This is a genomic window from Streptomyces sp. NPDC007162 (genome assembly GCF_040634175.1).
Classification (GTDB): domain Bacteria; phylum Actinomycetota; class Actinomycetes; order Streptomycetales; family Streptomycetaceae; genus Streptomyces.
The window spans coordinates 1-44,251 of sequence record NZ_JBEYFC010000011.1; the positions used below are offsets into that span (position 1 = coordinate 1).

Genomic DNA, 44,251 nt, shown 5'->3' on the forward strand with positions numbered 1-44,251 from the left:
AGCTCAGGTCGCGCGTCAGGTCACAGCAGCCCGAGTTGGGTGACCAGCATGGCGATGACCACGACCAGGGTCCAGCCCATGACATGTTCCAGAACCTTCGGGCCGTCGTCCTTCGGGCCGCCGGTACGGGCGCGGGCAGCGGTGGCGGAGTGCGTGGTCATGGCGTCCACCATGCCACCGATTGCGGCTTTTGCGGCCGAGAGCTCGGTCACAGGAGGCCGGGTCAGCGCACGCCGACCGCCGCGAGCGCCCTGGTCTGCTCCGGCGTCGGGAAGGCCGGGAAGTACAGGTAGCAGACCCCACCGGTGCCGGAGGTCACCTTGCCGTCGGCGTTGTAGCGCCTGGTGCGCAGCCAGATGTTCTCGAACTCCCGCCGCCGGTAGACCCGCCGGACCGCGTCGTCGGTGGGCGAGCACGGGTCGTTGGCGATCACGTCGCCGTCCGCGGTGAAGCCGATCACCGTCATCAGATGCCCCGAGGTACCGTAACCGGCGCCCGTCAGCTCGCTCGCCAGGAACGACTGCGAGGTCATGGCCGGGATGCCGGCCGCGATCAGGGTCTCCAGGTCGGTCAGCGAACCGAGCCGCGTCACCACGCCCTGGAGGTCCTTGTACGTGGCCGCGTAGGCCGCGTTGAACGGCCAGTTGCCACAGCCCCCGTACTGGTAGTCGTAGGTGTGACGGGCCGCGTGGCAGACCTGCGGGTCGGCGTAGGACGGGTCGACCCAGGCCAGCTGCGCGGGGGTGGGCCGGCCGCCCCAGTACTCGACGATCATCTGCGAGGACGTGGGGCTGCACCAGGCCTCGCCGCCGTTGTCGTACTCCGGGTACTGGCCCTTGTGGATCTCCTGCGAATACCGCGGGACCTGCAGTTCCCGGGCGAGACCGGGCGTGGAGGCCGGCACGGTGAAGCGGTCCGGGACGTCGGAGCCCATGGCGCCGAGCCGCCAGACCGTCGGGGTGAGGTTGGTACCGGGCCGCCGGTAGAGGGTCAGGCGCAGCTGGTACGACGCGAGACGCAGGCCGCCGCCGGGATCGGCGACGGCGAAGGTGTCCGTCGAGATGCTGCTCCTGCCGTCGCCCTGGCCGTCGACCGAGGTCCGCTTGATGTCCTGGTCGCCGGCCGCCCAGCGGCCCATCACGTACCAGGGGGTGTCGGTGCCGTCGGAGTAGGTGCCGTGCAGTTCGACCTGGATCCAGGTGCCGGCCGGGGTGTCCGCGTTCCAGGAGGCGACGGCCTCGGTGGCGGGGACGGCGAGCCGGTGCACCGGGCCGGTCCAGGTGGCGTACTCCCAGGTGGCGCTCTTGCCGGTGTGGGGGTCGGCGTAGGTGGTGGTCCCGGCCGGGGTGGCGACGACCACACCGGGGCGGTCGCCGGCGACGGCCTCGGCTCCCCTGGCGGTGCCGGTCCGCCAGTCGTCGCAGGTGGTCCAGGAGCAGTGGTCGACGGGGGTGTCCCCGGCCCGGCCGGTGGGCTCCGCGTCGGCGTCGGCGTCGGTCAGTGGTGTCGCGGCCGCGGGGGCGGCGACGACCGCTCCTTGGGCCACGGCAGCCGCGGCGACGCGGGCGGCGGCTGCCAGCACGGTTCTGCGGGACGGCTGTTCGGCTCTGCTCATGGGTGGAAGACCCCCAGGGGTGCACGACGCGGCTGGTCCGGGTGCGGGACTGTGCGCCCACTATGGAACAGGCGCCCTGCCCCTACCAGCACCTGCGCCCGTGCCACGCCCACCGATATTGGTCCTGTCCGCTGAAAGCCCCCGGCGCCGGCCCGGGGACGGGCGCCGGGGCGTTCGGCCGAGGGGTCAGACGAGGTCCATCGCGGCGACCTCGTCGGGGCCGCCGTAGCTGACCGGGCCCTGGAAGCGGCGGCGGGCGGTGGCGAACCACCAGGCCGTGGCCACGACCAGGACGACGGCGAGTGCGATCGGCGCGTAGTTGAAGGAATCGGCCGTGATCGGCGAGGCCTGCGGCAGCATGAACAGGACGCTGCTGAGCAGGATCCACACCACCGCGAGCCAGCCGACCGGCCTGCTCCAGCGGCCCAGGTTCCACGGCCCCGGCTGGAACTCGTCACCGAGGCGCAGCCGCAGGAACACCGGCACGGCGTAGGCGAGGAACAGACCGACGACGTTGACGCTGACGATCGCGGTGAACGCCGTGTGCGACCACCAGCCCGGCGCCACCAGGGCGAGCGAGCAGGCCACCGCGAGCCATACGGCCTTGACGGGCGTCCGGGTGCGGGGGGACACCGAGTGCCAGAGCCGGGAGCCGGGCATGGCACCGTCCCGGGAGAAGGCGAAGATCTGCCTGGTGTTGCTGGTGAGGTTGGCGAGGCCGCAGAAGAGCATGGCGCCGATGACGACGAGCAGCATCGCCTTGGCCCAGCCCATGCCGAGCCCGTCGATGAGAATCTGGACGGGCGGCGCGGAGGAGCTCGCCACCTTGGCGTAGTCACCGATGCTGTAGACGAGGGCGAGCATCAGGACCAGACCGGTGATCGCCGAATAGCCGATGGAACGGATGATGCCCTTGGGGGCGTTGACGGTCGCCTGGACGGTTTCCTCGGACATGTGGAAGCTGCCGTCGAAGCCGGTGAAGGTCCAGCTGGTGACCAGCAGACCGAGCATGCCGCCGTAAAGGCCGTCGGTGAAGCCGGTGTTGTTCACGAAATGCGTCACGAAGGATGCCGACCGGTGATGGTCGGGCAGCACGGTCAGTGTGCTCACGATCACCACGAGTCCGATCAGCAGCCACCACACGGATATCCGGTTCAGTACGGCGACGAGCTGGACGGTGTAGGTGTTGGCGAGTCCCTGGAGCACGATGATCAGGGCCGTGATCAGCACCGTCTGGTGGGCGGTCGGCGTGTACGAGGTCCACTGGAGGGCGACGAACGCCTGGACGAAGGTGGCCGCCGCGTATCCGGTGGCGGCCGTACCGCCGATCTGGCCCACGAAGTTGAGCCAGCCCGTGTACCAGGACCAGGCACCCTTGTGCCGTTTGGCGAGTTTGCCCGCGGAGAAATACAGCGCACCGCTCGTCGGATAGGCGGAGGCGACCTCCGCCATGGCGGCACCGATGCACAGCACCAGTACGCAGACGCCGATCCAGCCGAACACGAGAACACGGGGGCCACCCGCGTTCATACCGAATCCGAAGGACGAGAAGATTCCTGAAAGAATATTGATGATGGTGAAGGAGATCGCGAAATTGTCGAACGCCTTGAATCGGCGGGTGAGTTTCCGTGGATAGCCCATCGCGTGCAGGGTCGCGTCGTCGTCGAGCACGATCGGATCCGCTGTGCGTTCTGACACTTGCCGACCTTTCGCCAGGAGGGACCGGGAGGGACTAGGAGGGGACGGACAGGCCGCAGGCGCGGCGGGACCGGGAGAGCTGTTCGGCGGGCTCGCCGAAGACGCTCCAGGGCATCCGGGAGGCGTACGGCCCCATGGCCGCGAAGACCGCCCGGGCCTCGAACTCGCACTGGGCCATGACCAGGGCGTGCGCGAGGTAGGCCAGGTCGAGCACCGGGGTGAAGCGGTAGCCGGCCACGGCGGGCAGCCAGTTGCGGTAGATGGACAGCGCCGTGGCGCGCCACTGGGGCTGCTCCCAGACCCGCTCGGCGAGCAGTTGGGTGGGGTTGTGGCTCTCCACCAGCGCGACCAGGGGCAGCAGCCGTAACGCCGAGTCGGCGGGGGCCCGCTGGCCGAGGAAGGCGGCGACGTCCCAGGCCGCGGTCACCGAGCCGCCGTGTCGGGCGAAGAAGAAGGAGAGGAAGCGGTGGTGCGCCTCGCGGTGCCAGGGGTCGAGGCCGAGGGTGTGCGCGAACAGCCGCCAGGGCCCCGGCGGCGAGGTCAGCAGGCCACCGGGGGCGGCATCGTGCGGGCGGTGCAGCCGGGCCATGGCCAGCTTGGCGGCCCAGGGCGTGGGGTCGGCGGGGTTCATGGCGGCGGCGCGCTCGCAGGCGGTGAGGGCGATCCGCTCCAGCGCCTCGGCCCGCTCGTCGTGGGCGTCGGCCGCCCGGATGGCGCGCTGCACGGCGACCCGGGCCCACATCAGCGTCGACTCGGGTCCCGGTTCCTCGGCGAGCCAGCGTTCGACCAGGTCGGTGCCGGCCGCCTCGGAGGCCAGGACCAGGGAGCGGTGGGCGCGCAGGGCGAAGTCGGAACGCGTCTCGGCCAGCGCCTCGCGCGCGTTCAGATATCTTCCGGCGCGCACGTCCACGCATACACTCGCCAGGAAGCGGTCATCGGCCGCCGGATGCCATACGTACTGCCCCTCGAATAACTCCGCGGCCATCTTCCCCTGTCCGTCCCCGTGCGACGCGTGCACGCCTGAAGGCACCCTACTCACGGCCGGGGAGGGCGGGAACATCCGAATTCGACATATCGGTCAGCCGGTCGGAAATATTGACGGCCGTTGCTGGAGACCGACGCGAAATTAGTTCAAACCTCGACTTCCCCGGGGTCGCAAACGCCCGCTATGCGCCGCACTACTAGAATGTTTCCGGAAAACACCCCACACCGCGGCACACCTCGGGAATCGTCATTCACCACCTCGCCTCCGCACTCCAGAAGCTGTCCCCTTCCTGCGGGCCGGTCCGGCTCGTCGCCGTCGACGGGCACGCCGGCTCGGGGAAGACCACGTTCGCCGGACGACTGGCCGACGCACTGGGCGGGGCGCCGGTGCTGCACCTCGACGACATCGCCAGCCACGAGGAGCTGTTCGGCTGGACCGGCCGCCTGCTGACCCAGGTGATCGAGCCGCTCGGCCGGGGCGCGACGGCGCACTACTCCCCCTACGACTGGCGGGCCCGCCGCTTCGGCCCGTCCCGCCCGCTGCCACCCGCCCCCGTGGTCCTCGTCGAGGGGGTGGGCGCCGGCCGCCGGGCGCTGCGCCCCCATCTGGCGCGGCTGCTGTGGATGGAGCTGCCGCACGAGCAGTCCTGGACCCGGGGCAGGGCACGGGACGGCGCGGAACAACGGGACTTCTGGGCCCGGTGGGTCGAGGAGGAACGTGAACACTTCGCCGCAGACCCCTCACGGTCCTGCGCCGATCTTCTGGTGACACAGTCGCAGCAGGGGTACGAGGTACTGCCGGGACCCGCGAAGCCGCTTGGACCGGACCAAGACGTCACCCACCGTGACGGTCCGTCGGCGGTGTGCTGAACTTGTGAAGACGCGCCTCGAATAAGTTGCCCGAGTACCTCAACTCTGCTTGACCCAAAGGCCATACAGGTCTTACGTTCTCAAGAAGCGGCTCTCGGAAGCCGCCCCACAGACGCGAAGCCCCCGGTTGTTCCCCCGTGATCGGGGGCTTCGTTCTGCCCTTTGCCCCTTTTGCGTGCGCCGCGCGCGCCCTCGCGCTCACCCTCGGTCACCGACCGGTGTGCGCCCCGTCTGCTCCCGCCTCGCCAAACGGCCTGTGCGGCACCCTTCGGCGGGCGCCGGAACCGCAGGTACGATGCCCTCGGTGCGACCTTCGAACGGCTGCTTCGCGCACCTGCAACTCCGGTCCGCGGCACAGCGGTTCGACCAACGGCGGCCATCGGGGGGAGCCCGGGGGCCAACCACGGGGGCACGGTTTGTGGGGGACGTGATGGAATTCGGCACGCAGGGCCTCGAGGCCCCGGCCGACCTCGCCTGGCTGCGAGGCGTGGACGCCTACACGATGGGCGCCTATCCGCAGGCCGAGGAGGAATTCCGCACCGCGGTGCGGATGGATCCCGGGATGGCCGACGCCTGGCTCGGCCTGCACGCGCTGCGGGTCGACACGACCACCGCGCTGCTGCGGATGTTCCGGCACCGGGACCGCTTCGGCGAACAGCGCGGGCGGCACCGCCGTACGCTCAACTCCTGGTACTGGCTGGGCTGGTGGGTGCAGCCGGTCCTGGAGAGCCCGCGTGATCTGCTGCTCGCCCACGCCTCCCACTGGCTGGACGGCAGACACGTCCCGGAACTCGACCGGGCCCTCGCCGGACTGCCGCCCGTCGACGCCGACCACCACGTCCGCTTCCTGCACTCCTGCCGGGCCTATCTGGTCAAGGACTGGGAGCAGCTGGTACGGCACACCGACCCGCTCCTCGACGATCCCATGCTCGGCATCGAGGCGGGCCTCTTCGGCGGCATGGCCCGCGTCCGTCTCGAAATGTACGGACAGGCCGAACCCCTGCTCTCCGCGGCGCTGATGCGGTGCCGCAGTGAGCAGCCGCAGCGCAAGGAGCTGCGCTACTGGCTGGCCCGGGCACACGAGGGCACCGGCCGCAGCGCCGCCGCGCTCCCCCTGTACCGGGCCGTGCACCGGGTCGACCCCGCCTTCATGGACACCTCCGCCCGGCTGGCCGCGATAGCCGAGGGCGACGGGTACGACGACACCGCCGACCTCGCGTCGATCACCCTCACCGGCGCCGGGCAGGACGTGGTGGACGGGCCCGACCTGCTCGACCCGCTGTTCGGCATGGAGGGACGCGACCTGCGGTTCGGGGAGGCGGAGCCGCCGGCCGGGGCGATGCCGTCGGTGATCGACCCGGCGGTGCGCGAGAAGGTGGTGGCGGCGCCTCCGCTGCCGGCCGGGCCGACCGACCCCGCGTTACTCGAGGAGGCGCTCGCCGAACTGGAGCGCATGGTCGGACTGGAGCCCGTGAAGCGGCAGGTCAAGGCGCTGTCCGCGCAGTTGAACATGGCTCGGTTGCGGGCCGGGCAGGGGCTGCCGGTGCAGCCGCCGAAACGCCACTTCGTCTTCTCCGGGCCGTCCGGTACCGGGAAGACCACTGTCGCCCGGATTCTCGGCCGGGTCTTCTACGCGCTGGGGCTGCTGGGCGGGGACCATCTGGTGGAGGCCCAGCGGGCCGATCTCGTCGGCGAGTACCTCGGCCAGACCGCGGTGAAGGCCAACGAACTGATCGACTCCGCGATCGGCGGTGTCCTGTTCGTCGACGAGGCCTACTCCCTGTCCAACTCGGGGTACGGCAAGGGCGACGCGTACGGCGACGAGGCCCTCCAGGTGCTGCTGAAGCGGGCCGAGGACAACCGCGACCACCTGGTGGTGATCCTGGCGGGCTACCCGGAGGGCATGGACCGTCTGCTGGCCGCCAACCCCGGGCTCTCCTCCCGTTTCACCACCCGCGTCGACTTCCCGTCCTACCGTCCGCTGGAGCTGACCTCCATCGGGGAGGTGCTGGCCGCGGAGAACGGTGACGCGTGGGACGAGGAGGCCCTGGAGGAGCTGCGCTCCATCGCCGGACACGTGGTCGACCAGGGCTGGATCGACGAACTGGGCAACGGCAGGTTCCTGCGCACGCTGTACGAGAAGAGCTGCGCGTACCGGGATCTGCGGCTGTCCGTCTACCCGGGTGCGCTGTCGCGGGACGACCTGGCGACGTTGCGGCTGCCGGACCTGATGCAGGCGTACGGGGAGGTGCTGTCGGGACGGGGGCCGCAGGACCCGGCGGCCGGGATGTAGCTGCGGGTGGGGCGGGCGCTGGGGGAGGAACTGCGCGACCAGCCCCCACGCACCCGCAGCCTGACTACGGCCTCACCGGGCCATGACCTCCTCCGGCTCCCCACTCCCCCGCGGCTCCGGAGCCCGTGGCGGCGTCGGCTGTTCCCGGTGCGCCGGGTCCGTCACCTCGCCGACGAGCAGTTCGAGTACGTCCTCCAGGGCGACCAGGCCGAGCACCTTGCCCTTCGCGTCGGCCACCTGGGCCAGGTGGGTGGCGGCCCGGCGCATCACCGTGAGGGCGTCGTCGAGAGGCAGCTCCGCCCTCAGGGTCGTCATCGGCCGCCATATCTGCTGCGGCACCGCCCGCTCCGAGTCCTCCAGGTCGAGTACGTCCTTCACGTGCACGTAGCCCATGAAGGCACCGGACTCGGCCGCCACCGGGAAGCGGGAGTACCCGGTGCGGGCGGTGAGCTCGACGATCTGGCCCGGGGTGACCGACGGCGGGACCGTGATCAGGGACTCGCGTCGCAGGAGGACGTCCGTCACCGGGCGGGAACCCAGTTCCAGCGCGTCCTCCAGGCGCTCCCGCTCCTCGGGGCCGAGAAGCCCCGCCTGGCCGGAGTCCTCCAGGAGCCGGTTCAGCTGCTCGCTGGTGACGACGGCCTCGACCTCGTCCTTCGGCTCCACCCGGAAGAGCTTGAGGATGCCCTGGGCGCAGGCGCCGAGCGCGACCGTGATCGGCCGGCACACCCGGGCGAAGGCCACCAGGCCGGGACTCAGCCAGAGCGCCGCCTTCTCCGGTGCCGCCATCGCCAGGTTCTTCGGCACCATCTCACCGATGACCAGGTGGAAGAAGACGACACCGGCCAGCGCGATCACGTAGCCGAGGGGGTGGATCGTGCCTTCGGGCAGGTGGATCGCCTCGAACAACGGCTCCAGCAGATGCGCCACGGTCGGTTCGGCCACCGCGCCCAGGGTCAGCGAGCACACGGTGATGCCGAACTGGGCCGCGGCCATCATCTGCGGCAGTCGTTCCAGGCCGTACAGCACCTGGCGGGCCCGCGCCGTGCCCAGCGGTTCGATCTGGCTGCGGCGGACCGAGACCAGCGCGAACTCCGCGCCCACGAAGAAGCCGTTGGCCAGTACCAGCACCCCGGCGAAGACCAGTTGCAGGACGCTCATCGGGCGGCCTCCGCGACGGCGGGGGCGACCCGGACCAGGCGGACGCGTTCGGCACGGTAGTGGCCGACGCGGCGGACCGACAGCCGCCATCCGGGCAGTTCCGCGCGGTCGCCGGGCGCCGGGATACGGCCGAGCAGGTCGGCGACCAGTCCGGCGACCGTCTCGTACGGGCCCTCCGGCACGTCCAGACCTATCCGCTGGAGGATGTCCACGCGGACGCTGCCGTCGACGTCCCAGGCCGGCTTGCCGTCCTGGGAGGGGGCGGTGGAGAGTTCCGGCGCGTCCGGGCTGTCGTGCTCGTCGCGGACCTCGCCGACGAGTTCCTCGACGATGTCCTCCAGGGTGACCACGCCGGCCGTGCCGCCGTACTCGTCGACGACGACCGCGATGGGCTGTTCGCTGCGCAGCCGTGCCAGCAGGGGCTGGACCGGGAGTGTCTCGGGGACCAGCAGCGCCTGGCGGGCGATGCGGCCCACGGGGGTGTGCAGCCGTTCGTGCACGGGCACCGCCAGTGCGTCCTTGAGGTGGGCCATGCCGACGATCTCGTCGATCTTCTCCCGGTAGACGGGGAAGCGGGAGAGGCCGGTGGCCCGGGTGAGGTTGACGACGTCCTCGGCGGTCGCCGAGTCCTGGAGCGCGCTGACCTTCACCCGCGGGGTCATGACGTGCTGGGCGGTCAGCTCGCCCAGGGACAGGGTGCGGACGAACAGGTCGGCCGTGTCCTGCTCCAGGGCGCCGGCCTGAGCCGAGTGCCGGGCCAGGGAGACCAGCTCGCCGGGGGTGCGGGCGGACGCCAGCTCCACGGCCGGTTCGACCCCGAGGGCGCGCACGAGCCGGTTGGCGACCGTGTTCAGCGCGGCGATGACCGGGCGGAAGAGCCGGGAGAAGCGGGCCTGGGGGCCGGCGACGAAGCGCGCGACCTGGAGGGGCTTGGAGACCGCCCAGTTCTTGGGTACGAGTTCGCCGATCACCATCTGGATGGCCGAGGCCAGCAGCATGCCGACGACCACGGCGATACCGGAGACGGCGCCCTCGGGGAGGCCGATCGCGGTGAACGGGCCGCGCAGCAGCGCGGCCAGTGCCGGTTCGGCGAGCATGCCGACGACCAGGGAGGTGATGGTGATGCCGAGCTGGGTGCCGGACAGCTGGAAGGACAGCTCCTTCAGCGATTCGACGACCGTACGGGCACGCTTGTCGCCGTCGGCGGCGGCCTTCTCGGCCTCCGGGCGTTCGACGGTGACCAGGCCGAACTCGGCGGCCACGAAGAAGCCGTTGGCGAGGATGAGCAGGAACGCCGCTGCCAGGAACAGCAGGGGGGTGGTCATGATGCCGCCGCCTCCGCTTCGTCGCGGACTTCGCCGCAGCGGTCCGCGGTATGTCGGGAGGGGGCGGCGCAGGTACTACAGGACGATCCGTCCATCGCCGGAGAGGGTCACTCCTCGGGTAGCAGGAACCCCTGTGCGCGGGGCGCGCGACAGGGGCGGAGGCGGGACGTGAAAAGCCTCCGCCAACAGATTAATCAAGACAGGGGCCGTTGCGGCAGGGTCGACGGCCCCGAGACGCCCCCGAAGTTGCGTGATCTCAGCCCTGATGCTGCTCGGGGTCGTGGATCGCGCGGGCCTCGGCGAGGGCTCGCAGGGCCTTGGCGTCGGCGATCGCGCGCTGCCTGGCGATGCCCGGCTGGATGCCGAGCGCGGGCAGGCTGGTGCCGTCGCTGAGGTTGAGGAACACCCACGGGTCACCCGGGCGGAGGTTCACCTGGAGGATCTCCGCCCACTCCAGGTGCCGCTCGCCGGCGATGTTGACGACGGTGACCCCGGACTCCTCCGCGACGACCTTCACGCGGGCCAGCCGCGCCAGCACCCAGAAGATCAGTGCACCGGTGAGGACGAAACTGAGCTTCTCCCCCGGGCCGAGCTGCTCCAGGAGCAGCGCGACGCCGGATATGGTGAGGAAGATCGCGGCACCCGCTGTGAGCAGGATCGCGCGCGTGCGGCCCGGCCGGAAGGTGACGGGCAGGGTGGGCAGCTCGGACATCTCTGGCAGACCCTCAGAGGCGGCAGGCGTGGATGGCCGTGGTGAGGATGGCGCGGGCGCCCAGGTCGTACAGGTCGTCCATGATCCGCTGGGCGTCCTTGGTGGGGACCATGGCGCGGACGGCGACCCAGCCCTCGTTGTGCAGCGGGGAGACGGTCGGCGACTCCAGACCCGGGGTGAGGGCGACGGCCTTCTCCAGCTGCTCGACCCGGCAGTCGTAGTCCATCATCACGTACGTCCGGGCGACCAGGACGCCCTGGAGGCGGCGCAGGAACTGCTGGACCTTGGGTTCCTCGGCGTCGGCGCCGGTGCGGCGGACGACGATCGCCTCGGACTTCATGATCGGCTCGCCGAAGACCTCCAGGCCGGCGTTGCGCAGGCTGGTGCCGGTCTCGACGACGTCGGCGATGACCTCGGCGACGCCCAGCTCGATGGCGGTCTCCACGGCGCCGTCGAGGTGGACGACGAAGGCGTCGACGCCGCTGTCGGCGAGGTGCTTGGCGACGATGCCCTCGTAGGAGGTGGCGACCGTCTTGCCCTTGAGGTCCGCCAGGGTGCTCGCGGCGCCCGGCTTGGAGGCGAACCGGAAGGTGGAGCGGGCGAAGCCCAGGGGGAGGATCTCCTCGGCGTTGGCGCCGGAGTCCACCAGCAGGTCACGGCCGGTGATGCCGATGTCGAGGCGGCCGGAGGAGACGTAGATCGCGATGTCGCGGGGTCGCAGGTAGAAGAATTCCACGTCGTTGACCGGGTCGACGATACGGAGTTCCTTGGACTCCCGGCGCTGCCGGTAGCCGGCCTCATGCAGCATGTCCGCCGCAGGGCCTGAGAGGGAACCCTTGTTGGGGACGGCGATGCGCAGCATGAGGTCGGCTTCCTTCGCTTCGAGGGCTGAAAGGGGGGTGTCTGTGAGGGGTTTCACAGATGGGCGTAGACGTCGTCCAGCGAGATCCCGCGGGCGACCATCATCACCTGGACGTGGTAGAGCAGCTGCGAGATCTCCTCGGCGGCCGCTTCCTTGCCCTCGTACTCGGCGGCCATCCAGACCTCGGCGGCCTCCTCGACGACCTTCTTGCCGATGGCATGGACGCCCTTGCCGACCAGCTCGGCGGTGCGGGACGTGGCGGGGTCGCCGTGGGCGGCCTTGTGCTGGAGCTCGGTGAAGAGCTCCTCGAAAGTCTTGTTGGACATGGTGAGCGCCAGACTACGCCAAACGCCGCCTCGCTCAGTGCCAGGGTTCGGATACTGAGCGGAGGGTGGCCGCCGTCGCCACCGCCGCCGTCACCGCCTCGTGGCCCTTGTCCTCGTTCGAACCGGGCAGACCGGCGCGGTCCAGGGCCTGCTCCTCGTTGTCGCAGGTGAGTACGCCGAAGCCGACGGGGACGCCGGTGTCGACGGAGACCTGGGTGAGGCCCTGGGTGACGCCCTGGCACACGTACTCGAAGTGCGGCGTGCCGCCGCGGATGACGACGCCGAGGGCGACCACCGCGTCGTAGCCGCGGCCGGCGAGGACCTTCGCGGCGACCGAGAGTTCCCAGGTGCCGGGGACGCGGAGCAGGGTGGGCTCGTCGATCCCCAGCTCGCGCAGGGCGCGCAGGGCGCCGTCCACCAGTCCGTCCATCACCTTCTCGTGCCACTGGGCCGCGATGACGGCGACCCGCAGGTCGCTGACATTGCGGACGGACAACTCCGGTGCACCCTTGCCGCTCACGTACGTCTCTCCTCAGTGCTGTTTCTCTACTGGTTCGCGCAGGTGGCCACGGCCGGCGTGTCCAGCCAGGGCAGGTCGTGGCCCATCCGGTCCCGCTTGGTGCGCAGGTAGCGGAGGTTGTGCTCGCCCGCCTGCACGGGCATCGGCTCGCGCCCGCTGATCCTGAGACCGTGGCTGAGCAGCGCGTCGCTCTTGTCGGGGTTGTTGGTCATCAGGCGGACGCTGTGGACACCGAGGTCGGCCAGGATCCGGGCGCCGGCGCGGTAGTCGCGGGCATCGGCGGGCAGGCCGAGTTCGAGGTTGGCGTCGAGGGTGTCGCGGCCGCGTTCCTGGAGTTCGTAGGCGCGCAGCTTGGACAGCAGCCCGATGCCGCGGCCCTCGTGTCCGCGCAGGTAGACGACGATGCCCCGGCCCTCTGCCTGGATGCGTTCGAGCGCCTCGTCGAGCTGGGGGCCGCAGTCGCAGCGGGCGGAGCCGAAGACGTCCCCGGTGAGGCACTCGGAGTGGACGCGGACCAGGACGTCCTCACCGTCGCCGATCTCGCCGTGGACGAGGGCGACGTGCTCGACGCCGTCGGCGGTGGAGCGGTAGCCGTACGCCGTGAAGGTGCCGTGCCGGGTGGGCAGCCTGACCTCGGCCTCGCGGCGGACGGCCGGTTCGGCGGACCGGCGGTAGGTGATCAGGTCCGCGATGGAGATGATCGTCAGGCCGTGCTTGCGGGCGAACGGGATCAGCTCGGGGAGGCGGAGCATCCGGCCGTCCTCACCGGCGATCTCCACGATGGCACCGGCGGGGCGCAGGCCCGCGAGCCGGGCGAGGTCGACGGCGGCCTCGGTGTGGCCGTCGCGGGTGAGGACGCCGCCGGGACGGGCGCGCAGCGGGAAGACGTGGCCGGGGCGGACGAGGTCGGTGGGCTCGGCCTCGCCGCTCGCCAGCAGCTGGAGGGTGGTGGCGCGGTCGGCGGCCGAGATACCGGTGGTGACGCCGTGCGCGGCGGAGGCGTCCACGGAGACGGTGAACGCGGTCTTCATGGACTCGGTGTTGTCCTCGACCATCTGCGGCAGCCGGAGCCGTTCGAGTTCGTCGCTCTCCATGGGGGCGCAGATCAGGCCGCGGCACTCGCTCATCATGAAGGCGATGATCTCGGGGGTGGCCTTCTCGGCGGCGATGACGAGGTCGCCCTCGTTCTCGCGGTCCTCGTCGTCGACCACCACGACCGGGCGGCCGGCGGCGATGTCGGCGATGGCCTGCTCGACCGGGTCGAGAGTGAGTCCGTCGATGTCGTCGGTGTGGTGGAGAACGGGTGCCGCGGTCATGCGGGTGCTCCTTCCAGAGCGGGCCGCGAGCCCTGGCGGGAGCGCAGCCACCAGTCGCGCATGCCCCACAGGACGAGCGCGCCGTATATGACGTAGACGAAGCCGGAGAAGGCGTAGCCGTTGGCGAAGTTCAGGGGGACGCCGACCACGTCGACCAGGAGCCAGGCGATCCAGAACTCGACCATGCCGCGGGCCTGGGCGTACATCGCGACGATCGTGCCGACGAAGATGTAAGCGTCCGGCCACGGGTCCCAGGACAGGGACGGGAAGGCCTTGAAGAGCAGGGCGACGGCGACCGTGCCGACGGCCGCGGCGGCGAGCATCGCGCCGCGCTCACGCCAGGTGGCGAAGCGGGGGACGATGTGGCCGTCGCCGGACTGGCCCTTGTTCCGGTTCCACTGCCACCAGCCGTACAGGGCGACCACCATGACGACGACCTGCTTGCCCGCGCTGCCGGCCAGGTGGCCGTAGAAGGCGATGAACAGGACCAGGCCGGAGAGGAACTGCACCGGCCAGGTCAGCAGCGAGCGCTGCCAGCCGAGGGCGAGGGTGATCAGCCCCAGGATGTTGCCGATCATGTCGGACCAGATGATGCGCTGGCCGAGGAGGGTGAAGGCCTCGGAGTTCAGCCAGTTCACTTGCCCGCTCCCTGCGTGTTCGCAAGCAGCCGCTCGACGTACTTGGCGACCACGTCGACCTCGAGGTTGACCGGGTCGCCGGGCTGCTTGTGGCCGAGCGTGGTCAGGTCGAGGGTGGTGGGGATGAGGCTGACCGTGAAGTAGTCCTGGCCCGCCTCCACGACGGTGAGGCTGATGCCGTCGACCGTGATGGAGCCCTTCTCCACGACGTAGCGGGCGAGGTGGGCCGGGAGCGAGACCTTGACGATCTCCCAGTTCTCGGAGGGGGTACGGGCCAGCACCTCGCCGGTGCCGTCGACGTGGCCCTGCACGATGTGGCCGCCGAGGCGGGAGCCGACGGCGGTGGGACGCTCCAGGTTGACGCGGGAGCCGACGCCCAGGGCGCCGAGGGAGGAACGCTGGAGGGTCTCCGCCATGACGTCTGCGGTGAACTCGTCGCCCTCGTGCTCCACGACGGTCAGACAGACCCCGTTCACGGCGATGGAGTCGCCGTGCTGTGCGCCCTCTGTCACTACGGGGCCACGGAGCCGGAAACGGGAGGCGTCGCCGAGGTTCTCGACGGCGGTGATCTCACCCAGCTCTTCGACGATTCCGGTGAACACTTCCCGGGTCCTCCTGCCTCAACGGGGCGCGGACTCCGGGGCCTGTCGAAGGACGACAGAATGTACGGGTGAGCACACTGGGGCGACGCCGACGAGGTCCCGCCCGGCATCGGACGAGACCAGATACGGCGGCGCGCACATGTACATGCTCGCCCGCCGCGCACTGCCTCCCATCCGGACTTTAACCGTCGGTCCAGGAATTTCACCTGGTCAACCGGCCGCTGGAAGCGGACGGGTCGCGGACTGTAACCGCCGGTTCGGAGTTTCACCGACCCCGGAGTGCGCTGCTTCTGGTACACCGCCAGTGTGCCACGCCCGATGGTGGTCCATACAGGGGAACCGTGTGGGCTGCCTCACAGTCGGTGACGCTGGACTTCTCACCAGGGGCGCCGCGTGCCCAACGGCCGTGCGGGCCCGCGCTCTTGACTTCGATTCACCCCTATTGACCCCGCTGGTCTAGTCCTTTTAGGGTGCGGTCGGCCCGGCGGCGGTGACGACGGCCCTTGCCCGTCGCCGGGTCGCGCCGATGTCACATTTTCCGGGGTCCCCCGGGTCGTATCCGCCGGAGGGGCGTTCCGGCCGGGAGCGCCCGGTGTCCGGAGGGACGGAACGACATGACCACGACCCTGGTGACCGGCGGAACCGGAACGCTGGGCAGGCTCGTCGTCGGACGGCTGCGGGCGGACGGCCACGAGGTGCGGGTGCTCAGCCGGCACGCCCAGCCCCACGCCGTGGACCTGCGCACGGGCGGGGCCGGGCTCGACACCGCGCTGACCGGTGCGGAAACGGTTGTGCACTGCGCGAGCACGCCCAAGGGCGGTGACGAGCGGGCGGCGGCGAACCTGATCGCGGCGGCGCGGCGGGCCGGGGTGGGCCATCTCCTGTACATCTCGATCGTGGGGGTGGACCGGGTGCCGCTCGGCTACTACCGGGTGAAGCTCGCGGTGGAACGGCTGGTCGAGGAGTCGGGGCTGGGCTGGACCGTGCTGCGCACGACGCAGTTCCACGATCTGCTGGTGACGCTGTTCGAAGGGCTTGCGAAGGTGCCCGTGCTGCCGGTGCCGCGCGGGGTGGCCGACCAGCCGATCGAGGTGGGTGAAGTCGCCGGCCGGCTCGCGGAGTTGGCCGGCGCGGGACCGGCGGGGCGGGTGGCCGACATGGGCGGGCCCGAGGTGCGGTCGCTGGAGTCGCTGGCGCGGGCGTACCTGGCGGCGAGCGGACGACGCCGGGCGCTGGTCGGGGTGCCGTTGTTCGGCGGGGCGTACCGGGCCTTGCGGGAGGGTGGACATCTGGCACCGGAACAGGCCGTGGGGAAGGGCACGTTCGAGGATTTCCTGGCCCGGCGCTGACGGCGCGCGGGCTCAGGTCAGCGGTCAGGGGGCGCGAACAGGTCGTCCTGAGCGCGCTCCCGGGCGGTCAGCAGGGCGCCGCGCAGTACGGCCGCGCCGCCGAGGGTGCTCGCCCGTACCTCCGTGGCCATCGGGGACATCCGGCGCAGCCGGGCCTCGACGCGGGCGGCGAGCGCCGCGCCGCCGGCCGGGCCGACCTCTCCGCCGAGCACCACGCAGCCGGGGTCCAGGACGGCGACGACAGCGGCCACGCCCACGGCGATACGGTCGGCGAGCTCATCGAGAAACCGGGAGTGCTCGGCACGGGGGGCCGGGTCGGGCCGGTGGTCGGGTGCGGGCGCGTCGTGGCTGGCCGCGCCGTTCCCCACGCCCCTGTCGGGCGCTGACACGTCGACGTCGGCACGGGAGCCCGATGGGAGGACCGGCCGGTTGTCGGGTGCCGGAACGCCGTGGCTCGTCGCGCAGTTCCCCGCGCGCCCGAGGGGCGCAGCCGGGTCCGCCTCGGCTCCGGGGATCGGACGGGACGACGACCGGCGGCCGAGCGCGGCGGCCTCGTGGCCGGTCACGCCGTTCTCCGTGTCTCCGAGGGGTGCGTCGGTGTCGTCGGGTGTTGTTCGGGTGGCCTTCTCCACGGCCTGTGCCGCGGTGTCGAACGGCGCCATCCCGCACTGTTCGGCGAGTTCCGTGATCGCTGCCGCTCCCACCAGGGAGTGGTAGCCGCCCGAGCAGTCCGTCGCCGACGGGAGCACCGGGGTGCCCGGGACCGGCAGGAAGCCGATCTCGCCCGTGGCGCCGGAGGCGCCCCGGCGCAGGCTGCCGTCCAGGACGACGGCGGCGCCGGGGCTGTCGCCCAGCCAGAGCAGGACGAAGGTGTCCCGGTCGCGGGCCACACCCTCGCGCTGCTCGGCGAGGGCGGCCAGGCTGGTCTCGTTCTCGACGCTGACCCGGGCGTCGGGAAAGCGCTCCTGGAGGACGGCGCCCAGGCGGCGGTGCCAGGCGGGCAGCCCCGCGGAGTCGCGGAGTTCGCCGGTGGCCGGGTCGACGAGTCCGGGCGCCCCGATGCCGACGGTGTGCAGCCGCCCCCCGCCGGTGGCCTCCGCCTCCTTCACCGCCCGCTCCACCAGCCCCACCGCCTGCTCGACGGCGGCCGTGTTCCCCGCCTCCGGGCCGACCGGCACCGCCCCCTCGGCCAGCACCCGCCCCACCAGGTCCGAGACGAGCACCGAGACGCTCTCGGTGCGCACGTCGAGGGCGGCCAGATACGCGCGGTCGGCGACGATCCCGTACAGCCGTGCGTTCGGCCCGCGGCGCTGCTCGCCCGCCTCGCCGACCACCGTGATCAGGCCGGACGCGGTGAGCCGTTCGACCAGGTCGGCGACGGTCGGCCGGGACAGCCCGGTCAGCTGCTTCAACTGGCCTGCCGTCAGCGGCCCTTCCCGCTGGAGCAGGCCCAGCGCGAGCCGGTCGTTGATGGCCCGGGCGGTACTAGGTGATGCGGGCATGACGGGCATCCTCCCAGAACGGGCGGCCCGGGACGGCCACTTCGCTCCCTATCTATCAGGCAGGGTCCCTGATAGTTTACGGCGGACAGCGGGGCGGCATCCGGCCGGGGAGGGCGGGACCATGAGAGACATGGACCACGGGCAGGGCGAGGTGAGGCGCTCGCGGTACGCCGTCGCGGCCGTATTCACCGTGCACGGTGCCGTCACCGGCTCGTTCGCGACCCGGGTGCCGTGGATCCAGGACCATGCCTCGCTGGGCGCGGGACAGCTCGGCTTCGCGCTCGCGTTCGGGGCGTTCGGCGCCTCGTGCTCGATGCCGCTGGCGGGCCGGATCAGCCACCGCTTCGGCAGCCGTAACGCGATGCGCGGCCTGATCGCACTGTGGACGCTGGCCCTGGTACTGCCCGCCCTCGCGACGAACATGTACCTGCTGTGCCTGGCGATGTTCGTGTACGGGGCGAGCGCGGGCACGGCCGACGTCGCGATGAACGCGCTCGGCGTCGAGGTGGAGCGGCGGCTCGGAAAGTCGATCATGTCGGGGCTGCACGGCATGTGGAGTGCGGGTGCCCTGACCGGCTCGGCGGCCGGCACCCTCGCCGCGCACCTGGGCTCGGACGCCCGGCTGCACTTCGCGCTGGCGGCGGCCACCCTGACCCTGCTCGGGATCCTGGCCGCCGGCTGGGTCCTGGACCTCGAGCCGGAGGCGGACGAGGAGCCGCCGCCGCGGTTCGCGCTGCCGCCCCGCTCGGCCCTGCTGATCGGCGCGGTGGGCTTCTGCGCGGTGTTCGCGGAGGGAGCGAGCCTGGACTGGTCGGCGGTGTTCCTGAAGAACCGGATGGAGAGCTCGGCCGGGCTCGCGGCGGCCACCACCACGGGGTTCATGCTGACCATGGCGATCGCCCGGATCAGCGGGGACACGGTGGTCGACCGCTACGGCGCGGTGCGCACCGTGCGCGGCGGCGGGGTGCTGGCCGTGCTCGGCGGGCTGCTGATCGTCCTCGCGGGGCGTCCGGCGGTGGCGATGACGGGGTTCGCGCTGATGGGTCTCGGTATCGCGGTGGTCGTACCGCTGTGCTTCGCGGCGGCCGGGCACGCCGGACCGAACCCCAGCCAGGCCATCGCGGGCGTCGCGACGATCACCTACACCTCGGGGCTGGTCGCCCCGAGTCTGATCGGCGGGGTGGCTCAGGCGACCAGTCTGGTGGTGTCGTTCGGCCTGGTCACGGCGCTGACCTTCGGCCTGGTGGCGTTCGCCGGCGTGCTGCGGTCCGGGGAGCGCGGGGTCCGGGCCGAGGTCAGCTCCCGGGCCGCAGCAGTTCCCGACCCGCGGCCCTGAACCGCTCGCTCCACGGGGCCGGGCGCAGCGTTTCGGCGTCCAGCCGGACCAGGACCCGGGTGCCCCGGGCGTAGGTGACCGCGCCGTCCACCGAGCAGAACCGGAAGCCGTAGGTCAGGCCGGTGGTGCCGAGCCGTTCCAGCCACAGGTGGACGGCGTAGGCGCCGGGCCGGGTGACCGGTGCCTCGTAGCCGATGCGGAGTTCCCTGACCGCGTTGCAGGCGTCCTCGGCCGCGGCCCAGTCGCCCTCGAAGGCGAAGCCGTGCTCCTGCCACAGCTCGGCCCAGGCCCGCTCGACCATCACCGGGTAACGGGCGTTGTGGAGCAGCCCGAGCGCGTCCAGGTCGTCGAAGTGGACGGTGACGGGGATCAGCCGGCCGTAGGACAGGGCGGGGGCGGTCGGGGCTTCGGCGGTCACGGGCGGGGCTCCTGAGCACGGGGACGGAGTGGCGGGGACACTCCATCCTAAGCGGGCGCTCAGGATCCCCGGCCGGGAAGGGGCCCGGTGCGGACCGGGCCCCTCGGGGCCGCCGGGCTCAGCCCGCGATCGAGTCCAGCTGCTCGGCGGCGGGCCGCAGGGCCCAGAGGTCGCCGCCGGGCGGCGCCTCCAGCCGGCGCACCGCCTGCTGCGCCGCCCTGTCACCGGCGTCGGCCGCCGCGTGGACGACGTCGGCCGCCGCGTAGCGGTGGAACTCCAGCTCCGGGTACGGCCAGGCGGCGGCGCCGGTCGCGGCGGGCAGCAGATAGTCGACGGCCTTGAACAGGCCCTGCCCGTCAGGCCCCCGGTAGGACCAGAGGTCCACCCCGACATGCCGGCCGATGGCCGCGAGCCGAGTGTAGGCGACCAGGTCGAAGGCCGAGTAGTGCCAGCTCCGGGTCCGGGCCAGTTCCTGCGGCTGACTGCCGTCGCCCGCGATCTGCGGGTCGATCCGCTTCGTCCGCGCGTCCAGCACGGTCTTCCTCGCCAGCGCCTTGTCGCCGGTCGCGTAGGCGAGGGCGGCGAGCTGCATGTCGTAGAAGGTGCCGTGGTTGTTGGCGGCGGCGCCCTCCTCCTTGCCGAAGGCACTGTTCCTCAGCCAGTCGCGGAAGTCGATGTTCCAGTTCCGCATGCCGGCGCGGTCCCGGGCGCTCCAGCCGGGGGCTCCGGTGCCGAGGAGGGCGAGCGCGTCGACCACACTCGTGTACGACTGGGAGAAGTCGATGATGCCGATCGACCGGCCGTCGTACTTGCAGGGGATGAACTGGGCGTGGTTCAGGTTCGGGTTCATCCGGGTCGCCGGGTCCAGGAACCAGGTGCGCAGCACCTGCCCTGCCTTCTCGGCGTACGCCCGCCTGCCCGTGTAGTACCAGGCCAGGGAGAGGTCGTACGTCGAGTCGAAGACCTTCTCGACGTCCTGGCGGTCGGTGCCGCTGTCGACCTCGGGATTGCGCTGGCCGTCGCGCTGCACATAGGGGCAGCCCCAGGGGTTGTCGGCGGTGGGTGTGGTGGTGGGCCACCAGTAGGGCGCCTGGCTCAGGTAGTCGTGCACGTCACCGCCGGGAGCGGGCTTCGGTTTGTCGACGACCGTCCAGGGGCCCTGGTCCAGCCAGCCGTCGGCGCGTGCGGTCAGGTCCTTGACGGCGCGGCGCAGTCCCGGGTCGCCGTGACCGAGTTCCGCCCTGGTGCGCTGGAGACGGGCGCCGTCGAGGACGGCGGTGTCGGGCGCCCGGTCCGTCCTCGCGGTCGCGTGGGCGGAGGGGGCGAGCACGGCCGCGACAGCCGCGAGTGCCGTCAGGACGACGGCGGCGCGGGATCTTCCACTCATCGAGCACTCCGATCGCCTATTCAGACATATGAACACAGTTCATGAGTAGGACCGTGTGAGCGTAGGACCACCAGGTAGCCGTGACAATGGTCCGGACCGACTTCACGTACAAAGAAAGCGAAGCCCCACCATGGATCTCGGCGTGCGCTGGAAACTGCACGGCGACGGGCGTACGCCCGCGCCCGGAGCGGTGGTACGCCCCGACGAACGGCTCTCCTGGCCCCGCACCGTCGGGCTCGGCGCCCAGCACGTGGTGGCCATGTTCGGCGCGTCCTTCGTGGCCCCCGTCCTGATGGGCCTCGACCCCAATCTCGCGATCATGATGTCCGGCGTGGCGACCGTGATCTTCCTGCTGGCGACGCGCGGCCGGGTCCCCAGCTACCTCGGCTGTTCACTGTCGTTCGTCGGGGTGGCCGCGGTGATCCGCGCGCAGGGCGGGACGAGCGCCACGGTCACCGGCGCGACCCTCGTGGTCGGCGTCGTGCTCTTCCTGATCGGGCTCGCCGTCCAGCGCTTCGGCGCCCGGATCATCCACACCGCGATGCCGCCGATCGTGACCGGCGCGGTCGTGATGCTGATCGGCTTCAACCTGGCGCCCGTCACCGCCGCCACCTACTGGCCGCAGGACCAGTGGACGGCGCTGCTGGTGATGCTGTTCACCGGTCTGGCCGTCGTCTGTCTGCGTGGTTTCTGGTCACGGGTCGCGATCTTCCTGGGCCTGGTCTTCGGCTACGTCCTGTCCTGGGCCCTCGACCGGATCTTCGGCAGGATCCACTCGATGAGCCCGAGCGGCAAGGTCACCGATCACTGGCGCCTCGACCTCTCCGGCGTCGGCAAGGCCGACTGGATCGGGCTGCCGTCCTTCCACGGACCGTCCTTCCAGTGGTCCGCGGTCCTGGTCGCCCTCCCGGTCGTGATCGCCCTGGTCGCGGAGAACGCCGGACACGTCAAGGCCGTCGGCGAGATGACCGGCGACCCGCTGGACGACAGGCTCGGCACGGCGATCTCGGCGGACGGCGTCGCCTCGGTGCTCTCCACCGCCGTGGGCGGCCCGCCCAACACCACCTACTCCGAGAACATCGGCGTGATGGCCGCGACCCGTGTCTACTCCACCGCCGCCTACTGGGCCGCCGCCGGCTTCGCGCTGCTCTTCGGCGTCTGCCCCAAGTTCGGCGCGGTCGTGGCCGCCGTCCCGGGCGGGGTGCTCGGCGGCATCACGGTGATCCTGTACGGCATGATCGGCCTGCTCGGTGCCCAGATCTGGCTGCACGCCAAGGTGGATCTGCGCAACCCGCTGAACCTGGTCCCGGCCGCCGCGGGCATCATCATCGGCGTCGGCAACGTCAGCATGAAGTTCACCGACACCTTCTCCCTCAGCGGCATCGCGCTCGGCACCCTGGTCGTCATCACCGGCTACCACGCGCTGCGCGCCATGGCCCCGGCCCACCTCAAGTCCCAGGAACCGCTGCTCGACGAGGGCACCAGCTCCTACGACGACGCCCAGCCCTAGGCACCCGGCGGGTGCGGGTCCCCGCGACCGGCGGTTCCCCCGTTCCGGGGAAGCGCCGGGCCCGTCGGCACGTGCGCCGGCCCGGGGCTGGCACCCTTCCCCCATGGCGCAGCTGGAACACCTCACCGCTCCGGTCGGCACTGTCGTCTCCCGGATGCGCGCCCTGGACGAGGACCTCCCCCGGCGGGACGGCGTGGCGGTCTTCAACCGCGTCTACCTCGCCGTCACGGAGGAGGTCGAACAGCGCCTGGAGGCGGGCCGGTTCGGGGATCCGAGAGCCGCGGCGACGCTGGACGTGCGGTTCGCCGAGCGGTACCTGGCGGCGGTGGACGCGGAGACCGCCGGCCACCGTCCGCCGGCCTGCTGGCGGCCGTTGTTCCAGTTCCGCCGGCACCCGGGGGTACGGCCCCTGCAGTTCGCCCTCGCGGGCATCAACGCGCACATCGGGCACGATCTCGCGCTGGCCGTGGTGGACGCCTGCCGTACCCTCGGCTGCGAACCGGCCGAGCTGGAGGACGAGTTCGACCGCGTGGGCGACCTTCTCGTCTCCCTGGAGGAGCGGATCCGGGAGGATCTGATGCCGGGTCCCGACCTGCTGCAGGTCGCCGACCCGCTGACCCATCTGCTCGGTTCCTGGAGCCTGGAACGGGCCCGGGACGCGACCTGGTCGGCGGCGCGGGCACTGTGGGCGCTGCGCCGGTTCGAGGGCCTGGCAGAGGAGTTCGCCGAACGACTGGACGCGGCGGTCGGCCTCGCGGGCCGGATGCTGCTCACCCCGCTGCGGGACTGAGCCGAAAGCACCGGCCCGGCCCGTCTAGTCCTCGGGGAGTTCGACCGGCGCGATCTCGTCGTAGACGTCGCCGGGGCCGGGGTTGGTCCGGTCGGTCTCTCCGCCGAAGTGGTGCATGACACCCCAGACCGCGTTCAGCGCGGTCTGCACGGCGCCCTCGGCCCAGCCCGCCGTCCAGGAGATGTCGTCGCCGGCGAGGAAGATGCCCCGCTTGCCGTCGGGCAGCCGGTCCTGCATGAAGTGCGTGAACAGGCGCCGCTGGTAACGGTAGTGGCCGGGCAGGTTGGCCTTGAACGCGCCCATGAAGTAGGGCTCGTTCTCCCAGGAGACGGTCACCGGGTTGCCGATGATGTGCTTGCGGATGTCGACCTGGGGATAGATCTCGCCGAGCGACTTGAGCATGACCTCCATCCGCTCGTGCGCGGACAGCGGCAGCCACTTCAGGCTGTCGTCGCACCAGGTGTACGAGAGGCAGATGACGGCGGGGCGGTCCGGGCCGTCGTCGAGGAGGTAGGTGCCGCGGGTCATGCGGTCGGTGAGCGTCATCGACATCACGTCCCGGCCCGTCTTCTCGTCCCTGTCCAGCCAGAACGGCCGGTCCACGGGCACGAAGAGCTTGCTGGACTCCATGTAGTGGGTGCGCTCGATGGCGGTCCAGTGGTCGATCGGGAAGAGCGAGTCGTCGCAGGCGATCTTGGAGAGCAGCATCCAGGACTGGGCGGTGAAGACCGCCGCCCGGTAGGTGCGGATGTCGCCGTTCGCGTCGGTCACGGTGATCCGGTTGCCGGCCGCGCGGTGCAGCCGGGTCACGGCGGGGCGGGGCTCGCCGTTCACGTGCAGGGACCGCAGCGAGGTGCCCTGGGCCCAGTGCACGATCTTCTCCGGCTCACGCTCCCAGAGCCTGAGCGGCAGTTGCTGGGAACCGCCGACGATGCCCCGGTGGTGGTCGTCGGCCTCGGTGTAGACGACGCGCAGGATCTCCAGGATCGAGTTGGGGAAGTCCGTGTCCCAGCCGCCCGTGCCGAAGCCGACCTGACCGAAGATCTCCCGGTGCCGGAAGGACCGGAACGCCTCGGAGTCGCAGAGGAAGCCGTAGAAGGTCTGGTTGTCGAGCTTCTCCACCAGCCTCGACCAGATCTCGCGGATGCGCGGCACGTCCCGCTCGCGCATCGCACGGTTCATGTCGGAGAAGTCGGCGCCCTCCTCCAGGCACTTGTTCCAGGCGGCGGCGACATCCCGGTAGACCTGCGGCAGGTCGGCGGCCGTCTCGGCGTAGTGCGACTCGCCCTTGAGGTCGACCACGGTCGAAGGGGTCGCCGCCGAAAGGGGGTTGGGGAACGGCCGGGTCCGCAGGCCCACCAGGTCGATGTAGTGCTGCAGGGCGGTGGACGAGGGCGGGAAGCGCATCGCGCCCATCTCGGCGGTCAACGAGGGGTCGCAGCCCTCGAAGCCGACGGTCCGCAGCCGGCCGCCGATCCGGTCGGCCTCGTAGACGACCGGCTTCAGGCCCATCTTCATCAGCTCGTACGCGGCCACGATGCCGGACAGTCCGCCCCCGATGACCGCCACCTCGCTGCCGTGCTCGGTCGCCGGGACCTGGCCGAGGCCCGCCGGGTGGGCGAGGAAGTCGTCGTAGGCGTAGGGGAAGTCCGGGCCGAACATGGTGATCGGCGGCTGCTGCTCGTCGGCGTGCTCGACGGCGCTGGGCACCGTGGACGTCATGGGGTACGGACTCCTTGCGACATGCGTGAAGAAGAAAGAGAAGAAGGGGCGGGAAGGTCAGGCCAGGGACCCGTACAGGCCGGGGCGGCGGTCCTTCAGGTACGGGTTCGCCTCGCGGGAGGCGGCGAGGAAGGCGGGGTCCGCCTCGGCGAGCAGGAGTTCCGTACCGCGTCCGGCGCGGGCCCGGGCGATCCCGTCGGGCCCCGCCAGCGCGGAGAGCCCGACGAACTCGAACTCGCCTTCGCTGCCGACCCGGTTGACGTACGCCACGTACATCTGGCTCTCCCAGGCCCGCACCGGGACCAGGGACTCGGCGACGAACTGGAACGGGTGCATGTTCGCCGTCGGGACCAGCAGCAGGTCGGTACCGGCCAGGGCGTGCGCGCGGACCAGCTCGGGGAACTCGACGTCGTAGCAGATCATCAGGCCGACGGTCAGTCCACACAGCTCCACCTGGACCACCGGCTGCTCGCCCGGGGTGAAGTGGTCCCGTTCGAAGCAGCCGAAGAGGTGGGTCTTGCGGTAGTTCGCGAGCCGGGTGCCCTCGGCGGAGATCAGCTGGACGGAGTTGTGGACGCTGCCGTCGGCGCGCTCCGGGTAGCCGTAGGCGATCGCGAGGCCGTGGCGGTGGGCCAGCTCCGCGATGGTGTCCGCGCTGTCGCCGTCGGCGGGCTCGGCGAGGCGGCCGATGTCGTCGCCGATCGCGTAGCCGGTCAGGAACATCTCCGGGGTGACGAGCAGCGCGGCTCCCGCGGCGGCGGCCCGGCCGGCGGCCTCGTCGAGCACCTTGAGGTTCTCGACGGTCGAGCCGGGGCGGCCGGAGCTCTGGAGCAGGGCGGTGCGCATGCGGGTCCTCACCGGGTACGGAAGGGGGTCTGGGGGCCAGTTAGACCGTACGGTCGGCGGGCCGAACCGGACAAGGAGGAGCCGTTGCGCGCTGGTGAGCGGTTCGTTGCGTGCGGGGCGGGCCGGGCGGCGATTCGTTGCGCGGGGTCACGGCTCCCGCCGCCGCGCCACGATCTCCGTCGGCGGTGCCCCGGTCACGGCTCGACGGCGAACGTGGTCACGACGGCCGCGTGGTCGGAGGGCCAGTCGTTGTCCGCGACCTCGGGCCAGGGGGCCGGGGAGCCGCTGACCCAGGTCCGGGAGTCGAGCACGCGCAGCCCCCTGTGCAGCACGTAGTCGATCCGGTCCTGCGGTTCGGGCCGCCCGCCGCCGTCCTCGTGGACGGGGTGGACCGGCGACCAGGTGTGCCCGGGAGCCACGACCGGGTCGGGGTGCGCCTGCCGGTAGGAGTCGTGGAACCCGGCCTCCTCGGCGGCCCTGGTCACCGGCCACTCGACGGCCGTCCAGTCGAGGTGCGAGGGGCAGTTGAAGTCGCCCGTCAGCACGACCGGCACGGCACCGTCCCCGATCCACCGCAGCGCCTCCCGCAGCTGCCCCAGCCGCACCTGCTCGTGGGCGACCAGCTCGTCGGCCCCGAGCCCGTCGAAGTGGTACTCGTACGGTCCGTACGGCGTGTAGTGCAGATGCGCGGTCCAGACGTCGACCTCGCGGCCGGGGCGGACGGCGATCCGCACCCCGGCGACCCCGTAGAAGCCGACCTCCGGGTCGCCGAGGCGGGCGGTGATCGGGTAACGGCTGATGATCCCGAGGTTCTCGCCGGCCGTGTGGTGGTACCAGCCGAGGGCCGCCGCGAGTTCCCGGGCCGAGGCGCCGGCGGTCTCCTGGAGCCCGACGACGTCGGCGCGCGCGTCCAGGATGGTCTTGACCTGCTTGGCCCGGTGGTCCGTGATCCGGCTGCCGCCGAGCCACAGGTTCCAGGACATGACCCGCAGTTCCGGTACGGCCATCTCACTCAGCTCCTTCGGGGTGACCCCGACCAGCGTGTCCCGGACGGTCCGGCCGGGCGCGCCGGCGATCGGCGCGAGCGAGGGCACGGCCAGCACGGCGCACCCGGCGGCCTCGGCGGAGGCGACCCCGGTGTCGGTGTCCTCGACGGCCACACAGGCCGCCGGGTCGACGCCGAGCGCACGGCAGGCGGCCAGGTAGGGGTCCGGGGCGGGTTTGGTGCGGCCGGTGTCGTCGGCGGTGACGGAGGCGGCGAAGCGGCCGGGGCCGAGGGCGTCGAGCACGAGGCCGGCGACCGCGCGGGGGGACGCCGTGACCAGGGCGGTGGGCACGTCGGCCGCGGCCAGGGCGTCCAGCAGGTCGAGGGCGCCGGGGCGGGGCACGATGCCGGTGCGGACCCGGTCCGCGAACTCCCGGTGCAGCTCGGCCGCGAGCCCGGCGGCGGGCCGGCCGGTGGCGTCGGCCAGCCACTGGGCGGTGTGCTCGACCGGACGGCCCAGTACGTCGGGCTCGTCGGTCTCGCCGAGCGCCCGTCCGGCAACGCTTTCCACCGCCTCCCACCACAGTCGCTCGGTGTCGACGAGCGTGCCGTCCATGTCGAACAGGACGGCCTGGAGCGGGAGCCGGGGGTGGGGGGTCACGTCGTCGTCATTCCTCACGTGGGGGCGGGCGGGACTTCGGGAAGCGTTTACTTCTGGACGCGTTCGGCCACGAGCACCGGCCGCTCGGGCAACGAGACGGCCGCGGTGGATCCGGCGCCCAGCTCGGCGGCCTCGTGTGCGGGCAGGTCGGCCTTGGCCTCGGTACCGTCGGCGAGCCGTACGGTGACCCGGACGACCGCGCCCAGGAACGCGGTGGCGACGACGGTGGCCGTACCGGAGCCGTCGGCGCGCACCCGGACGGCCTCGGGCCGCACCAGGACGTCGACCTCGCTCGCGCCGGGCGCCTGTCCGTCGACGGGCAGCCGCTGCCCGAGCACCTCGACCGAGCCGTCCCTGACCGTCCCCGGGATCCGGCTCATCGTGCCCACGAACTCGGCGACGAACGCGGTGGCGGGGCGGCCGTACAGCTCGGCGGGTTCGGCGCACTGTTCCAGCTGCCCGGCGCGCATCACGGCGACCCGGTCGGCGACGGACAGCGCCTCCTCCTGATCGTGTGTCACGAACAGAGTGGTGATGCCGAGTTCCTGCTGGAGCCGGCGGATCTCCTCGCGGAGCGACAGCCGCACCTTGGCGTCGAGCGCGGACAGCGGCTCGTCGAGCAGCAGCACCCGGGGCCGCAGGGCGAGGGCCCGGGCCAGCGCGACGCGCTGCTGCTGACCGCCGGAGAGCTGGTGCGGGAACCGCTCCCCCTTGTCGCCGAGACCGACGAGGTCCAGCAACTCCGCGGCCCGCGCCCGCCGTTCACTCGTACGCACCTTGCGCATGCGCAGCCCGAACGCCACGTTGTCGACGGCGTCGAGATGCGGGAAGAGGCTGTACGACTGGAAGACCATCCCGGCGTCACGACGGTGGGCCGGAACCCGGGTGACGTCCTCGCCGTCGACCAGCACCGCGCCGGAGTCGGGGTGTTCGAACCCGGCGAGCATGCGCAGGGCGGTGGTCTTGCCGCAGCCGGACGGACCGAGCAGGGCCAGGAACTCCCCCGGCCGTACGGTCAGGTCGAGTCCGTCGAGGGCGACGGTGGCGCCGAACTCCCGTCGCAGTCCCCGGAATTCGACGGTTGCGGCTTTGTCGGGCGTGCTGACACTCATGGTTCATCCCCGGGAGGAAGCGGTTCGGTCACGGCCGCCGGCACCGGCGAGCGCGAGGAGCAGGGCCCAGGTCACCAGGAGACTGAGCACGGAGACGGCGACGGACATCTGGGCCTGCGAGCCGCCGACGTCGTAGATCCACACGGCGAAGGGCTCGAAGCCGAGCAGCCGGGCGACGGTGAACTCACCGAGGACCAGCGCCAGGGTGAGGAAGGACGCGTTGAGCAGCGCCCCGCGGAGATTGGGCAGGACGGCCCTGACGAGCGCCTGCGGCCAGGAGGCACCGCAGCTGCGGGCGGCCTCGACGAGGGTGCGCACGTCGATCGCGCGCAGCCCGGCGTCCAGGGCCCGGTACACGAAGGGCAGCGCCATCACGACGTAGGCGAGCACCAGGACGACCGGGAAATCCGGGTTCTGCACGGCGACGAACGTCTCGAACAGCGGGGTCCGGGACAAATGGTCCGGGCCCCACTTGAGCACGGTCACGATGCCGGCGACGAACGCGATCGGCGGCACCACCAGCGGCAGCGAGCAGACGATCTCGACGACCGGCCGCAGCTCGGGCGCGCTCAGCCGCAGCGCGACCACGGCGGGGACCAACAGCAGCAGCACGACGACGATGGTGGCGACGGCCAGTTCCAGGGAGAGCAGCAGGCTGGAGAGGAAGCCGTCGGCGGAGATGATCTGGGTGTAGGCGTCGAAGGTGACGCCCTGGCCGGGCACGTCCACCGTGAAGAGCACGGAGGCGGCCAGCGGGACCAGGAAGTACACGGCGGCCAGGCCGAGGACGGCCCAGCGCCAGGGGGTCAGGCGTCGAGCCATCGGGCGCTCCGTCGTTGCAGGGGCAGGTACACGGCCATCACCAGGCCCGCCACCAGCACCATGTCCAGGCTCAGGGCGAGGGCCACGTTCTCCTGGCCGACCAGGACGTTGCCGGAGAGGGCGTCGGCGATCTGCAGGGTGACCAGCGGGACCGCGCTGCCGACCATGGCGGCGGCGGTGGCGTAGGCCGCGAAGGCGCTGCCGAAGAGCAGCACCAGGCCGCCGAGCAGCGAGGGGGCGAGCACGGGCAGCGCCACGTACCGCCAGTACTGCACACCGGTGGCGCCGTTGTTGAGCGCGGCCTCCCGCCACTGGGCGCGCAGTCCGTCCAGGGCCGGGGTGATGGTGAGGACCATCAGCGGGATCAGGAAGTACAGGTAGACGAGGACGAGTCCCCAGAAGCTGTACAGGTCCCAGCCGTGGCGGGCGAGCCCGAGGTGCACGGTCAGCACACCGGCGTTGCCGAGGGTCGCGACGAACGCGAACGCCAGCGGCACGCCACCGAAGTTGGCGAGCACGCCGGAGGCGGTGAGCACGGCCTCGCGCAGCACCCGGGAGCGCGAGCCGACGACGGCCTGCGCGAGCGGCAGTCCGAGGACGGCGGCGATGAGGGCGGAGAGCGCGGACAGCTTGACGCTGCCGACGAGGGCGGTGAGGTAGGGGCCCTGGAGCGAGTCGCCGAGGTTGCTCGTCGTGTACGAACTCGCCCCGCCAGCCGGGTCCTTGACCGTGAAGGCGCCGTTCAGCATGGCCAGGGCCGGCAGTCCGAAGGCGACGGCCGTGAAGGCGAGCAGCGGGACGACGGCGAGCCAGCCGGGGGCGCGGCGCCGCCGCTTCTGGGAAGCGGCGGTCGCCACGTCGGCCCGCGTGAGCGTGGCCGTCATCCGGATACGGCCTTCGACCAACCCGACGAGAGGACCGTCTTGGCCTTGTCCTGCTGGGCCTCGGTCGGGAAGGACGGGGTGCCGGTGACCGCGGGGAGCTTGGCGGCGGCGGTCTTGTCGAGCGTGCCGGCCTTCTCCATGGCGGACATCAGGACCGGACGCGCGTACCCCTTGAGCCACAGGTTCTGGCCCTCGGTGCTGTACAGGTACTCCTGCCACAGGCGGGCGGCCGCGGGGTGCGGGGCGTCCTTGTTGACGGCCTGGGAGTAGTACTGGGCGTACTGGCCGTCGGCCGGGATGGCGACCTTCCAGTCCACGCCCTTGGACCTGAACTCGTCGGCGTAGCCCGCGTTGAGGTAGTCCCAGTCGATGGAGATGGGCGTCTCGCCCTTCTCGACGGTGGCCGGGGTGGACTCGACGGGCGTGTAGTTGCCGTTCTTCTTCAGCTTGGCGAAGAAGTCCAGGCCCGGCTGGATGTCGTCGAAGGAGCCCTTGCCGGCGAGCGCCGCCGCGTAGACGCCGCCGAACGCCGAACCGGACTTGGTCGGGTTGCCGTTGAGGGCGACCTGTCCCTTGTACTGCGGCTTCAGCAGGTCGGCGAAGGTGGTCGGGCAGGTCTTGACGCGCTTGGCGTCGCAGCCGATGGAGATGTAGCCGCCGTAGTCGTTGTACCAGCGGGCCTGCGGGTCCTTCTGGCCCTCGGGGATGTCGGCGTACGAGGTGACCTTGTACGGGGCGAGCAGCCCCTGCTGGGCGGCGCTGAGCGCGAACGACGAACCGAGATCGAGGACGTCCGGCGCCCGGTCCTGGCCCTTGCGCGAGGTCACGGCGTTGATCTCGTCCTGACTCGATCCGTCGGGGCTCTCGTCCTCGATCTTGATGCCGTACTTCTTCTGGAAGCCGTCGATGATCGCGCCGTAGTTCGCCCAGTCGCGGGGCACCGCGATGATGTGCAGCGTGCCCTCCTTCTTGGCGGCGGCGACCAGCTTGTCCATGCCGCCGAGGTCGGCGGCGGAGGTGGCGGTGGCGGCGCTCCTGCCACCGGAGGTGGTGGACGACGCGTTGTCGGGAGCGGCGCCGCAGGCGCTCAGGGCGAGCGCCGCTACGGCGGCGAGGGAGCCGCCGAGGAGGGCGGTTCTCGGCAGGGACACGGTCACGGTCTCTCCAGGGAGTACGCACGAGGGTGGGTGGCGCTGCGGATGGCACCGGGCAACTTGTCTGAACAAGTTGGCCTCAGTACGCCCGCCGTGGGTTTCCCCTGCATGAACGGCGGCGAAACTCCGTCCCCTTATTCCCTGCACAATCCTGACCGGACATGGGCTGACACGACTCACCCGGGGATGTCGATTAGGCTGGTCACGCTGTGCACAGCGGCCTACTCAGAGGGGAAGCATGACGGCGCGACACGAGGAGATCGCCGACGAGTTGCGGCACGCCATCGACCGTGAGGAGTTCACCGTCGGCAGCCGACTGCCCTCGGAGACGGAGTTGGCGGCGCAGTACGGCGTCTCACGCGGCACGGTCCGCCAGGCGGTCGCCGCGCTCACCTCCGAGGGGCTGATCGGCTCCCGCCAGGGCGCCCGCCGGGTGGTGCTGACCAGCCGCCGCAGCCAGAGCTTCGCGGAGCTGCGGAGTTTCGCGCAGTGGGCCAGGGCGATGGGCCGCGAGGCGACGGGGCACGTGGTGTCCCAGGAGTACCGGCCCGCCTCGCATGAGGACGCCGTCCGTCTCCAACTGGAGGTCGGCACACTGGTGTTGCACGTACTGCGGGTGCGCGGACTGGACGGTGAACCGGTGTTGCTGGAACGCACGGTGTACGCGGACTGGATCTCCCCGGCGGTGGCGGAGATAGAGCCGGAGTGCCCGTCGGTGACCCAACGTCTCTACGAGGACACCGGGTTGGTCTTCGCGTACGGCGAGCACGTCATCGACGCGGTCGCCTGCGGCGCACGGGACGCCGGGTTGCTCGGGGTGCGGCGGTCGAGCCCGCTGCTGCGGGTGCGGCGGGTGACGACGACGCGCGAGGGGCGGCCGGTGGAATGGTCCGACGACCGGTACCGGTCGGACGCGGTGAGCTTCAGCGTGCACAACTCGATCGGCAGCAACCCGCTGGCGCGGAAGACCGCGGAGTAGAGCTCGGGGGGGGTGCGGTCGTGGGCCGACTGCGGGTGATCCGTGGCTGGTCGCGCAGTTCCCCGCGCCCCTTGGTCGGCGATGGTACCGCGCCCTGAAGGGGCGCGGGGAACTGCGCGAACAACCCCCACCCGGCCCCGCTCTCACCCCGGAGCCCCCGAAGAGAACCTCCTCAGCAGCGGGGACAGCACCAGTACCGACTTGGTCCGCTCCACGAACGGCTCCCCGGCGATCCGCTCCAGCACCCTCTCGAAGTGCCGCATGTCCGACGCGAACACCTGCACGACCGCATCGGCGTCACCGGTGACCGTCGACGCGGCCACCACCTCCTGGTACCGCTCCAGCCCCCGCTGGATGGTCTCCGGAGACGTGTTGCGCCGGCAGTAGATCTCGACGAACCCCTCGGTCTCCCAGCCGAGGGCCGCCGGATCGACGCGTACGGTGAACCCCGTGATCGCCCCGGTCGCGCGCAGCCGGTCCACGCGGCGTTTCACGGCGGGCGCGGACAGGCCGACCAGCTGCCCGATGTCCGCGTAGGAGCGGCGGGCGTCCTCGGCGAGGGCGTGCACGATGCGTTCGTCGAGATCGTTCAGCAAGGGGTCGTTCAGCTTTCGGACGGCGCAGGACGGGACCGGCGGTAGCCGTACCCGAAGTAGAACACGAGCCCGACGCGCCTAGCTCCAGCTGGCGTGCAGCGGCTTGCCCTCCGCGTAGCCGGCCGCGCTCTGGATCCCCACGATCGCCTTCTCGGCGAACTCCTCCAGGGACGCCGCACCGGCGTACGTGCAGGAGGACCGCACCCCCGCGATGATCGAGTCGATCAGGTCCTCCACTCCGGGCCGGGCCGGGTCGAGGAACATCCGGGACGTCGAGATGCCCTCTTCGAAGAGCGCCTTGCGGGCCCGGTCGTAGGCCGACTCGTCGGACGTGCGGTTGCGCACCGCCCGCGCCGAGGCCATGCCGAAGGACTCCTTGTACAGCCGTCCGTCGGCGGCCTGCTGGAGGTCCCCCGGTGACTCGTAGGTCCCCGCGAACCAGGAGCCGACCATCACGTTGGACGCGCCCGCGGCCAGTGCCATGGCGACGTCACGGGGGTGCCGGACACCGCCGTCCGCCCAGACGTGCTTGCCGTACTTCCGCGCCTCGGCGGCGCACTCCAGGACCGCCGAGAACTGCGGCCGGCCCACGCCGGTCATCATGCGGGTGGTGCACATCGCGCCGGGGCCCACCCCGACCTTGACGATGTCGGCGCCCGCGTCGATCAGGTCCTTGACGCCGTCGGCGGAGACGATGTTGCCGGCCGCGATCGGAACCTGCGGGTCGAGGTCGCGGACCAGCTTGATCGCGCTGATCATCGACTCCTGGTGGCCGTGCGCGGTGTCGATGACGAGCGTGTCCACGCCCGCGCGGAGCAGCTGCTCGGCCTTGTCCGCGAAGTCACCGTTGATCCCGACGGCGGCGGCGATGCGCAGCCTGCCGTTCGCGTCGGTCGCCGGGGTGTACAGGGTGGCGCGCAGGGCGCCCTTGCGGGTGAGGATGCCGGCGAGCTTGCCGTCCCGGTCGACGGCCGGGGCGTACCTGCGGTTGGCCGCGTCCAGCTTGTTGAACGCCTCGCGCGGGTCGATGTCGGCGTCGAGGAGCAGCAGGTCGCGGGACATGACCTCGGCGAGCTGGGTGAAGCGGTCGACACCGCTGAGGTCCCGGTCGGTGACGACGCCGACGGGACGGCCGTCCTCGTCGACGACCACGCCGGCGTTGTGCGCCCGCTTGGGCAGCAGGGCCAGCGCGTCGGCGACGGTCTGGTGCGGGGCGAGCACGATAGGGGTGTCGAGCACCAGGTGGCGGCTCTTCACCCAGGTGATGACATCGGTGACCACGTCGATCGGGATGTCCTGCGGTATCACGACGAGTCCACCGCGCCTGGCCACCGTCTCGGCCATCCGCCGGCCCGCGATCGCGGTCATGTTGGCGACGACCAGCGGGATCGTGGTGCCGGTGCCGTCCGGCGAGCCGAGGTCCACGCCCTGACGCGAGCCGACCGCGGAGCGGCTCGGCACCATGAAGACGTCGTCGTACGTCAGGTCGTACGCGGGCTGGATGTCATTGAGGAAACGCACGTGCCGCACATCCCAGTCGATCAGAGGTGACCCCCGGACCGGCCGGCCAGAGGGAAAAGCACGTACTTCATTCTCCCATGGGCACCGGCATGTGATGCCCGGGACGAACATCCAGGCAGGTCAGGGGGGGTCTCGGAGGAACCTCCAAAGGGGTCAGGCGTACTCCTGCCAGCCGGTGACGACCACCAGGAGCCCTCGGTCCACTGCCCGGGGTGGCCACACCGAGGGGTCGCGGAGGCTGTCGGCGAGGGCGGCCCAGTTCCGGCCGAACCCAGTCGGGCAGGCCCAGCGCGGACACGGCACGGTCCATGACGTCTGCCTTGTCCGCGGCCCCGGCAAGGTCGAGCGTGACCAGCTGCGGGCTCGTCGTCACCTCAGCGGCGTCCGGGAGGAGTCGGGAGGACCACCCGTGCGGTGGATCCGGAGGGGGCCGCCGGGAGGTCGTCCAGGAAGTCGCCGGAGGGTACGAAGAAGAGGGTGCCGGTGACCGCCGTGGAGAAGTCGAGGATCCGGTCGTGGGTGGCGTCCGGGGTGCCGAGGAACATGTTGCGCAGCATGCGCTCCGTGACGTCCGGGGTACGGGCGTACCCGATGAAGTAGGTGCCGAACTCGCCGCGGCCGGGGCTGCCGAAGGGCATGTTGTCGCGGAGGATCTGCTGTTCCTCGCCGTCCGGTCCGGTGATGGTGTTCAGGTCCACGTGGGAGGCGGGTTCCTCCAGTTCGAGGTTGGTGGCCTTGGTGCGGCCGATGATCCGTTCCTGGGTCTCGACCGGCAGGGCGTTCCAGGCGTCGAGGTCGTGGACGTACTTCTGGACGACGACATAGCTGCCGCCGGCGTGCGCGGGGTCCTCCTCGCCGATCAGCACGGCCCTGCCGGCGGCGGCCCCGACCGGGTTCTCGGTGCCGTCGACGAAGCCCAGCAGGTCGCGGGCGTCGAGGTACTTGAAGCCCTGCACCTCGTCCTCGACGGTGACCGCGCCGCGCAGCCGGTGCATGATCTCGGCGGCGAGCCCGAAGCACAGGTCGAAGCGGGTGGCCCGGAGGTGGAAGAGGAGATCGCCGGGGGTGGCGACCGCCGTGTGCCGGGGCCCCTCAAGACGCTGGAAGGGGTGCAGACCGGCCGGACGAGGGTGGTCGAACAGGCGGTCCCAGACGTCGGAGCCGATGCCCGCCACGCAGCTCAGGGAGGCTTCCGGCGCACCGAACCCGAAGCTGCGCTCCAGCGCGCGCAGATCGCCCAGCACGTCCCGTGCGGTCTCCTCCCCGCCGGGGCGGACAGTGACCACCAGGAAGATCGCGGCGGTGGTCAACGGGCAGAGCACGGGCTGTGGTTCGGCTCCCGGCATGGGTCGGGGATCAGTGGTCAACGTGTCCTCCCGGTGCGATCTGCGCTCGGCGCTGGGCCTGTCGTACACATCCTCGGGGCCGAAGGCCGTCGGCCGCCTTCCGAATTCTTTCCGACAACGGGAATAGACAGACCTGTCTATCTGGTTGACGTGGTCAGATGAACAGACCGGTCTACTCATAACCGGCTCCGAAACCGACGCTCCTCGGCCCCGTCCCCGCGAAGGATCCCCGATGAACCATCTCGCATCCCCCGAGCGAACCGAGCGCGCCACCGCTCCCGGCAAGCCGATCCCGCCCCGGGCGGCGTTCTACGTGCTCGCCTCCGTCGTCGTCTCCTTCCTCGCCGCCTCCAGTGCGCCGACTCCCCTCTACGCGACCTACCAGGCCGAATGGGGCTTCACCCCGATCACCACCACCGTCGTCTTCGGCGTCTACGCGATCGCCGTGCTCTCCGGCCTGCTGGTCCTCGGCAAGCTGTCCGACCACGTCGGCCGCCGCCCGGTGCTGATCGCCGCGATCGCCGCCCAGGCCGCCGCGATGCTGCTCTTCTCCACCGCCACAGGAGTGGGCGAACTGCTCGTCGCCCGCGTGGTGCAGGGTCTGTCGACCGGCGCCGCGCTCGGTGCGATCGGAGCCGGGATGATGGACATCAACCGCGCCCGCGGCACGCTGGCGAACGCCTTCGCACCTGGTGTCGGCACCGCGACGGGCGCTCTGGTCAGCGGGTTCGTCGTGCAGTACCTGCCCGCCCCGACCCACACCGTCTACTTCGGCCTGCTGGCCGTGTTCGCGGCCCAGGCCGTCGCCGTCGCCCTGATCGACGAGACCGTCACCCGCAAGCCCGGCGCGGCGGCCAGCCTGGTGCCCGAGATCAAACTCCCGCGGACCGTCCGCGGTGCCGTCCTGGCGACCGCCCCCGTCATGTTCGCCGTCTGGGCGCTGGCCGGGTTCTACGGCTCCCTCGGACCGGCCCTGGTCCGCACCCTGGTCGGCTCCACCTCCGCCGTCTACGGCGGCCTCGGCCTCTTCGTCCTGGCGTTCGTGGCGGCGAGCTCGGTCCTCGTCCTGCGCGCCGCCTCGGCGACCACCGTGATGTACACCGGTGTCGCGGCCCTCATCGCCGGGGTGACGCTCACCCTGGTGGCCGTCGACCAGGGTGAGCCGGTGCTGTTCTTCGCCGGGACGGCCGTGGCCGGCCTCGGGTTCGGCAGCGGCTTCCAGGGCGGGATCCGCACGGTGATGCCGCTGACCAGGCCGCACGAGAGCTCGGGCGTGCTGTCCCTGCTCTTCGTCGTCTCCTACCTGGGCATGGGCGTCCCGTCCGTCGTCGCCGGAGTGCTGGTGGTGCACGGCGGCGGCCTGGTCCCGACCTCCGAGGAGTACGGCGCAGTGGTCATCGCCCTGGCGCTGCTGGCCCTGGCCGCCCTGCTGCTGCGCGGCCGGCCGCAGAGCGCGCCCGGGGTACGGGTCGCCTCCGGCAGCACTCCGGCCGTCCACGCCGCCGAGCCCGCGGACACGTCCCGGTGACCGGCGTCGCGACCACTGAGTAGACCGGTCTGGCCGACCGTAGAATTGGGAGAGTCGGAGAAGGTGAGTGGCATGACGAAGACGTTGAGTGCCAAGGCACCCACGGCCCGGGAGCGGCTGCTCGCGGCGGCGAACGAGCTGTTCTACGCGGAGGGCGTGCAGACGGTCGGGATCGACCGGATCATCGAGCGCGCCGGGGTCGCCAAGGCCTCGCTGTACAACACCTTCGGCGGCAAGGAACAGCTCATCCGCGCCTACCTCGACTCGCGGCACGCCAGGCTGACCGAGCGGCTGCTGCGCAGTGTCGAGCGGGCGGGCAGCCCGCGGGACCGGCTGCTGGCCGTCTTCGACGCACAGGCCGAGCTGTTCGCCCAGCAGACCTACCACGGCTGCGCCTTCGTGGCGGCGAGCGCGGAGGCGAAGCACGGCAGCGCCATCGAGGAGGCGTCCGACACCTCCCGCGCCTGGATCCGCACCCTGTTCACCGAACTCGCCCGGGACGCCGGTGCCCCGCACCCCGAGGCACTCGCCCACCAGCTCCACCTGCTGTACGACGGGGGCGGGGTGTCCGCACGGATGGACCGCGACCCGTCGGCAGGCACGGTCGCCCGCGAAGCAGCCGCGACCCTGATCGACGCGTCACTCCCGAAGCAGGGCTGAGAACCCGCCGGGCCGAAAACCAACGGATTCCGGGCCGAGGCGAGCCGGGGGTCGAAGCGGGCCCGGAGTCCAGGCAGGCTCAGGGAGCGGAGGGCACGGCGCCCAGACGGCACCCGAGCCCGGCAGAGTGCCGCGGCAGCGTTGTCAGTCCGAAACGACAGCCGCCGCGGCGCTGTGCCTCAGGGGCCGTCCGGGTCCGCGCGGTTCAGCGCGGGCTTGGGGGTGGTGCCCGCCGTCATCAGGTAGTCCGCGGCCGAGGTGTCGGTGACGAGGCTGGTGACCAGCCCCGACCTGAGCACCGCGTCGATCGCGGCCGCCTTGCGCTGCCCACCCGCGATCGCGACGACCTCGGGGATCCGGCGCAACTGGTCGGCCTTGACCGTGATGCATCGTTCCCCCAGGTCACGCCCGACCCTGCGGCCGTCGGCGTCGAAGAGGTGCGCGGCCATCTCGGCGGCCACACCGAGCGTGGCGTAGTGCGCGCGCTCCTCGTCGCTCAGCATGTCGTGCACCGTGGAGATCCCCGGCTCCCAGGAGCCGATGGAGACACAGGCGACCGTGACCTTGTCGAAGTACTCGAAGGCCCGGGCGATCCCGGTCTGGTTGCGCAGCGCCGCCGCGGTGGCCGCGTCCGGCAGCAGCATCGGCGCGTAGATGGGGTGGGCGTCGCCGCCGGACACCTGTGCGGCCCGCCGGACGGCCTCCACCGAGCCGCGCTCGGAGGTCCCGGCGTCGTACACACCCGTCAGCTGCACCACCGTGCAGGGCGGCAGCCGGTCCAGCGCCGCCGCCATGTGGATCGTGGACCGGCCCCAGGCGAGGCCCAGCACGTCCCCCTCGTTGACGAGCTCGCCGAGCAGGTCGGCGGCCACCTCGCCGAGGTTCTCGGGGTCGGGGGTCTCCTCCGCCTCGGCCGGGGACTCGACCACCACGGCGTGCCGCAATCCGTAGCGGGCGCGGAGCGCGTCGGAGCGCTCGGCGTCCAGTTCGGCCGGCACCCGGATCTCGATGCGTACGAGATCCCTTTCGAGGGCAGTCTCCAGAACACGCGCCACCTTGAAGCGGCTGACGCCGAACTCCTCGGCGATCTGGATCTTGGACTTGCCCTCGAGGTAGAAGCGGCGGGCCATGGCCGCCGCCTGCACCAGCTCAGCGGGTCCCATCCGCATGGCTGACCGGCCCGCCGACATACCCGACACGGCCATCTCCTCACTGCTGTTCACACTCTGGATACGCCGTTCATCCTTGCAGATCCGGCGCACTTGATCAGCCCTGATCGGAGCCGTTCACGTTCCCGTACCTCAGTGGTCGCACGCCCAGGACGCCTGGGCGGTGGCCGTCTCCGCCTGGGTGCGCAGTGCACGTACCGCCTCTGCCGGGTCGTTTGCCCCGTACACCGCGGAACCTGCCACGAAAACATCGGCTCCGGCGTCCGCGCACCTTTCGATCGTCGACGCCGAAATTCCTCCGTCGACCTGGAGCCACAGCTCCAGTCCGTGCTTGCTGATCATCTCCCGGGTGCGGCGGATCTTCGGCAGCATGATGTCGAGGAAGGCCTGACCGCCGAAACCCGGCTCCACCGTCATGATGAGCAGCATGTCCAGCTCGGGGAGCAGATCCTCGTACGGCTCGATCGGCGTCGCGGGCCTGAGCGCCATGGAGGCGCGGGCCCCCTTCGCCCGGATCTCCCGCGCGAGCCGCACGGGGGCGGCGGCCGCCTCGACGTGGAAGGTGACGGAAGAAGCACCCGCCTCGACGTACTGGGGTGCCCACCGGTCGGGGGCGTCGATCATCAGGTGGCAGTCCAGCGGGGTGTCCGTAGCACGGGCCAGGGACTCTACGACCGGCACGCCGAGCGTGAGGTTCGGGACGAAGTGGTTGTCCATGACGTCGACGTGGAGCCAGTCTGCGCCTTCGACCGCCTTCGCCTCGTCCGCGAGGCGGGCGAAGTCTGCGGACAGGATGCTGGGGTTGATCTGCACGGCCATGCCCCAAGCGTGCCATGCCCAGACGTGGTGGGCCGAATCAGGTTCGGGGCCCGGCCTTCGGCCGGGGTCCGTCCCCTCAGCCCGTCCCCTCAGCCCGTCCTCCGGATCAGGGCCAGATACATCGCATCCGTGCCGTGCAGGTGCGGCCACAGTTGCACATCGGGCCCCTCGCCCAGCTCCGGTACGCCCGGCAGCAGCGGACGGGCGTCCAGGAGTTCCGTGTCCGGCCGCTGCTTCAGCACGTCCTGGACCACGGCCCGCGTCTCCGCCAGGTGCGGGGAACAGGTCGCGTAGCCGACCACCCCGCCCACCCGTACCGAGTCCAGGGCCGTGCGCAGCAGGGCGCGCTGGAGCGGGGCGAAGTTCTCGAGGTCCTCGGGGCGGCGGCGCCACCGTGCCTCGGGGCGGCGGCGCAGCGCGCCCAGGCCCGTGCAGGGGACGTCCATCAGGACCCGGTCGAAGCTGCCGGGCCGCCACGGCGGCCTGGTGCCGTCGGCGGCGATCACCTGGTACGGCCCCGGGTTGCCGTGCAACGCCTTCTCGACCAGTCCGGCCCGGTGCGGCTGCTTCTCGGAGGCGAGCAGCGAAGCCCCCCGCTCGGCGGCGAGCGCGGCGAGCAGCGCCGCCTTGCCGCCGGGCCCGGCGCAGCCGTCCAGCCACTTCTCGTCGCGCCCCTCGACCGGCGCGTCGGCCAGCGCGCGGGCCACCAGCTGGCTGCCCTCGTCCTGGACGCCGGCACGGCCCTCCTGCACGGCCGGGACGGCACCGGGCTCGCCGCCCTCGGTGAGCCGCACCGCGTACGGCGACCAGCGCCCCGGCACGGCCGCGTCCTCGCGCAGCAGTTCCTCGGGGGTGGCCCGGCCGGGCCGGGCGACCAGCGTCACCTCGGGACGTTCGTTGTCGGCGGCCAGCAGTTCCTCGATGCCGGCGCGGCCGCCGCCCAGCGAGTCCCAGAGAGCGGAGACGACCCAGCGCGGGTGCGAGTGGACGACGGCGAGGTGGTCCTCGGGATCGTCGTCGTAGGGGGGTGCGACGCGGGCGATCCACCCCTCCAGGTCGTCGTGGGCGACCTTGCGCAGCACCGCGTTGACGAACTTGGCCCGCCCGTCGCCCAGCACCACACGGGCGAGTTCGACGGAGGCTGAGACGGCGGCGTGGCTGGGGATCCGGGTCCCGAGCAGCTGGTGCACCCCGAGGCTGAGCACGTCGAGCACCGGCGGGTCGACCTCACGGAGCGGCCGGTCGACGCATTCGGCGATGATCGCGTCGTACGTCCCCTGCCGGCGCAGCGTCCCGTACACCAGCTCGGTGGCGAGCGCGGCGTCCCGCGCGTCGAACCTCTCCGGTCCCTCCTTCTCCCGGGCCTTGCGCAGCAGCGGCGGCAGTACGAGGTTGGCGTACGCGTCCCGCTCGTCCACGGCGCGCAGCGCCTCGAAGGCGAGGATGCGGACGGGGTCCTTCTGGGGACGGCGGTAGGGCTTGGCAGGTCTGCGCGGCCGCCGGGACTGCTCGCTCACGAAAAAGGTGCTCCGGGTACGGGAATGGTGCGGCCTTCAAGCGTACGCCGGGTACGCCGGAAAGCCGCTGCTGGGAGGGGGGCTCAGGCTCCGAGGGTCTCCCCGGCGCCGATGCGCACGCCGCGCGCCCAGTCGGCGGCCCGCATCGGCTTCTTGCCCTGGGCCTGCACCCAGAGCAGTTCCACGGCGTACGACCCGGTCCCCACGTGCACGCTGTTCTTGCCGGCGGCGATCTCGGCCGGCGCGAGATCGGTCCGCTCGGGCACCGGCGTGACCTGGATCAGCTTGAGCCGCTCGCCGCGGAAGGTGGTCCAGGCGCTGGGGGCGGGGGTGCAGCCCCGGACCACCCGGTCGACGCGCAGCGCGGGCGCCGACCACTCGACCCTGGCGTCCTCGACAGTGATCTTCGGGGCGAGGGTGATGCCGTCGGTCGGCTGCGGCACGGGCTTGAGGGTGCCGTCCTCGATGCCGTCCATGGTGGCGGCGAGCAGCCCGGACCCGGCGAAGGCGAGCCGCGTCAGCAGGTCCCCGCTGGTGTCGGTGGGCCGGATCTCCTCGGTGACGGTGCCGTAGACGGGTCCGGAGTCGAGCCCCTCCTCGATGAGGAAGGTGGACGCCCCCGTGATCTCGTCCCCGGACATGATGGAGTGCTGCACGGGCGCCGCCCCGCGCCAGGCGGGCAGCAGCGAGAAGTGCAGGTTGACCCAGCCGTGGGCCGGGACGTCGAGGGCGACGCGCGGCAGCAGCGCCCCGTACGCCACCACCGGACAGCAGTCCGGCCCGATCTCCCTGAGCCGCTCCAGGAACTCGGGATCGCGCGGCTTCGACGGCCTGAGCACCTCGATGCCGGCCTCCGCCGCCCGCTCGGCCACGGGCGAGGCGACCAGCCTGCGCCCCCGCCCGGCCGGTGCGTCGGGCCGCGTGACCACGGCGGCCACCTCGTGCCGCCCGGAGGCGATCAGCGCGTCCAGAGCGGGAACGGCGACTTCGGGGGTACCGGCGAAGACAAGCTTCATGGGCGGCTGAGGGCCTCTCGGACGGGGGCACTTACGGGCGACGCACCAGTCTATGCCGCGGCACCGGACCGGCGCCCACGGTCCGCGGGCCGCCGGCGGCCACGCGCCGCCACGGGTCGCCCGGCCCTCCGGGCGACCGCGAGCGAGGACGGTGCGCGGGTGAACGAACACGGCGTACGCATATGCCCACACGCCCCCACACCGTGACCAGCGGAGCGTCCACGCGTTGGTCAAGAGAGAGTTGACCACCGCGGCCGCACGCGCGGCCCATTCCTTTCCACGCCGGTTCGAGAGGCTTGTTCATGGCCGACCACGCAACCCACGACGCCCAGGCCCGGGCGAGCCTGCACTTGTTGGTGCGGGACATCGAGCGGGTCCGCCGGCAGGTGGACGCACTGCGTACGCTCACCGCCCAGTTGGGCAACGTCTACCGCCCGCGCCGCTCCGGCCCGTCCACGGGGTTCGTCGTCTACGGACGCGCTCCGGCCCCGACGGTCCGGCTCGCCCAGGAACTCCGGGACAGCGTCGAAACCCTGGTCACGGCCGCCGTGGATTTCGACCGCTCACTCGGCTTCTCGTGGGACGCGGTGGGCTCCGCCCTCGGAGTCACCAAGCAGGCGGTGCACCGCCGTTACGGCGCCCGTCGCGCCGCGGCCCAGGCCACGGCGGTCCCGGAGCCCGAGCGGCCCACCGAACCGTCGGGCACGCGCACGCTCAACGTGGGAGCCGGCCTGCCCACCGCGCCCACGGTCCCGGCTGCCCGCTCCATGCCCACCCAGCCGACGGCCGGCAGCCCCACCCTTCGCGACGAGGCCAGGCCGACCGCCTTCCCCGGCCCGCGCAACGGCTGACGCACCCGCCGGCGCGGCGTACGCCACGGCTGACCTCAGGGGCTCACCCGCCCGCTCTCTGCCCTCCCGGCAAGCACCCGGGAGGGCAGCCGTCTACCCAGCCGCACCCTTTCGTCACCCGATGTCCGGCGGGTCGATCCGTACCCGCACCGTCGGTTCCCCGCTGCCGCGCGCCATCCGTGCGGCCTGGGCGGACTTCAGCGCCGCCGCCAGTGCCGCGCCACTGCCCGGCGGCACGCGTACCAGCACCCGTTCCCAGTGCTCCCCGGGCGGTGGCGCGCCGACCCGCCGGGGCGCCCCGGCTCGCACCACGGGCAGCGGAACCGGCCCCAACACCTCGGCGTCCGCAGGCAGTTCGGTCGCACTGAGGAACCCGGCCAGCGCCTCAGCGGTTCCCGACACCGCCGCCATCCGGGACACCGGCGGAAACCCCAGCTCGGCCCGCTCGGCCAGTTCGCGCACCGCGTGTCCGACCGGGTCCCACCGCACCAGCGCCTGCACGGGCCGCAGCGTCGGCTCCGCGACGACGACCACGGTGCCCCCCTCCCCCTGCGGCCGCACCAGCGCCCCGGCGGCCATCCACCGGCGCAACGCGTCCTCACCGGCCCGCAGGTCCGGCCGCCCGAGCATGGCCCAGCCGTCCAGCAGAAGGGCCGCCGCGTAGCCGCCCTCGGCGACCGGCTCGGCGCCGGGGGTGCTCACGACCAGCGCCGGCGTCCCCGGCACGGTGTCCAGCACCTGCTCGCGCCCCGAGGTCCGCACGGGCACGGCGGGAAAGGCCCGCCCCAGCTCCTCCGCGGTCCGCCGGGCCCCGACCACCTGGGCGCGCAGGCGGAAGCCGCCGCACGC

Annotated in this window: 40 protein-coding genes, 2 pseudogenes and 1 riboswitch; of the genes and pseudogenes, 10 read left to right on the plus strand and 32 right to left on the minus strand. The window is 71.8% G+C overall.

The features are described 5' to 3' along the window. Nucleotides 1–20: 20 nt before the first annotated feature. The 4 genes from ABZ646_RS02550 to ABZ646_RS02565 all read right to left on the minus strand — a co-directional run bounded on the left by ABZ646_RS02550 (nt 21) and on the right by ABZ646_RS02565 (nt 4,298). Complete coding sequence (locus ABZ646_RS02550) at nt 21–161, minus strand: SCO1431 family membrane protein (protein WP_308310962.1); 141 nt, start codon at nt 159–161, stop codon at nt 21–23. A gap of 62 nt (nt 162–223) precedes the next feature. Further along, the gene (locus tag ABZ646_RS02555; protein WP_360512166.1) at nt 224–1,615 is read right to left on the minus strand and encodes a peptidase C39 family protein; all 1,392 of its coding nucleotides are present in this window, start codon (nt 1,613–1,615) and stop codon (nt 224–226) included. 186 nt (nt 1,616–1,801) lie between these two features. Continuing rightward, the gene (locus ABZ646_RS02560) at nt 1,802–3,256 is read right to left on the minus strand and encodes an amino acid permease (RefSeq protein ID WP_360512229.1); all 1,455 of its coding nucleotides are present in this window, start codon (nt 3,254–3,256) and stop codon (nt 1,802–1,804) included. A 91-nt stretch (nt 3,257–3,347) separates the two neighbouring features. After that, nucleotides 3,348–4,298, minus strand: coding sequence for a hypothetical protein (locus ABZ646_RS02565; protein WP_360512168.1), 951 nt, complete (start codon nt 4,296–4,298; stop codon nt 3,348–3,350). 248 nt (nt 4,299–4,546) lie between these two features. Here ABZ646_RS02565 and ABZ646_RS02570 point away from each other — a divergent pair, with 248 nt between their 5' ends. Together ABZ646_RS02570 and ABZ646_RS02575 are read left to right on the plus strand one after the other, a co-directional pair. Further along, the gene (locus tag ABZ646_RS02570) at nt 4,547–5,167 is read left to right on the plus strand and encodes a hypothetical protein (RefSeq protein ID WP_360512231.1); all 621 of its coding nucleotides are present in this window, start codon (nt 4,547–4,549) and stop codon (nt 5,165–5,167) included. Nucleotides 5,168–5,597: 430 nt separating this feature from the next. Continuing rightward, the gene (locus tag ABZ646_RS02575) at nt 5,598–7,460 is read left to right on the plus strand and encodes an AAA family ATPase (protein WP_360512169.1); all 1,863 of its coding nucleotides are present in this window, start codon (nt 5,598–5,600) and stop codon (nt 7,458–7,460) included. Between the two features lie 72 nt (nt 7,461–7,532). On the opposite strand, the gene ABZ646_RS02580 is transcribed toward ABZ646_RS02575, so the two are convergent. The 9 genes from ABZ646_RS02580 to ABZ646_RS02620 all read right to left on the minus strand — a co-directional run bounded on the left by ABZ646_RS02580 (nt 7,533) and on the right by ABZ646_RS02620 (nt 14,922). Further along, a complete protein-coding gene (locus ABZ646_RS02580) occupies nt 7,533–8,621 on the minus strand; it encodes a hemolysin family protein (protein WP_360512171.1) in 1,089 nt (362 codons plus the stop codon). After that, nucleotides 8,618–9,946 (minus strand): hemolysin family protein, encoded by a 1,329-nt coding sequence (locus tag ABZ646_RS02585; RefSeq protein ID WP_360512173.1) that lies wholly within the window; start codon nt 9,944–9,946, stop codon nt 8,618–8,620. The genes ABZ646_RS02580 and ABZ646_RS02585 overlap by 4 nt, the downstream gene beginning before the upstream one ends. A 256-nt stretch (nt 9,947–10,202) precedes the next feature. Then, nucleotides 10,203–10,658 carry a PH domain-containing protein gene (locus ABZ646_RS02590; RefSeq protein ID WP_360512175.1) on the minus strand — a complete coding sequence of 152 codons (456 nt, stop codon included), beginning with the start codon at nt 10,656–10,658 and terminating at the stop codon, nt 10,203–10,205. 13 nt (nt 10,659–10,671) lie between these two features. Next, nucleotides 10,672–11,520, minus strand: a complete 849-nt coding sequence (gene hisG, locus ABZ646_RS02595) for an ATP phosphoribosyltransferase (protein WP_360512177.1) — start codon at nt 11,518–11,520, stop codon at nt 10,672–10,674. Between the two features lie 53 nt (nt 11,521–11,573). Next, nucleotides 11,574–11,846, minus strand: coding sequence for a phosphoribosyl-ATP diphosphatase (locus ABZ646_RS02600; RefSeq protein ID WP_030946750.1), 273 nt, complete (start codon nt 11,844–11,846; stop codon nt 11,574–11,576). A 34-nt stretch (nt 11,847–11,880) separates the two neighbouring features. Next, the gene (gene ribH / locus ABZ646_RS02605) at nt 11,881–12,366 is read right to left on the minus strand and encodes a 6,7-dimethyl-8-ribityllumazine synthase (RefSeq protein WP_360512179.1); all 486 of its coding nucleotides are present in this window, start codon (nt 12,364–12,366) and stop codon (nt 11,881–11,883) included. Nucleotides 12,367–12,392: 26 nt separating this feature from the next. Next, entirely contained in the window at nt 12,393–13,682 is a 1,290-nt protein-coding gene (locus ABZ646_RS02610; protein WP_360512181.1) for a bifunctional 3,4-dihydroxy-2-butanone-4-phosphate synthase/GTP cyclohydrolase II, read from the minus strand. Continuing rightward, on the minus strand, nt 13,679–14,320 hold the full coding sequence (gene pnuC, locus ABZ646_RS02615; RefSeq protein ID WP_360512183.1) for a nicotinamide riboside transporter PnuC: 642 nt from the start codon (nt 14,318–14,320) through the stop codon (nt 13,679–13,681). The genes ABZ646_RS02610 and pnuC overlap by 4 nt, the downstream gene beginning before the upstream one ends. Then, nucleotides 14,317–14,922, minus strand: a complete 606-nt coding sequence (locus ABZ646_RS02620; RefSeq protein WP_360512185.1) for a riboflavin synthase — start codon at nt 14,920–14,922, stop codon at nt 14,317–14,319. The genes pnuC and ABZ646_RS02620 overlap by 4 nt, the downstream gene beginning before the upstream one ends. 156 nt (nt 14,923–15,078) lie before the next feature. Next, nucleotides 15,079–15,209: riboswitch (FMN riboswitch) on the minus strand. Between the two features lie 327 nt (nt 15,210–15,536). On the opposite strand from ABZ646_RS02620, the gene ABZ646_RS02625 reads away from it, so the two are divergent. After that, nucleotides 15,537–16,271, plus strand: coding sequence for an SDR family oxidoreductase (locus ABZ646_RS02625; RefSeq protein WP_360512187.1), 735 nt, complete (start codon nt 15,537–15,539; stop codon nt 16,269–16,271). Nucleotides 16,272–16,288: 17 nt separating this feature from the next. Here ABZ646_RS02625 and ABZ646_RS02630 read toward each other — a convergent pair whose 3' ends face one another. Then, complete coding sequence (locus tag ABZ646_RS02630) at nt 16,289–17,773, minus strand: ROK family transcriptional regulator (protein ID WP_360512189.1); 1,485 nt, start codon at nt 17,771–17,773, stop codon at nt 16,289–16,291. Between the two features lie 130 nt (nt 17,774–17,903). Between ABZ646_RS02630 and ABZ646_RS02635 the strand changes: the two genes are divergently transcribed. Further along, complete coding sequence (locus ABZ646_RS02635; RefSeq protein WP_360512233.1) at nt 17,904–19,109, plus strand: MFS transporter; 1,206 nt, start codon at nt 17,904–17,906, stop codon at nt 19,107–19,109. Here ABZ646_RS02635 and ABZ646_RS02640 read toward each other — a convergent pair. After that, nucleotides 19,069–19,527, minus strand: a complete 459-nt coding sequence (locus ABZ646_RS02640; protein ID WP_360512191.1) for a thioesterase family protein — start codon at nt 19,525–19,527, stop codon at nt 19,069–19,071. The two genes, ABZ646_RS02635 and ABZ646_RS02640, sit on opposite strands and share 41 nt — an antisense overlap. Before the next feature lie 118 nt (nt 19,528–19,645). After that, nucleotides 19,646–20,914, minus strand: a complete 1,269-nt coding sequence (locus tag ABZ646_RS02645; RefSeq protein ID WP_360512193.1) for an alginate lyase family protein — start codon at nt 20,912–20,914, stop codon at nt 19,646–19,648. A gap of 130 nt (nt 20,915–21,044) precedes the next feature. On the opposite strand from ABZ646_RS02645, the gene ABZ646_RS02650 reads away from it, so the two are divergent. Further along, the gene (locus ABZ646_RS02650; protein ID WP_360512195.1) at nt 21,045–22,424 is read left to right on the plus strand and encodes a solute carrier family 23 protein; all 1,380 of its coding nucleotides are present in this window, start codon (nt 21,045–21,047) and stop codon (nt 22,422–22,424) included. A 103-nt stretch (nt 22,425–22,527) separates the two neighbouring features. Next, nucleotides 22,528–23,214, plus strand: a complete 687-nt coding sequence (locus ABZ646_RS02655) for a DUF5995 family protein (protein WP_360512197.1) — start codon at nt 22,528–22,530, stop codon at nt 23,212–23,214. Nucleotides 23,215–23,238: 24 nt separating this feature from the next. Here ABZ646_RS02655 and ABZ646_RS02660 read toward each other — a convergent pair whose 3' ends face one another. The 7 genes from ABZ646_RS02660 to ABZ646_RS02690 all read right to left on the minus strand — a co-directional run bounded on the left by ABZ646_RS02660 (nt 23,239) and on the right by ABZ646_RS02690 (nt 31,403). Continuing rightward, nucleotides 23,239–24,936, minus strand: coding sequence for an NAD(P)/FAD-dependent oxidoreductase (locus tag ABZ646_RS02660; protein ID WP_360512199.1), 1,698 nt, complete (start codon nt 24,934–24,936; stop codon nt 23,239–23,241). Between the two features lie 57 nt (nt 24,937–24,993). Then, entirely contained in the window at nt 24,994–25,782 is a 789-nt protein-coding gene (locus tag ABZ646_RS02665) for a carbon-nitrogen hydrolase family protein (RefSeq protein WP_360512201.1), read from the minus strand. 194 nt (nt 25,783–25,976) lie between these two features. Next, entirely contained in the window at nt 25,977–27,428 is a 1,452-nt protein-coding gene (locus ABZ646_RS02670; RefSeq protein ID WP_360512203.1) for an HAD-IA family hydrolase, read from the minus strand. Between the two features lie 47 nt (nt 27,429–27,475). Continuing rightward, entirely contained in the window at nt 27,476–28,540 is a 1,065-nt protein-coding gene (locus tag ABZ646_RS02675; RefSeq protein ID WP_360512204.1) for an ABC transporter ATP-binding protein, read from the minus strand. A gap of 3 nt (nt 28,541–28,543) precedes the next feature. Next, on the minus strand, nt 28,544–29,362 hold the full coding sequence (locus ABZ646_RS02680) for an ABC transporter permease subunit (protein ID WP_360512206.1): 819 nt from the start codon (nt 29,360–29,362) through the stop codon (nt 28,544–28,546). Beyond that, a complete protein-coding gene (locus tag ABZ646_RS02685; protein WP_360512208.1) occupies nt 29,347–30,246 on the minus strand; it encodes an ABC transporter permease in 900 nt (299 codons plus the stop codon). Before ABZ646_RS02685 ends, ABZ646_RS02680 begins: the two co-directional genes overlap by 16 nt. Continuing rightward, a complete protein-coding gene (locus tag ABZ646_RS02690) occupies nt 30,243–31,403 on the minus strand; it encodes an extracellular solute-binding protein (RefSeq protein WP_360512210.1) in 1,161 nt (386 codons plus the stop codon). The genes ABZ646_RS02685 and ABZ646_RS02690 overlap by 4 nt, the downstream gene beginning before the upstream one ends. A 235-nt stretch (nt 31,404–31,638) precedes the next feature. Here ABZ646_RS02690 and ABZ646_RS02695 point away from each other — a divergent pair, with 235 nt between their 5' ends. Beyond that, entirely contained in the window at nt 31,639–32,379 is a 741-nt protein-coding gene (locus ABZ646_RS02695) for a GntR family transcriptional regulator (RefSeq protein ID WP_360512212.1), read from the plus strand. A gap of 143 nt (nt 32,380–32,522) precedes the next feature. Here the strand turns inward: ABZ646_RS02695 and ABZ646_RS02700 are convergent, their stop codons facing one another. From ABZ646_RS02700 to ABZ646_RS02715, 4 genes and pseudogenes are all read right to left on the minus strand, one after another. Next, on the minus strand, nt 32,523–32,975 hold the full coding sequence (locus tag ABZ646_RS02700) for an Lrp/AsnC family transcriptional regulator (RefSeq protein ID WP_132894522.1): 453 nt from the start codon (nt 32,973–32,975) through the stop codon (nt 32,523–32,525). Nucleotides 32,976–33,053: 78 nt separating this feature from the next. Continuing rightward, nucleotides 33,054–34,496, minus strand: a complete 1,443-nt coding sequence (locus tag ABZ646_RS02705) for a GuaB1 family IMP dehydrogenase-related protein (protein WP_360512214.1) — start codon at nt 34,494–34,496, stop codon at nt 33,054–33,056. Between the two features lie 156 nt (nt 34,497–34,652). Further along, nucleotides 34,653–34,806: pseudogene (locus tag ABZ646_RS02710) on the minus strand (barstar family protein); the annotation flags it as partial. 64 nt (nt 34,807–34,870) lie between these two features. Then, nucleotides 34,871–35,842, minus strand: a complete 972-nt coding sequence (locus ABZ646_RS02715) for a Dyp-type peroxidase (RefSeq protein ID WP_360512216.1) — start codon at nt 35,840–35,842, stop codon at nt 34,871–34,873. A 232-nt stretch (nt 35,843–36,074) separates the two neighbouring features. Here ABZ646_RS02715 and ABZ646_RS02720 point away from each other — a divergent pair, with 232 nt between their 5' ends. After that, nucleotides 36,075–37,370 (plus strand): MFS transporter, encoded by a 1,296-nt coding sequence (locus ABZ646_RS02720; protein WP_360512218.1) that lies wholly within the window; start codon nt 36,075–36,077, stop codon nt 37,368–37,370. A gap of 72 nt (nt 37,371–37,442) precedes the next feature. After that, on the plus strand, nt 37,443–38,030 hold the full coding sequence (locus tag ABZ646_RS02725) for a TetR/AcrR family transcriptional regulator (RefSeq protein ID WP_360512220.1): 588 nt from the start codon (nt 37,443–37,445) through the stop codon (nt 38,028–38,030). A 179-nt stretch (nt 38,031–38,209) separates the two neighbouring features. Here ABZ646_RS02725 and ABZ646_RS02730 read toward each other — a convergent pair whose 3' ends face one another. The 4 genes from ABZ646_RS02730 to fmt all read right to left on the minus strand — a co-directional run bounded on the left by ABZ646_RS02730 (nt 38,210) and on the right by fmt (nt 42,551). After that, nucleotides 38,210–39,253 carry a sugar-binding domain-containing protein gene (locus ABZ646_RS02730; protein WP_358978044.1) on the minus strand — a complete coding sequence of 348 codons (1,044 nt, stop codon included), beginning with the start codon at nt 39,251–39,253 and terminating at the stop codon, nt 38,210–38,212. A 78-nt stretch (nt 39,254–39,331) separates the two neighbouring features. Then, a complete protein-coding gene (rpe, locus tag ABZ646_RS02735) occupies nt 39,332–40,018 on the minus strand; it encodes a ribulose-phosphate 3-epimerase (RefSeq protein WP_360512222.1) in 687 nt (228 codons plus the stop codon). Nucleotides 40,019–40,107: 89 nt separating this feature from the next. Then, entirely contained in the window at nt 40,108–41,535 is a 1,428-nt protein-coding gene (locus tag ABZ646_RS02740; RefSeq protein WP_360512224.1) for a transcription antitermination factor NusB, read from the minus strand. An 83-nt stretch (nt 41,536–41,618) separates the two neighbouring features. Further along, nucleotides 41,619–42,551 (minus strand): methionyl-tRNA formyltransferase, encoded by a 933-nt coding sequence (gene fmt, locus ABZ646_RS02745; RefSeq protein ID WP_360512226.1) that lies wholly within the window; start codon nt 42,549–42,551, stop codon nt 41,619–41,621. Nucleotides 42,552–42,853: 302 nt separating this feature from the next. Between fmt and ABZ646_RS02750 the strand changes: the two genes are divergently transcribed. Beyond that, the gene (locus tag ABZ646_RS02750) at nt 42,854–43,402 is read left to right on the plus strand and encodes a hypothetical protein (protein ID WP_360512227.1); all 549 of its coding nucleotides are present in this window, start codon (nt 42,854–42,856) and stop codon (nt 43,400–43,402) included. A gap of 114 nt (nt 43,403–43,516) precedes the next feature. Here ABZ646_RS02750 and ABZ646_RS02755 read toward each other — a convergent pair. Then, a pseudogene (locus ABZ646_RS02755) lies at nt 43,517–44,251 on the minus strand (primosome assembly protein PriA); the annotation flags it as partial.

Excerpts from the sequence above, each read along its gene's own strand:
- ABZ646_RS02550 (WP_308310962.1), bottom strand. The coding sequence starts at position 161 with ATGACCACGCACTCCGCCACCGCTGCCCGCGCCCGTACCGGCGGCCCG.
- ABZ646_RS02555 (WP_360512166.1), bottom strand. The coding sequence starts at position 1,615 with ATGAGCAGAGCCGAACAGCCGTCCCGCAGAACCGTGCTGGCAGCCGCC.
- ABZ646_RS02560 (WP_360512229.1), bottom strand. The coding sequence starts at position 3,256 with ATGGGCTATCCACGGAAACTCACCCGCCGATTCAAGGCGTTCGACAAT.
- ABZ646_RS02565 (WP_360512168.1), bottom strand. The coding sequence starts at position 4,298 with ATGGCCGCGGAGTTATTCGAGGGGCAGTACGTATGGCATCCGGCGGCC.
- ABZ646_RS02575 (WP_360512169.1), top strand. The coding sequence starts at position 5,598 with ATGGAATTCGGCACGCAGGGCCTCGAGGCCCCGGCCGACCTCGCCTGG.
- ABZ646_RS02580 (WP_360512171.1), bottom strand. The coding sequence starts at position 8,621 with ATGAGCGTCCTGCAACTGGTCTTCGCCGGGGTGCTGGTACTGGCCAAC.
- ABZ646_RS02585 (WP_360512173.1), bottom strand. The coding sequence starts at position 9,946 with ATGACCACCCCCCTGCTGTTCCTGGCAGCGGCGTTCCTGCTCATCCTC.
- ABZ646_RS02590 (WP_360512175.1), bottom strand. The coding sequence starts at position 10,658 with ATGTCCGAGCTGCCCACCCTGCCCGTCACCTTCCGGCCGGGCCGCACG.
- hisG (WP_360512177.1), bottom strand. The coding sequence starts at position 11,520 with ATGCTGCGCATCGCCGTCCCCAACAAGGGTTCCCTCTCAGGCCCTGCG.
- ABZ646_RS02600 (WP_030946750.1), bottom strand. The coding sequence starts at position 11,846 with ATGTCCAACAAGACTTTCGAGGAGCTCTTCACCGAGCTCCAGCACAAG.
- ABZ646_RS02610 (WP_360512181.1), bottom strand. The coding sequence starts at position 13,682 with ATGACCGCGGCACCCGTTCTCCACCACACCGACGACATCGACGGACTC.
- ABZ646_RS02625 (WP_360512187.1), top strand. The coding sequence starts at position 15,537 with ATGACCACGACCCTGGTGACCGGCGGAACCGGAACGCTGGGCAGGCTC.
- ABZ646_RS02630 (WP_360512189.1), bottom strand. The coding sequence starts at position 17,773 with ATGCCCGCATCACCTAGTACCGCCCGGGCCATCAACGACCGGCTCGCG.
- ABZ646_RS02635 (WP_360512233.1), top strand. The coding sequence starts at position 17,904 with ATGGACCACGGGCAGGGCGAGGTGAGGCGCTCGCGGTACGCCGTCGCG.
- ABZ646_RS02645 (WP_360512193.1), bottom strand. The coding sequence starts at position 20,914 with ATGAGTGGAAGATCCCGCGCCGCCGTCGTCCTGACGGCACTCGCGGCT.
- ABZ646_RS02650 (WP_360512195.1), top strand. The coding sequence starts at position 21,045 with ATGGATCTCGGCGTGCGCTGGAAACTGCACGGCGACGGGCGTACGCCC.
- ABZ646_RS02655 (WP_360512197.1), top strand. The coding sequence starts at position 22,528 with ATGGCGCAGCTGGAACACCTCACCGCTCCGGTCGGCACTGTCGTCTCC.
- ABZ646_RS02660 (WP_360512199.1), bottom strand. The coding sequence starts at position 24,936 with ATGACGTCCACGGTGCCCAGCGCCGTCGAGCACGCCGACGAGCAGCAG.
- ABZ646_RS02665 (WP_360512201.1), bottom strand. The coding sequence starts at position 25,782 with ATGCGCACCGCCCTGCTCCAGAGCTCCGGCCGCCCCGGCTCGACCGTC.
- ABZ646_RS02675 (WP_360512204.1), bottom strand. The coding sequence starts at position 28,540 with ATGAGTGTCAGCACGCCCGACAAAGCCGCAACCGTCGAATTCCGGGGA.
- ABZ646_RS02680 (WP_360512206.1), bottom strand. The coding sequence starts at position 29,362 with ATGGCTCGACGCCTGACCCCCTGGCGCTGGGCCGTCCTCGGCCTGGCC.
- ABZ646_RS02685 (WP_360512208.1), bottom strand. The coding sequence starts at position 30,246 with ATGACGGCCACGCTCACGCGGGCCGACGTGGCGACCGCCGCTTCCCAG.
- ABZ646_RS02695 (WP_360512212.1), top strand. The coding sequence starts at position 31,639 with ATGACGGCGCGACACGAGGAGATCGCCGACGAGTTGCGGCACGCCATC.
- ABZ646_RS02715 (WP_360512216.1), bottom strand. The coding sequence starts at position 35,842 with ATGCCGGGAGCCGAACCACAGCCCGTGCTCTGCCCGTTGACCACCGCC.
- ABZ646_RS02720 (WP_360512218.1), top strand. The coding sequence starts at position 36,075 with ATGAACCATCTCGCATCCCCCGAGCGAACCGAGCGCGCCACCGCTCCC.
- ABZ646_RS02725 (WP_360512220.1), top strand. The coding sequence starts at position 37,443 with ATGACGAAGACGTTGAGTGCCAAGGCACCCACGGCCCGGGAGCGGCTG.
- rpe (WP_360512222.1), bottom strand. The coding sequence starts at position 40,018 with ATGGCCGTGCAGATCAACCCCAGCATCCTGTCCGCAGACTTCGCCCGC.
- fmt (WP_360512226.1), bottom strand. The coding sequence starts at position 42,551 with ATGAAGCTTGTCTTCGCCGGTACCCCCGAAGTCGCCGTTCCCGCTCTG.
- ABZ646_RS02750 (WP_360512227.1), top strand. The coding sequence starts at position 42,854 with ATGGCCGACCACGCAACCCACGACGCCCAGGCCCGGGCGAGCCTGCAC.